Origin of the sequence: Geomonas oryzae (assembly GCF_004117875.1) — a bacterium.
In the GTDB taxonomy this organism is placed as follows: Bacteria; Desulfobacterota; Desulfuromonadia; order Geobacterales; family Geobacteraceae; genus Geomonas; species Geomonas oryzae.
In genome coordinates this window covers 284,983-341,847 of the sequence record NZ_RAHW01000005.1, presented here as the reverse complement: position 1 = coordinate 341,847, position 56,865 = coordinate 284,983, and the positions used below count along the sequence as shown (strand labels likewise).

43 protein-coding genes, 4 tRNA genes and 1 riboswitch (2 of these 48 cut by a window edge) are annotated in these 56,865 nt (G+C 62.0%); of the genes, 11 read left to right on the top strand and 36 right to left on the bottom strand.

All coding sequences use genetic code 11. The annotated features are described in order from the left end of the window. Both D6Z24_RS14585 and D6Z24_RS14580 read right to left on the bottom strand, forming a co-directional pair. A protein-coding gene (locus tag D6Z24_RS14585) for an HVO_A0114 family putative DNA-binding protein (protein WP_129127326.1) crosses the window boundary here: on the bottom strand, positions 1-8 show its beginning. The gene continues 364 nt to the left of window position 1, outside the view; only the first 8 of its 372 coding nucleotides appear in the window; the start codon lies at positions 6-8; its stop codon lies off the left edge, out of view. Between the two features lie 70 nt (positions 9-78). Then, a complete protein-coding gene (locus D6Z24_RS14580) occupies positions 79-1,218 on the bottom strand; it encodes a PQQ-dependent sugar dehydrogenase (RefSeq protein ID WP_129127325.1) in 1,140 nt (379 codons plus the stop codon). 239 nt (positions 1,219-1,457) lie between these two features. Between D6Z24_RS14580 and D6Z24_RS21660 the strand changes: the two genes are divergently transcribed. Then, the gene (locus D6Z24_RS21660; RefSeq protein ID WP_198419368.1) at positions 1,458-1,625 is read left to right on the top strand and encodes a hypothetical protein; all 168 of its coding nucleotides are present in this window, start codon (positions 1,458-1,460) and stop codon (positions 1,623-1,625) included. An 84-nt stretch (positions 1,626-1,709) separates the two neighbouring features. Here D6Z24_RS21660 and D6Z24_RS14575 read toward each other — a convergent pair whose 3' ends face one another. Next, the gene (locus D6Z24_RS14575) at positions 1,710-5,300 is read right to left on the bottom strand and encodes a DUF748 domain-containing protein (protein WP_246014677.1); all 3,591 of its coding nucleotides are present in this window, start codon (positions 5,298-5,300) and stop codon (positions 1,710-1,712) included. Between the two features lie 211 nt (positions 5,301-5,511). Between D6Z24_RS14575 and D6Z24_RS14570 the strand changes: the two genes are divergently transcribed. Further along, entirely contained in the window at positions 5,512-6,249 is a 738-nt protein-coding gene (locus D6Z24_RS14570; protein ID WP_162605147.1) for a sulfite exporter TauE/SafE family protein, read from the top strand. Positions 6,250-6,290: 41 nt separating this feature from the next. Continuing rightward, on the top strand, positions 6,291-6,791 hold the full coding sequence (locus D6Z24_RS14565; protein ID WP_162605146.1) for a GNAT family N-acetyltransferase: 501 nt from the start codon (positions 6,291-6,293) through the stop codon (positions 6,789-6,791). A 7-nt stretch (positions 6,792-6,798) separates the two neighbouring features. Here the strand turns inward: D6Z24_RS14565 and D6Z24_RS14560 are convergent, their stop codons facing one another. From D6Z24_RS14560 to D6Z24_RS14550, 3 genes are all read right to left on the bottom strand, one after another. After that, positions 6,799-8,769, bottom strand: coding sequence for an ATP-binding protein (locus D6Z24_RS14560; RefSeq protein ID WP_129127321.1), 1,971 nt, complete (start codon positions 8,767-8,769; stop codon positions 6,799-6,801). Continuing rightward, positions 8,769-9,956, bottom strand: coding sequence for an FIST signal transduction protein (locus D6Z24_RS14555; protein WP_129127320.1), 1,188 nt, complete (start codon positions 9,954-9,956; stop codon positions 8,769-8,771). The genes D6Z24_RS14560 and D6Z24_RS14555 overlap by 1 nt, the downstream gene beginning before the upstream one ends. Before the next feature lie 86 nt (positions 9,957-10,042). Further along, the gene (locus D6Z24_RS14550) at positions 10,043-12,103 is read right to left on the bottom strand and encodes a tetratricopeptide repeat protein (RefSeq protein ID WP_162605145.1); all 2,061 of its coding nucleotides are present in this window, start codon (positions 12,101-12,103) and stop codon (positions 10,043-10,045) included. Between the two features lie 467 nt (positions 12,104-12,570). Between D6Z24_RS14550 and D6Z24_RS14545 the strand changes: the two genes are divergently transcribed. The 3 genes from D6Z24_RS14545 (at position 12,571) to D6Z24_RS14535 (ending at position 16,407) form a co-directional block, all read left to right on the top strand. Further along, complete coding sequence (locus D6Z24_RS14545) at positions 12,571-14,322, top strand: flavocytochrome c (RefSeq protein ID WP_129127318.1); 1,752 nt, start codon at positions 12,571-12,573, stop codon at positions 14,320-14,322. A 92-nt stretch (positions 14,323-14,414) separates the two neighbouring features. Continuing rightward, the gene (locus tag D6Z24_RS14540) at positions 14,415-15,683 is read left to right on the top strand and encodes an MFS transporter (RefSeq protein ID WP_129127317.1); all 1,269 of its coding nucleotides are present in this window, start codon (positions 14,415-14,417) and stop codon (positions 15,681-15,683) included. 103 nt (positions 15,684-15,786) lie between these two features. After that, complete coding sequence (locus D6Z24_RS14535; RefSeq protein WP_129127316.1) at positions 15,787-16,407, top strand: DUF922 domain-containing protein; 621 nt, start codon at positions 15,787-15,789, stop codon at positions 16,405-16,407. Between the two features lie 67 nt (positions 16,408-16,474). Here D6Z24_RS14535 and D6Z24_RS14530 read toward each other — a convergent pair whose 3' ends face one another. The 9 genes from D6Z24_RS14530 to D6Z24_RS14490 all read right to left on the bottom strand — a co-directional run bounded on the left by D6Z24_RS14530 (position 16,475) and on the right by D6Z24_RS14490 (position 27,781). Next, entirely contained in the window at positions 16,475-17,293 is an 819-nt protein-coding gene (locus D6Z24_RS14530; protein WP_129127315.1) for a hypothetical protein, read from the bottom strand. A 291-nt stretch (positions 17,294-17,584) separates the two neighbouring features. Beyond that, a complete protein-coding gene (locus D6Z24_RS14525) occupies positions 17,585-18,538 on the bottom strand; it encodes an HD-GYP domain-containing protein (protein ID WP_129127314.1) in 954 nt (317 codons plus the stop codon). A 290-nt stretch (positions 18,539-18,828) separates the two neighbouring features. Further along, positions 18,829-20,427, bottom strand: a complete 1,599-nt coding sequence (locus tag D6Z24_RS14520; RefSeq protein ID WP_129127313.1) for a hybrid sensor histidine kinase/response regulator — start codon at positions 20,425-20,427, stop codon at positions 18,829-18,831. Next, positions 20,421-20,624 (bottom strand): hypothetical protein, encoded by a 204-nt coding sequence (locus D6Z24_RS14515; RefSeq protein WP_129127312.1) that lies wholly within the window; start codon positions 20,622-20,624, stop codon positions 20,421-20,423. The genes D6Z24_RS14520 and D6Z24_RS14515 overlap by 7 nt, the downstream gene beginning before the upstream one ends. An 80-nt stretch (positions 20,625-20,704) precedes the next feature. Next, positions 20,705-20,781, bottom strand: a riboswitch (cyclic di-GMP riboswitch). Between the two features lie 118 nt (positions 20,782-20,899). Beyond that, positions 20,900-22,801: an Lnb N-terminal periplasmic domain-containing protein gene (locus D6Z24_RS14510; protein WP_129127311.1), complete on the bottom strand. Its 1,902-nt coding sequence runs from the start codon at positions 22,799-22,801 to the stop codon at positions 20,900-20,902. A gap of 96 nt (positions 22,802-22,897) precedes the next feature. Then, positions 22,898-23,368 (bottom strand): DUF3015 family protein, encoded by a 471-nt coding sequence (locus D6Z24_RS14505; protein ID WP_129127310.1) that lies wholly within the window; start codon positions 23,366-23,368, stop codon positions 22,898-22,900. Positions 23,369-23,684: 316 nt separating this feature from the next. Then, entirely contained in the window at positions 23,685-25,673 is a 1,989-nt protein-coding gene (locus tag D6Z24_RS14500; RefSeq protein WP_129127309.1) for a methyl-accepting chemotaxis protein, read from the bottom strand. A gap of 243 nt (positions 25,674-25,916) precedes the next feature. Continuing rightward, positions 25,917-27,227 carry an NCS2 family permease gene (locus D6Z24_RS14495; protein ID WP_162605144.1) on the bottom strand — a complete coding sequence of 437 codons (1,311 nt, stop codon included), beginning with the start codon at positions 27,225-27,227 and terminating at the stop codon, positions 25,917-25,919. Further along, positions 27,227-27,781 (bottom strand): hypoxanthine-guanine phosphoribosyltransferase, encoded by a 555-nt coding sequence (locus D6Z24_RS14490; RefSeq protein ID WP_129127308.1) that lies wholly within the window; start codon positions 27,779-27,781, stop codon positions 27,227-27,229. The genes D6Z24_RS14495 and D6Z24_RS14490 overlap by 1 nt, the downstream gene beginning before the upstream one ends. Positions 27,782-27,984: 203 nt before the next feature. On the opposite strand from D6Z24_RS14490, the gene D6Z24_RS14485 reads away from it, so the two are divergent. Beyond that, positions 27,985-29,664, top strand: a complete 1,680-nt coding sequence (locus D6Z24_RS14485; RefSeq protein WP_129127307.1) for a radical SAM protein — start codon at positions 27,985-27,987, stop codon at positions 29,662-29,664. 71 nt (positions 29,665-29,735) lie between these two features. On the opposite strand, the gene D6Z24_RS14480 is transcribed toward D6Z24_RS14485, so the two are convergent. After that, positions 29,736-30,323 (bottom strand): outer membrane beta-barrel protein, encoded by a 588-nt coding sequence (locus D6Z24_RS14480; RefSeq protein WP_129127306.1) that lies wholly within the window; start codon positions 30,321-30,323, stop codon positions 29,736-29,738. Positions 30,324-30,446: 123 nt separating this feature from the next. Beyond that, the gene (gene elbB, locus D6Z24_RS14475; RefSeq protein WP_129127305.1) at positions 30,447-31,103 is read right to left on the bottom strand and encodes an isoprenoid biosynthesis glyoxalase ElbB; all 657 of its coding nucleotides are present in this window, start codon (positions 31,101-31,103) and stop codon (positions 30,447-30,449) included. 134 nt (positions 31,104-31,237) lie between these two features. Between elbB and D6Z24_RS14470 the strand changes: the two genes are divergently transcribed. Then, positions 31,238-31,435 carry an ATP-binding protein gene (locus D6Z24_RS14470; protein ID WP_129127304.1) on the top strand — a complete coding sequence of 66 codons (198 nt, stop codon included), beginning with the start codon at positions 31,238-31,240 and terminating at the stop codon, positions 31,433-31,435. On the opposite strand, the gene D6Z24_RS14465 is transcribed toward D6Z24_RS14470, so the two are convergent. Then, positions 31,436-32,671 carry an MFS transporter gene (locus D6Z24_RS14465; protein ID WP_129127303.1) on the bottom strand — a complete coding sequence of 412 codons (1,236 nt, stop codon included), beginning with the start codon at positions 32,669-32,671 and terminating at the stop codon, positions 31,436-31,438. It lies immediately after the preceding gene. Positions 32,672-32,843: 172 nt separating this feature from the next. On the opposite strand from D6Z24_RS14465, the gene D6Z24_RS21655 reads away from it, so the two are divergent. Next, positions 32,844-33,002: a hypothetical protein gene (locus tag D6Z24_RS21655; RefSeq protein ID WP_198419560.1), complete on the top strand. Its 159-nt coding sequence runs from the start codon at positions 32,844-32,846 to the stop codon at positions 33,000-33,002. A gap of 64 nt (positions 33,003-33,066) precedes the next feature. On the opposite strand, the gene D6Z24_RS14460 is transcribed toward D6Z24_RS21655, so the two are convergent. The 12 genes from D6Z24_RS14460 to D6Z24_RS14405 all read right to left on the bottom strand — a co-directional run bounded on the left by D6Z24_RS14460 (position 33,067) and on the right by D6Z24_RS14405 (position 42,832). After that, positions 33,067-33,141 (bottom strand) — tRNA-Glu (locus D6Z24_RS14460). A gap of 49 nt (positions 33,142-33,190) precedes the next feature. Continuing rightward, positions 33,191-33,266: transfer RNA gene (locus tag D6Z24_RS14455), tRNA-Lys, on the bottom strand. Between the two features lie 38 nt (positions 33,267-33,304). Then, positions 33,305-33,382, bottom strand: a tRNA-Glu gene (locus D6Z24_RS14450). Between the two features lie 3 nt (positions 33,383-33,385). Next, positions 33,386-33,461, bottom strand: a tRNA-Lys gene (locus D6Z24_RS14445). Between the two features lie 72 nt (positions 33,462-33,533). Continuing rightward, positions 33,534-34,832 carry an adenylosuccinate synthase gene (locus D6Z24_RS14440; RefSeq protein WP_129127302.1) on the bottom strand — a complete coding sequence of 433 codons (1,299 nt, stop codon included), beginning with the start codon at positions 34,830-34,832 and terminating at the stop codon, positions 33,534-33,536. Next, entirely contained in the window at positions 34,825-36,144 is a 1,320-nt protein-coding gene (locus D6Z24_RS14435) for an ATP phosphoribosyltransferase regulatory subunit (protein WP_129127301.1), read from the bottom strand. Before D6Z24_RS14435 ends, D6Z24_RS14440 begins: the two co-directional genes overlap by 8 nt. A gap of 112 nt (positions 36,145-36,256) precedes the next feature. Further along, positions 36,257-37,723 carry a hypothetical protein gene (locus tag D6Z24_RS14430; RefSeq protein WP_129127300.1) on the bottom strand — a complete coding sequence of 489 codons (1,467 nt, stop codon included), beginning with the start codon at positions 37,721-37,723 and terminating at the stop codon, positions 36,257-36,259. 180 nt (positions 37,724-37,903) lie between these two features. Further along, entirely contained in the window at positions 37,904-38,191 is a 288-nt protein-coding gene (locus tag D6Z24_RS14425) for a hypothetical protein (RefSeq protein WP_129127299.1), read from the bottom strand. Positions 38,192-38,248: 57 nt separating this feature from the next. After that, positions 38,249-38,524 (bottom strand): hypothetical protein, encoded by a 276-nt coding sequence (locus D6Z24_RS14420; protein ID WP_129127298.1) that lies wholly within the window; start codon positions 38,522-38,524, stop codon positions 38,249-38,251. Positions 38,525-38,811: 287 nt separating this feature from the next. Further along, the gene (locus tag D6Z24_RS14415) at positions 38,812-40,173 is read right to left on the bottom strand and encodes a porin (protein WP_129127297.1); all 1,362 of its coding nucleotides are present in this window, start codon (positions 40,171-40,173) and stop codon (positions 38,812-38,814) included. A gap of 334 nt (positions 40,174-40,507) precedes the next feature. Beyond that, positions 40,508-40,921, bottom strand: coding sequence for a methylmalonyl-CoA epimerase (gene mce, locus D6Z24_RS14410; RefSeq protein ID WP_129127296.1), 414 nt, complete (start codon positions 40,919-40,921; stop codon positions 40,508-40,510). Positions 40,922-41,179: 258 nt separating this feature from the next. Beyond that, positions 41,180-42,832 (bottom strand): acyl-CoA mutase large subunit family protein, encoded by a 1,653-nt coding sequence (locus D6Z24_RS14405; protein ID WP_129127295.1) that lies wholly within the window; start codon positions 42,830-42,832, stop codon positions 41,180-41,182. 415 nt (positions 42,833-43,247) lie between these two features. On the opposite strand from D6Z24_RS14405, the gene D6Z24_RS14400 reads away from it, so the two are divergent. After that, a complete protein-coding gene (locus D6Z24_RS14400) occupies positions 43,248-43,451 on the top strand; it encodes a hypothetical protein (protein ID WP_129127294.1) in 204 nt (67 codons plus the stop codon). A gap of 110 nt (positions 43,452-43,561) precedes the next feature. Here D6Z24_RS14400 and D6Z24_RS14395 read toward each other — a convergent pair whose 3' ends face one another. From D6Z24_RS14395 to D6Z24_RS14375, 5 genes are all read right to left on the bottom strand, one after another. Next, a complete protein-coding gene (locus D6Z24_RS14395; RefSeq protein ID WP_129127293.1) occupies positions 43,562-46,462 on the bottom strand; it encodes an ATP-binding protein in 2,901 nt (966 codons plus the stop codon). Between the two features lie 146 nt (positions 46,463-46,608). Continuing rightward, positions 46,609-48,333 (bottom strand): acyl-CoA carboxylase subunit beta, encoded by a 1,725-nt coding sequence (locus D6Z24_RS14390; RefSeq protein ID WP_129127292.1) that lies wholly within the window; start codon positions 48,331-48,333, stop codon positions 46,609-46,611. Positions 48,334-48,947: 614 nt separating this feature from the next. Then, a complete protein-coding gene (locus D6Z24_RS14385) occupies positions 48,948-50,228 on the bottom strand; it encodes a (Fe-S)-binding protein (RefSeq protein ID WP_129127291.1) in 1,281 nt (426 codons plus the stop codon). A gap of 114 nt (positions 50,229-50,342) precedes the next feature. Continuing rightward, positions 50,343-51,719, bottom strand: a complete 1,377-nt coding sequence (locus tag D6Z24_RS14380) for an FAD-binding oxidoreductase (protein WP_129127290.1) — start codon at positions 51,717-51,719, stop codon at positions 50,343-50,345. A 68-nt stretch (positions 51,720-51,787) separates the two neighbouring features. Next, positions 51,788-53,068: a lactate racemase domain-containing protein gene (locus D6Z24_RS14375; protein WP_129127289.1), complete on the bottom strand. Its 1,281-nt coding sequence runs from the start codon at positions 53,066-53,068 to the stop codon at positions 51,788-51,790. Between the two features lie 422 nt (positions 53,069-53,490). On the opposite strand from D6Z24_RS14375, the gene D6Z24_RS14370 reads away from it, so the two are divergent. Next, the gene (locus D6Z24_RS14370) at positions 53,491-55,533 is read left to right on the top strand and encodes a sodium-translocating pyrophosphatase (protein WP_129127288.1); all 2,043 of its coding nucleotides are present in this window, start codon (positions 53,491-53,493) and stop codon (positions 55,531-55,533) included. A 502-nt stretch (positions 55,534-56,035) separates the two neighbouring features. Here D6Z24_RS14370 and glgA read toward each other — a convergent pair. Continuing rightward, positions 56,036-56,865, bottom strand: partial view of a glycogen synthase GlgA gene (glgA, locus tag D6Z24_RS14365; protein ID WP_129127287.1) — the 3' portion only. Its footprint extends 733 nt past the window's final position; only the last 830 of its 1,563 coding nucleotides appear in the window; its start codon lies beyond the right edge, outside the window; it ends in the stop codon at positions 56,036-56,038.

Genomic DNA, 56,865 nt, shown 5'->3' with positions numbered 1-56,865 from the left:
TTGCTCATAGTAGATCTCCTGGCAGCCCTGGCGTCAGTATTCTAACTGATATGTTGTGTGCACGCAATATGTCATGCTTCACCGAGTGTCGACACGGTATATGGTCCCGCTGCCGTAATCGGCGAGGTAGAGTTCCCCCTCCTCGTCCTCGCCGAAGGTCGAAATGGCGTAAGGCGTGTCGGCCAGAAGTTTCGTCTCCCATTTCGTTCCGACCCTGCGCAGCCCCCAGATGCGGCCGCTGCAGAAATCCCCGTAGAAGTAGATCCCTTGCAGCTCCTTTATCCTGCCGCGGTAGACGTAGCCGCCGGTAACGGAGCAATCTCCCTTGCCGTGACGGTAGACCGCGACCGGCATGGTGAGGCCGCTCTTCTTGCACTTCGGTTTGCGGAAGCAGCGGTCACCTTCCATGATGTTCCAGCCGTAGTTCGCGCCGGCACCGGAGCCCGCAGGCTGAAAGTCGATCTCCTCCACTTCATCTTGCCCCACGTCGGCTATGTAGAGATCACCGGTGCCACGGTCGAAGGAGAAGCGCCAGGGGTTGCGCAGACCGTAGGCCCATATCTCGTTGCCGAAGGGATTTTTAGGAAGCCGGTAGGCTGCCGCTCCGGGAGCCACGTCGATGCGCAGGATTTTCCCGAGCAGGGTGTCGAGCCGCTGGCCGTTGCCGTGCGGGTCGCCGCCGCTGCCGCCGTCACCGGTGCCGATGTAGAGGAGCCGGTCCGGACCGAAGGCGAGCTGGCCGCCGTTGTGGTTCACGTACGGCTGCTTGATGGTCAGGATCTCCCTGCGGCTCCCCGGATCCGCCGCGTCCGCGTCTTTGCCCGTCTTGAAGCTCGCCACCACCGTATTCCCGATGCCGGTCCGGTTGGTGTAGTCGACGAAGAAGGTCTTTGTCGTGGCGAAGTCCGGGGGGAAGGCCAGGCCGAGAAGCCCCTGCTCGCCGCCGGATTTTACCAGTGTGTCGATGTCGAGAAACGGCCTCGCGAGCAGCTTGCCGTTTTTGACGATCCTGACCTTCCCTTTCTGCTCGAGGATGAAGAGCCTCTTGCTGCCGTCCTTGGCGCTGACGATCGCCGTCGGCTGCCGGAGCCCCTTTACCACCGGCGTCAGGGTTATCCTGGCGGGGAACCCGGCATCGGCGGCGCAAGCTGGAGAGGGGAGGGGGACAAGGGTGCAGCAGACGAGGAAGCGGACGGCGGGGTTCTTCCAACTGAACATGGGGCACCTCCGGCGTAATCTGCGGAAAAGGCATGGAAAACCTGGCAAATTATATCGGCGCGACCTTGGTTGTCCATGGCAGGGGGGCGCGGCTCATGAGCTACATTTGAATTGATAAAGGTTGGGGGCGCATGTTATGCTGCGTTGCCTAAAACTCATTGGAGCTGGGAGCTGTATCGTCCCGCGACCGGTGCGGGAACCTTGAATACGTCTTGGAAGAGTTTGAATTGGAGGGAGCTATGTCCACACCGCTCATCGCAGTAGCGGCTATTCTGGCTGTCTTTGCTCTGGTATTGATTCCGTTGATGATGATGAAGGGTGGCGAGGAGGAGAGCCACGCCCAGCAACAAGACCATCCCGCCCATCAGGGAAGAAGATTCACGAAGAAAAAGAAGAAGAGGAAGTAGGATTGGGGCGGAGTGACGCCCCTCTCCCATAGGGAGAGGGGATTGTGAGTTCTGGGGGGAAGATCTGGCGCCGTTCCGGCGGGATCAGCGTGCGATGGCGCTGAACTCGACGCGGCTGCGAACGGCGGCTTCCTTCTCGGGCGCTTTATAGATATCACCGCTCCCCTGGAAGAGCTTCTCCGCCGGAAGCCCTCCCTTGGACACCAGGTAATCGACCACCGCTGCCGCACGCTCGCGGGCGAGCGACTGCAACTCGTTCTCGCCGACCACCGTGTTGGCGATGATCAGCTTCTTCATCTCGTTGTCCGGCAGGTCCTTCACCATGCCGAGGGCGTTACGCGGTTTCGGGAACTTCTCCTTCTTGTAGACCGCCTTCAGGAACTTGCCGTACTCCTCCGGCGTCACCTGCACCGTCTCGCTGTTCTCCCCTTCTTTGACCTGCTGTTCCTTCACCAGGTAGAGGAACTTCTCGTTGCGCACCTTGCGCGCCAGGAGTTCCTGCCGGTATCCCTCCGGGTCCCTCCCCCTGTCGACGAATCCTTTTATCTCCAGCTTGAGCCCGGGGCGGTCGGCGACCACCTTGGCCAGATGCGTCAGCTTCTTCGCTTCATCCGCTGTGAGCGCGCTGGAGCCCGGCTCGAAGCCGACCATGCTGAAATCCTGCCCGCCGCCGCCGAGCGAAGAGAGCAGGGCAAACGGCGAGGTCGCCGCTTTTACCAGCAGGTTCTTCAGCACTTGGCCGATCAGACGCCAGACGCTGAACTGGGGATCGTCGGTGTGCCCGGTGACCGGGAGATCGAGGTGTATCTCGCCGTTTCTGTCCTTTAAAAGCGCGATGGCGAGCCTTACCGGCAGGCTGGTCGCCTGGTCGCTCTCCACCTTCTTCCCGAAGGTGAACTGGTCGATGAAGACCTTGTTCTCGGAGGTGAGCTGCTTTTTCTCGATGAGGTACTTGAGGTCGAGAAAGAGCTTCCCCTTGTCGATGGCGTAGCCCAGGTAGGTGCCGGAGTAGGGGGTGGCCGGGGCCAGTTCGATGTCGCGGAAGGATATCTTCAGGTCGACGAAGAGGTCGTCCCGCAGCGGGTTGAGCCTCCCGGAGATCTGCATGGGCGAATGGTTTTCCAAGTTGCCGCGCAGGTCGACGTCGGCGAACTTGGAGGCCTCCGAGGTGAGCCCGCTCACCCTACCCCCCAGGTTGTAGAAGGTGCTGTTGAAGGTCTGCGGGAGGTGGTTGTCCGTGAAGGCGAGCGTGCCGTTTTGAATCGTTACGCTCCCGACCGAGATCTGGCGCTGGCTCGCGGGGGGCGCTGCGACGGCGCCGGGTGCGGCAACCGGTACTGTGGCGGGAGCCGCCTGCGCTGCGGGAGCCGCTGGGGCGGCCGGGGCTGCCGTCTGCGCTTCCGGCTCCTTCCTGACCAGGTCCTGCAGGTTGAGAGTGCCGTCCTTCCTGATGATGATGCGGGAATAGACGTCGTTCAGCGCAACCTCTCGGATGCTCAGGGTAAATGGGGCGAAGGTTCCCTGGAAGGCGTCGAACTGCAGGCTCTCCCATTTCAGCAGGTCCTGATCGCCGGTGAGGTCGATGCTGTGGAAGTCGCGCACCCCGGCGTTGCCGCGGAAGCTCCCCACCGCCTTGCCGTCCTTGAGGGCGAGATCGAGGTCGACCGACGTATCGAGGTTTCCGCCGATGACCGAGAAGTTGAAGGTCTCGGGGAAGTAAGGCTCGAAGTCGCTGATCGGCAGTCTGCTGATGCCGATGTTCCCACGGTAGCGGAAGGGAGCCGGCATGAGGGTGCCGTTGGTCCTAAGCGTGGCGCCCTTGCCGTAGGTGGTGGAAAAGCGCAGGGGAGACGGCTGGAACTTCGGTCCCTGAAGGTTCGCGAGGGTCAGGTTCGCGTTGCGCAGCGTGAAGCGGGGCGGCTCCTCGAAGGTCTTGTCGGTGAAGGTGACGTTGAATTTCTCGAGCCTTGTCTGCTTCACCACATAGGAAAAAGCCCTTCCCTTCGGCTCTGCCTTGGCCTTTTTCGCCTTGGACGCGGGTGCCGGGGCTTGGGCGGTTGGCGCCGGGAAGAGCGACATTATGGAGAGCTTCCCGTCCGCTTCCTTTGCAAGGGAGATATTTCCCTGCGCCAGACGGAGTTCGCCTATCTCGAGGCGGTTCTCCTTCTGGCGGAAGCTTGTTCCGGATACCTGCAAGAGGGCCAGGTCGAACCCTTCCTTTCCGTAGCGCGCGGCAAGGCCTGCGACGGAGAGCTCCCCCTTGTTGAGGGATAACCCCTCTTCGGCACGGTAGCCGAGTTCCGTGCTCAGGCCGAGCGTCCCCTTAAGCGGCGCGGTGAGGTAGGGGCTCAGGTAGGGCCAGATGCGCTGGATTTTGAGTCCGGTGAGGGCGATGGATGACGTGACCGCGACGGGGGAGGCCGAGAAGGTCCCCCCGGTCTTCAGCGCGGCTTCGCCGTCCGCTTTGAGGGCGAGCTGGTACTCGGCTTTCGCCCCCGGAGCGGTGCTGAAGTTTTTGGCGGCGAGGTTTATCTCGGAGATGTCGGTGCTGAAGCCCCCCTTGGGGAGTTCGTCCCGGAAGTGAACCGTCGCATTGCCAACTAAAAGGGAAGGAAGCACTACCTCGGTCTTTTCGGCAGGTTCGGCCGCTTTCGGTTTGTCTCCTTCCGGCGCGGACGGCCCGAGCCGGGAGAACATCCATGCCCCCTGGCGGTCCCGCTCGACGAATAGTTCGAGCCCCTCGGCCGTTATCGAGTCGAAGTGGAACTTCCTGGCCAGTACCTCGAGGGAGGCGGCTTTCACCTCCAGCGCAGGGACGCGTGCGAGCGGCTTCTTGCCGGGAAGCTCGATGCTGACGGCGTCGAGCCTGCTCGTTCCCTTTAGCAGCAGTTCAGGTTTCTTGTCGGCCGAGATGCGGTAGGCGATGTCCAGATCGACGGTGAGCTTGCCTGAGGTCAGCTCGGCCGGGGGCTTCACCGGTGCGTAGGCCAGGTACTGCGGCAGGTCGAGCCGTTTGAGTCCCACGTGAACCGAGGTTTCCAGCGACTTGCTGAGCGGCTTAAGTTTTCCCGTGAAGGTGAAGGGGGCGCCGTTCACCTGCGCCGATATGCGCGGGTCGATGTATTTATCGGCGAGGTAGGGGCTGTTGCTGATGAAGGGGATGTCGACGTTCAGCGCCCGGACCGTGTGTTTTCTCCCGCCGCCGACGATGCGGTCGTCGAAGTCGACCGAACCGTTTCTGATGCTGATGTTGTTGAGCGAGAAGCGCGGCGTGCTTCCCTTTTCCTCCTTCTTCTTCGGCTGCCTTTCCAGGATGTCGGTGAAGTTGAAGCGGTTCGGGGCGTTGCGCACCAGGTTCACCGTGGGGGTGTCGAGGGTGACCTCGGAGAGGATGAGGGCCCTTCTGAAAATGGATGCCGGCGACAGGGACGCCTGAAGGCGCCGGAAAGCGACGAAGGGATGTCCCTCTTTCTCCGCGATGGCAAAGCCCTCGACCGTGGCAGTCAAAGTGAAGGGGTTGAAGCTCACCGATTCGATGCGCGCCTTGCGTCCGGTGCTCTCTTCCAGAGCCTCCACTGCTTTGATCCTGACAATTGTGGGCAGGATGGCTACGATGAACAACAGCAGGAAGGCAAGGACGGCGGATGTTATGAGAATGTATTTTTTGCGTGACACAAGAACCTCGCTGCAACGCGTGAAGATGGGAACCGTCTACAACAAAAGTTAGCACGTTTTGAGTCAAAGCGCACGACTGAGTGGAAAGGAAAAAGAACAAATAAGAACTGAGCCGCCGTGAGAGACGGATGCCTGAGATACTTCCAGCGCCCTTTGGCATTGAATGTTGCCGGCGGATGGGGTAGAAAGGAGCTGCCTCAGGGAGGGGCTTATGCGGTTTCTTACCATCCTGTCGGTTGCCTTTCTCGCTTCGCTCTTAAGCTCGATGAGCGGGGCGGGTTCGGCCATGCTGACCACGCCGGTCTGGCTTGCGCTCGGGTTTCCCCTGCCGGTCGCCATCGCCTCGAACCAGTTGAACGGGGCGGCCTGGACTCCGCTGGCGGCGCGAAACTACCTGAAGGGGCGCCCGGTGGACTGGGCGCTGCTCCGGATCATGGTCGTCTGCGGCCTTGCCGGCGCGTGGGTGGGGACCCTCATCGTGCGGGGGATCGACGCCGCCCTTTTGCAGCGGGTCATCGGGAGCATCATCCTGCTCCTCGTCGCGGTGGTGGCGTGCAACCCGGCACTTGGGCGCAGCGAGGGGGAGCCGCTTCTGTCGCGCGGGGTGACCGGCCTGCTCGCCTTCCCGCTCGGCGTTTACGAGTCCTTCTTCGGTTCGGGGAACGGGCTCTTCACCTCGATGCTGCTCGCCAAGGGGCGCGGCCAGACCCTGGTCGCCTCGCTTGGCTGTTATTACGCCATCGCATTTTTCTGGAACTGCTTCGCAGTCGCCCTCTACAGCGCCGCCGGCTTCGCCGATGCGAGGCTCATGCTCCCCTCGACGGTCGGCTCGGTGTTCGGTGCCTACCTTGGGTCAAGGCTTGGGCGGCACAAGGGGCATGACTGGGTGCGGGGGCTTTTCGTGTTGCTGGGCGGGGTGCTGGGGCTCAAGCTCGCGCTCGGATGGTAGGGGCGCTGCCGCGCCGGGGAGGAAGATTGGGAACGGGAAACTTGACGATACGCAAGGAGCGGCCGGAGGATGCGGCGGCCATCACACGGGTGGTCGAAGCGGCCTTCCACAGCCACCCATACAGCAACCAGACCGAGCACATCCTCGTGGAGCGGCTGCGCTCGGCGGAGGCGCTCAGCATCTCTTTGGTCGCCGTCCTGGACGGTGCGGTGGTCGGGCACATCGCCTTTTCCCCCGTCACCATCGACGGCAAGCCGTGCCGCTGGTTCGGGCTCGCACCGGTCTCGGTAGAGCCGGATCACCAGGGGGAGGGCATCGGCTCCATGCTGATCCGGGCGGGGCTCGCACAGCTTGAGCGCCTTGGCTGCGACGGCTGTGTCCTCTTGGGCGAGCCGGCGTACTACGGGCGCTTCGGCTTCAAGGTGCGTGACGGACTCACCCTGCCCGGCGTCCCTCCCGAGTACTTCCTCGCGCTCCCCTTCCGCGCCGAGGAGGCGGCCGGCGAGGTCGCCTACCACGACGCCTTCGAGGTCTGCGGCTGACCTGCCGCTATTGTGATACCACGGGAATGCGCAAGATGAAGGTGGTCCCGACGCCGGGCTCGCTCTCCACCTCGATTACGCCGTCGTGCTTCTTCACGATGTCGTAGACGATGCTGAGCCCTAGGCCGGTGCCGGTGCCGACCGCCTTCGTGGTATAGAAGGGATCGAAGATGCGCTTGATGCGGTCGGCGGGGATGCCGCAGCCGGTATCGGAGATCTCGACCCTTATCATCCCTTCCTGCAGGCCGGTGCGCACCGTGATCACGCCGAACTTCTCGATCGCGTGGGCGGCGTTCACCAGCAGGTTCATGAACACCTGGTTCAACTGACCCGGGTTGCACAGGGTCCCCGGGATCTCCCCCAGCTCCTTCCTCAGTTCCGCCTTGAATTTCAGCTCGTTCCAGACGATGTTGATGGTGCTCTCGAGCCCCTCGTTCAGGTTCGCCACCTTCAGTTCGGATTCGTCCAGCCGGGCGAAACCCTTGAGCTCCTGCACGATCCTCTTCACCCGCCCGGCCCCCTCCTGGCACTCCCCGATCAGGTGTTCCACGTCCTCCATGACATGGTCCACCTTCAGGCCCCTGCGCTGCTGCGCGACCTCCTCAAGCAATGCACTGCCGTCCCCGTCGCTGAGCATCCTGCCGAGCGCGTCGTCCTGCACCTTTATGAAGCCGGTGAGCCTGTCGGCGTACTTGCCGAGCGTGTTCAGGTTGCTGATGATGAAGCCCATCGGGTTGTTGATCTCGTGGGCGACACCGGCGGCCAACTGCCCTATCGAGGCCATCTTCTCCTGTTGCAGCATGTGCGCGTGGGTCTGCTGCAATTCGGCGCTGGCCCGCTCCAGCTCGCTGGTCCGGTCCGCCACCCGCTGCTCCAGTTCGGCGTTCAGCGTCCGGATCGCCTCCTCCACCCGCTTTCGTTCCGAGACGTCTTCCACGACGCCGTCGATGTGTCTTATCCCGCCGCCGGGAGAAAAGCTCGCGCGCACGCTGAGCCTCACCCAGCATTTCGAGCCGTCCTTGCGGTAGAACTCCACCTCGTACCCCTTGACGGTGCGCCCCTGTGCCAGCTCGGAAAGTATCCGTGTGCGCTGCAGCGGATCGACGTAAAGCTGGCGGGCTATGTCGGTGACCGAATCGATCACCTCTTGGGGTGCGCGGTAGCCGAGGATCTCGGCCAGGGCGGGGTTGCAGTTCAGGAACCTCCCTGCCACGGTGGCCTGGAAGATCCCCTCCGTTGCGTTCTCGAAGATGCCGCGGTACTTCGCCTCTGCCATGCGCTCCTGTTCCAGCGCCCGGGCCGTGTTGGCCAAAAGGATGTGGTTTTCGATGCTTGAGGATAGGAGCCCCGCCAGGTTGCCGATGCCGAGCAGCGCCAGTTCGCTGCCGCTGATCCTGCGGCAGAAAGGGAACTGCTCTGCGGAGTTGCCCACGGCAAGGAGGGCTACGGGGAGTTCGTGAGATCCCAGGGGGTAGACGAGGTATTCCGTTACCTGCATCAGCGCCGCGAAGCGCCGCAGCAGCGGATCCTCGCTCTCTTCGAGGCAGATCAGGAAGGGGGCGCCCCCGTACAGTGGGGCGAGCAGCGGATCGTTCCCGGGGATGGCGAGCCGGCTTGCGGCGTCGCTCTCTTCGGCGTGGTAGTAGCCGTCCCACGCGTCGGCGCGATAGCACCCCTCGTCGGCGTCGAGTCTGCAGAAGACGACCCTCTCGTACCCTAGGTTGTTGATGATGAAGTCCGCCGCCGAAGCGAATATTTCCGAAAGATCCCGCAGCCCGTTCAGGTTGCGGTTGAACTGGTACAGCTCCTGGTACTCGCGCAGCTGCGCGTCGAGCTGCTCCTGGTAGCGGTAGAGTTTCCCCTCCGCCTTCACCAGTTCCTTCACCTGCTGGGCGAGCGTTTCGTTCTCCCGGCGCAGGAGGGTCGTCTCGTCATCCGGTGGCGCGGCACCGGCCGGCATCTGCTGATCCCTTTCCATCAGTAGACGGCCGCCACCACGGCGGTGAAGTTGTGGAAGCAGTTGTGGCGGGCGATGGGACCGATCTCGCCGTAGGTGTAAAAACCGATCCAGGGGACCTCGTCCGGAAACTCACCCTGCAGCGACGACAGCAGCTCGCTTTTCTCGCTTTCGCGGAACACCACCTTGCCGCGTCCCACGCACTCGAAGTGGAGCACGAACTTCGGCACGCTTTCCGGCCGGGGTCTCAGTTCCCTGGAGATCGCGCCGAGACCGGCGGTGATGAGTTCCTTGTCGCGGCGCATGATCCAGAGCTCGGTTCCGGGGGTGACCTCCGACTGGATGATCACCTCCCCCGCACCGTCGTTCTTCCCGGGCATGTAGCGGATCACGTACTCCTCGTACCCCTGCCTCATGTGCTCGGGCGTCTTGAAGCCGAGGCAGAGGTTCAGGGACGACTTGTTCCACTGCGTCATCCAATCCGGGTCCAGGTACTCCTGGAGCGCCTCCAGGGCGGGCCTGCCGTCGATCTCCTGGATCACGTTACCGGCGCAGCGCGTGATGGTGCGCTTGCTCCCGACCGGAACGCAGCCGTGGTTCACCCCCCAGACGATGTCGGCGGATCCGGACATGAGGACGGCGACCATCCCCCCGGTGAAGACCGCGTCGTTGTGGTACTGGTAGGTTGCGTGGAGGGCCCAGTTGTCGGCGGCGAGCCCGCCGAAGACCGGGAGCGGTTCCTGCCGCCCCATGGTTCTTTCGAAGGAAGAGAGAAAGGGGTCGAAGTTGAAGACGAGGCCGTCGGCAAAGAGCAGGCAGGCCCGGGTGTCGGATGCGGCGAGGGGCTTGAGCGTTGCGGCAAGCTCCTCACCCGCCGCCTCGGCCCGCCCCTCGATCTCCTTCATGTGTGCGCCATGGAAGCGGATCTCATCGGAGGCGATGGTCATGACGCAGACGCCGAAGTTGGACTCGATGCAGGTCCCGCGCGTGATGATCCCCTCGCCGGAGCAACCGCACAAGAGGGCGTCGCCGGTCGTCTCCCTGATCGATGCGATAAGCTGGTGCTGGTCGTAGCCCACGGTGGCGAACACCAGGACGAAGTCGGGCGTCGTCACCTTCGCCTGTTCCAGGGCTTTCCGGGCGGCCTCTTTGCCGGCCGCCGACGGATTCCTGTTGCTGCTGAATCCCACTCCCGCGCAGGTCCCCATACGCTTTCCCCTCACTCTGCGGCATGCAGTTGCCGATGCCATCTCATCGGCTCATTAAGGCAAAAGCTTTAGGGCAACTCTGCGCCTCACCCACCTTGCGCTTTGGCGTGGTACAGGTTGTTGAGGTACTTCTGCTCCTGCGGACTCAGCTGCACCGCTTTTTCGAACGCGGAGACCGCGTCCCTGAAACGTCCCTGGTTCGCGTATATGATCCCCATGCTGTTGTAAATCTCGGGATTTTCCGGCTGCAGGTCGGCCGCAGTCCGCAACTCCGCCATCCCTTCTTCCTGCTTTCCGTTCATCCCGAGCGCGAAGCCGAGGTTCTTGTGCCCTTCCGCGGAGCGGGGATCGTATTTCACGGCGAGACTGAACTCCGCGATCGCCTCTTTCATCAAACCCTGGTTGGCGTAGAGCACGCCCAGGTTGTTGTGTGCGTCGGGGTATTCCGGGTCGACCTTGAGCGCGAGCTGCAGCTCGGAGAGCGCCTGGTCCGTTTTCCCCTGTTTGCTGTAGGCGACCGCCAGGTTGTAGTGCGCGTACTTGTTCTCCGGGTTCCCCTGCAGGGCGGCCCGGTACTGGGTTATCGCCTGTTCCACACCTCCCGTCTTCTCGTAGGCTGCCCCAAGGTTCCTGAGCGCCTCCACGTTCCCCGGATCGAGCTTCAGGGCGGTCTTCAGTTCGCTGGCCGCCTCGTCGTTGCGCCCCGCCGCGAGGAGCGCTATGGCCAGGTTGTTGTGGGGGCGCGCCTTGCCGGGTGCCTTCTCGGCACAGTCCCGCCACAGGCTGACCGCACTCCCCCAGACCAGGTTGCGTTGCCAGGTGGAGACGGCGAGCACGAGGACGACGATACCGACCGCGGCGGCAGCGCTGCGGTGGGATAGCCGCGCGAGCAGGGGGGCGGCAAAGGCTGCGGCGACGAAGAAGATCCCGACCGAAGGGAGGTAGACCCTGTGTTCGAAGATGACGTCCCGGATCGGGATGACGCTCGACTCGACGCTCAGGGTGATGAAGAACCAGAAGATGCCGAACCCGGCCAGCCGCTGCCACGGCGCGCGCGACGAGCGTCGGTACAGGTAGACCCCGGTCCCGGCCAGGGCCAAGAGCAGCAGGAAGGAGAAGAAGACCCGGGGGGCGAAGAGGGTGTGGAAGACGGGGTAGTCGTAGTCGAGGTTCTGCCCGACCGGGATGAGCAAGAGCCTCAAGTAGGTGGTGATGACGCTGAACTGGGTGAGCAGGTAGTCCCCCCGCGAGATGCTGGTCGTCTCCCGTGCGAGACGGTCCATCTCCCCCAAGAGCTCTCCTATCGGTCTGCCCGACTGCATGAGCCCGAGCGGTACGACGAGCAGGGTCGCCGCGAGCGGAAGCAGCAAGAGCAACCGTTTCCGCGACGGGATCCCGAAGAAGGAGATCTCGTAGAGCACGACGGTCAGGGGGAGGGTGAAGGCGATCTCCTTGGTTTTCATCGCCAGCAGGGCGCAAAGGAGAGCGGCCAGGTAACAGGCGACGGTACGCCCCCGCGCCACCCCTGCACCGGATTCCTGCCGCAGGCGCGCCGCGATGTAGCAGGTGAGCGAGGCGAGGTAGAAGAGGGTGGCGAGCGAGGCGAAGCGCTGCACCACGTAGGTGATCGCCTGCGTCTGGATCGGGTGGGCGACGAAAAGGAGGGCGGCGATGAGCGGCGCGAGTGTTCCGGGGTGGATGCCGCGGCCCGCGTCTTCCGCTCCCGCGGTCTTGAAAAAGGGTGTCTGCTGCGTCAGGCGCACGAGGAGGAAGACGAGTGCGCCGTTCAAAAGGTGTACGGCGGTGTTGACGATGTGGTAGCCGGTGACCTCCAGCCCACCGGCGCTGTAGTTCAGGGCGAAGGTCAGGTACCCGATGAAGCGGCGCGGGTTGTAACGGTAGCCGGTCCCGTCGAAGAGGAACGAGGCGAGGTTCTTGATCACCGGGTTTTCGGTGATGGAGCCTTCGTCGTCGATGACGAATGGTGCATGGAAGGTGTTGCTATAGGCCAGAAGTCCCACGAGGGCGATCAAGGCGAGCTGCAGCCACGTGCTGTTGCCCAGGATCTCAAACGGCGGGCGCCTTACCCCCGCCGCGGGACTTTCCTTTTGCCGCGTCTCCTGCCTTGCTGCTCTCTCTTTCCCCATTGGAACACCTCCGTCTGAAGGGCCAGCATCACATAGCGCCGCCGTGCCGCACGCGGCCCGCATTACATGCAAAAAACTGCGTATGCATATCATGTTTGCGTGTTCGCTGGCAACTGATTTGGCCGGGGCATGGGAGAAATGGGACCACGAAAAGGTATTGCCGAATGGCATGACCATAACCCTGGGTTATACCTGTTGGTAAACATTTGAAAGTACTGGTTACTTTGCTAATGAACGGTGGTCGACCCATAACCTCCGGTTATCGTTGGCCCTTCTTGTGCTCTTCCGGAGGGTGGCTAAAGTTATCATTAAATCAGCATCTTTACGGTCGGCGGTGGTGTTGGCATCGCTCGTGCTCTGTCAGAAGGCGCAGGGGCGCCCCGTTCGGTAGGGCGCTTTCCCGGTAACGGTCTTACCAACCCCGAGACGGGCGGTAATACGCATTCAGACGCGAAAGGAGAAAGATGATGAATTCAAGGTTGGGCATTTTCTTGGCGGCACTGTTGGTGCTGGTATCGGCCTCGGTGCTTTGGGCCGGTGGCGCGGAGCCCCTGGCAAAACTGCACCAGGGGAAGGCTTCGTGCGCGGATTGCCACGGCAAGGGTAAGAAGATCGTCGTTGACGACAGCGAGAAGGGGGTGAACGGCCATTGCGTCGGTTGCCACGGCACCCTGGCCGAGCTCGGTGGCAAGTCCCGCGAGGAGGTGAACCCGCACCGCTCGCACCTGGGCGACATCAACTGCACCACCTGTCACCATGGCCACACCGCTTCCTGGGCCTACTGTCTCAGCTGTCATGCCTTCGATATGAAGATCCCGGGGGGAGGGGCGGTTGCGACCACGGCTTCCGCGACGTCGAGGCAGGCGAAGCGTTCCGACAAGGCGGACATCGTCGTGATCGGCGCCGGCGCCGCCGGTTTCACCGCGGCGATCACCGCCCACGACGCCGGTGCCAAGGTGATCATCATCGAGAAGCAGCCGATCACCGGAGGCAACAGCATGCTCGCGGCAGGGGGGATGAACGCGGCCGAAACGCCCTACCAGAAGGAGAAAGGAATTTCCGACTCCGTGGAGCTCATGTACAAGGACACCATGACCGGCGGCGGCAACCTGAACGACCCGGCGCTCGCGATGGTGCTGGCAAAAAATTCCGCTTCTTCGGTCGACTGGCTGACCCGCATGGGCGCTGACCTGAGCGATGTCGGCCGCATGGGGGGCGCGAGCGTCAACCGCACGCATCGCCCGAAAGGCGGCGCCGCGGTCGGGGCTCACATCACCGAGGTGCTGCGCAAAAACGCGGCCCAGCGCAACATCGACATCCGTATCAACAGCAAGGTCGTCAAGATCCTCGAGGACAAGAAAGGGGGCGTGATCGGCGTCCGGGTGGCCGGCAAACACAGCGGCGAGTACACCATAAAGGCCAAGGCGGTCATCATCGCTGCGGGCGGCTTCTCGGCAAACCCGGAGCGCGTCGCCTTCTACCGCCCCGAGTACAAAGGGATGACCACCTCGAACCAGCCCGGCGCGACCGGTGACGGCATCGAGCTCGGGAGCCAGGCGGGCGGCGAGCTGAAAGACATGAAGGAGATACAGATCCATCCCACCGTGGCCGCCGGGAGCCGCACCCTGATCACCGAGGCGGTGCGCGGAAACGGCGCCATCCTCGTGAACCACGAAGGGAAGCGCTTCGTGAACGAGCTCACCACCCGCGACAAGTGTTCCGCCGCCATCCTCGCCCAGAAGGGGCAGTCCGCCTTCCTTGTGTTCGACGAGGGGGTACGCAAAAGCCTGAAGCAGATCGACGGCTACTTCCACCTGAACCTGGTGAGCCAGGGGGGCTCGGTGCGCGATCTCGCCGCCGCGATCAAGGTGCCTGCCGACGCGCTGGAAGCCTCCATCGCCTCCTACAACAAGGGGGTCGACGAGAAAAACGACGCGGAGTTCAAGCGCCCCGACCTGCCGCGCGCCCTGCGCACCGCCGGGTATTACGCCATCGAGGTGAAACCGGGGGTGCACTACACCATGGGCGGCCTTAAGATCACCACCGGCAGCGAGGTGCTCGGCAAAGACGGCAAGGTGATCCCGGGCCTCTATGCTGCTGGAGAGGGGACCGGCGGGGTGCACGGCAAGAACCGCCTCGGCGGCAACTCCATCTCGCAGACCATCACCTTCGGCAGGATCGCGGGGGAGAACGCAGCGAAGATGGCGATGGGTAAGTAACTAAGGAATCATAAGGAGGGAGGCGCTCGCACGGCGCCTCCCGAATCCTGCCGGCCTTCTCTCTTGGCCGGCATGTTTTTCATGAGGCAGGTATGGAGATCGCCAAACGCATGCCCCTGATCAGCGACGGCAACTACCGCCTCTTCTGGGCCGGACAGGGGCTCTCCTGGCTCGGGAGCGTCATGCAGTCGGTGGCCCAGGGGTGGCTGGTCTGGTCCCTGACCGGGTCGCCGGCGCATCTGGCGCTCACGGCGGTCATGCTTTCCCTGCCGGTGCTACTCTTCGGCGTGTTGGGTGGGGTGAGCGCGGACCGCTTCGACAGGCGTACCCTCCTCATAGCCACTCAGGCCGGCTCCATCGTCCCGAGCCTTCTGCTCGGGCTTCTCGTCCTCTGCGGTGCGGCGACCACCCCGGCGATCATGGCACTCGCCTTCTTTCAGGGGGCGCTGAACGCCTTCGATGTCCCTGCTCGTCAGGCACTCCTCGCTGAGCTCGTTCTACGCGAGCAGCTAGGTCACGCCGTCGCCTGCAACGCGGTAGCCTTCAACGCGACCCGCCTCCTTGGCCCCGCCGCGGCGGGGTGCCTCATCGCCTCCTGCGGGGCCGCTTCCTGCTTTTTCATAAACGCCGCGAGCTTTCTGGCCGGCGCGGTGACGTTACGGTTCGTGCGCGTACCATATCGCAGCGTCGATCGTCCCGTGAGGCGCCGGCCCCTGTCCGCGGCGGAACTGCGCGAGGGGATGCGCTTTTTGACGATGCACGGGGAAATCGCCCAGATCCTCACCTCGGTACTGCTTGTGGGCCTTCTCGCCATCCCGTTCGTTTCCCTGCTTCCGGTGTTCGCCGATTCGTTTGCCGCGGGCCCCAGGGGGCTCGGCACCATGTCCGCCGTCCTCGGCGGAGGCTCCCTGCTTGCCGCCCTCTGGCTCGCCGCCACGGCACGGCTGCCGCAACGGCGCGACGACCACCTGCCGGCGGGGATCTTGTTGCCGCTTGCGCTGCTTCTCTTCGCGCTTTCCAGGAACTATCTCCTATCCCTGGTCGCGCTCTTCACCGCTGGGGCCGCCGTCGTCATCTTCCTGGCCCGGGTGAACCGCTCTCTGCAACAAAACTCCCCGGACCGGCTGCGCGGCCGCGTCATGGGGGCATACACCCTGGCTCTTTTGGGGGCGGCACCCATAGGCAGCCTCCTCGTCGGCGTCATCGCCGCGTGCACCGGGGCCCCGTTTGCCCTCACTCTCACCTCGTCCGCCTGTGCGGCGTGTCTTGCCCTTTTACGACGGGGAAGGCGCCGGGAAGGAACCGCTTCGGCGCCCTGGAGCCGCACCTTCGTCGGCAGCGACTGCGCGCGCGAATGGTAAAGGGCTGAATCTCGCTCCATTGTGACATGTGTCACCCGCACCTTCTCCTCATTGGGATATCGTGGCTTCACCTTTTCATCCCAATATCGGAGTCTCCTACCCCATGGTGCACCGTTTAACCGCCCGCGCGGCGATCGCCCTGCTTGTTTTAGCCTGCTCGTCCAATCTATTTGCTTCGGAAGCGCCGTCGTGCGAGCTGAAGGTCCGGGAGGGATACCGCTTTTATGAGATAAGCGGCAGCACCCTCGATCAACTGAGGGACCAGATCAACCACAAAGGGACCAAGTGGAACGACGGCAAGGTCTACTCTGCCCTGACCAATTGGGATATCCATTACAAGTACCGCGTCACCAGCAACAACGGCCGCTACTCGGTGCGGTCCGCGGATACGACCGTGGACATCTGCTACTACCTGCCCCGGCTGGATGCCGACTCCTGTACGCCGGAACTCGCCAGCCGGTGGAAGGATTATCTGGCACACCTGCAGCGTCACGAGTACGGTCACAAGGACCTGGCGGTACAGGCCGCTTCCCAGGTGAACGAGATGTTCGCCACCCTCCCGAGTTTCGGCAGCGAAGAGGAACTTGCCGCCGAGATATCGAAGCGGACCGAGGAGAAATTCCGGCACCTAAAGGAGATCCAGATCGACTACGACCGGGACACAAGGCATGGCGAAACCCAGGGCGCCGTCCTCCTTTCCGCCGGCGGCGCCGGCGGCGCATAAAAAAAGGGTTACGGGAAAATCCCCGTAACCCTTCCTTCCTCTTCTGTCATCTCATATTCCATCCCGTTTATCTGCCGACACCACCGCCGGTACCCATCGAGCCCGTGCCACCGGTTCCGGTGCCGGTGCTACCGCCCGTTCCCATGGTGCCTGTGTCGGTCCCCATGGTGCCGCCGGTGCCGGTGCCGATGCCGGTGCCCTGGTTGTAGTACGTCCCGCCGGCACCCTGGTTGTCATAGGTGCCCGGGGTGGTCCGGTTCAGCGTACCGCCGGTGCCGGTCCCGGTTCCCTGGTCATAGCTGCCCGGAGTCTGGTTCAGCGTGCCGCCGGTGCCGCTGCCGGTCCCGGTCCCCTGGTTGTAGTAGCTGCCCGGGGTCTGGGTGCCCGGGGTCTGGTTCAGAGTGCCGCCGGTACCGCTGCCGGTGCCGGTGCCGTAGTAGGTGCCGCTACCTCTCTGATCGTAACGCCCGGTGCCCTGGTCGTAGGTGCCGCCGGTGCCCCTCTGGTCGTATGTGCCCGTGGTTCCACCCACCGTTCCCCCTGCGCCGGTGCCCATGGCACCGCCGGTGTCCGGACCCATCCGCTCAACGGTGAAGTCCTGCCGTACCGTACTCCTCGCCCCGACGCCGCTCGGCAGCGATGTCCCGGACTCGATGCTTTGGACGCTACCGCCTGCGCCCGTGCCGGAAGCGGCGCCCGTCCTGTGTGTTGTGCCCTTGTGCATCGTTTTATGGGCGCCTGTTTTGTGCGTCGTTTTATGTGTCGACGCCTTGTGGGTCTTGCCCGAGTGCATGCCGGCGTCCGCGGCATAACCTGAGCCGGTGGTCATTCCCATCAGGCCGAGCATCGCCACCGTTGTGAATAGCAACCTTCTTACTGTTCTCATCTTCTGACCTCCATGCCCCGTTTCGTGGGGAGGCCCCGCCTGCGTCCGAAGCGGCATCGCCGGCTTGAGAGCGTCGCGGCGCCAGGTTGCAGATGTATACAATCCGATGCTGCTGACTTCAGATTAGCATATATTATTAGGAAAGGTCAATTTTGTGACGGGCGGGCAAAGAGGGTAAGTGGCGATAAATGCGGGGCTAAAAGGCGCAACGGCGGGTCGCGTTGCCGTCTCGGCTATGGGGCTCATGCCTAAAAAAGAGGCTTGTGCCGCGGTTCATGAGGAGCGGGGGCGTTATTCCTTACGGTCGCTGACGAGCTCGATGAAATTTTCGAGGAGCTGCTGGTTGAATGCCTTCCCCGATTCCTCGCGCATCATGCGGACCGCTTCCTGGTGGGGGACCGCCTTACGGTACACGCGGTCGAGGGTGAGGGCGCTGTACATGTCGCAAAGGGCCGAGAGCTGGGCACTGCGGGGGATGTTGTCGCCCTTGAGGCCCGTGGGATAGCCGTTGCCGTCGTAGCGCTCATGGTGGTGACGCACGATGGTGAGGGATACGTCGCTGAAGTGGTGGCTGTCCATCAGGAACTCGTAACCCCTCTGGGTGTGCTGCTTGATCTTGTAGTACTCGACGTCCGAGAGGGCGTCCGGCTTATTCAGTATCTCGTTGGTGACGAAGATCATGCCGTAGTCGTGCAGCATGGACCCCACCCCCACATCCACCAGTTCATCCGGGTCCACCTTGAAGAGCTTTTCGTGTGCCAGGAGGTTCAGCGCGGTGACCTGTACGCTGTGAGCGTAGATGTAGAGGTTATGGGCCACGACGCCCTGAAACGAGTGCAGGGCGTGCTCGTCGCCTGCCACGTAATGCATCAGGTGGCGTACCAGTTGCCGGCATCGATCCAGGTTCGCCGCCTGTTCGGGGGCCTCGAAGGCGTCGACCAGGTAGTTGATCGAGGTCTGGTACAGGATTTTCCCTTTCCTTGCGCTGTCCAGTTCATCGTTGTTCAGCAGCTCATCCAGCCCCTTCTCCAGGTACGCCGATAGCTCCTCCATGTCGCCCGATCTCACGTACATGAACTCGATGCCGTTTCTTTCCATCCTGCTTCGGTCGGAACTGGAGAACTTTCTCTGAGCGTCCTTGTACAGCACGTAGTTCCCGGCACTCTTCATGAACAACGGGATGGAGGGGAAGAATTCGGGGTCTATGCTGTCGATGCTTATGGCACGCCAGTAGTGGTCTTTCATTGGGTAACCTTCCGGTTCACTCTGGTGGGATTGTGACTGTGAGAGTACGTCTGCAGTAACGCTGCATTCGTACTCTTCTCGGCATTTAAAAGAAAAACTGAAGGAGAGATTGGCGGGTGACTTGACGTCATTTCAGGTGGTGCTCATACAACGGCATCACTGACAATGACAGAAACTGCACTCAGGCGGGAGGGGGCGAGCAGTAGCGCCTGAGCGGCGAAAGCTTCCCTTATGTACCTGCGAGCAGGTGGAGATTTCGGCGCCGCGAGTGGACGGTGCAGGGATCGTTGTTAAAGAGGTGGGATGCGGTCCCCCTGCCACAGTTTGGCGAGCATCTCGTGCAGCAGGTCCATCCGGTACGGCTTCGCCATGAAGGCGGCACGAGGATCGCGGTCGATGAACGGGGAGACCTCCTTCTTGCCATAGCCGCTGCAAAAAAGGACGGGGAGCGACGGGTTCTTTTTGCGCAGCTCGTGGTACGCCTCGAGCCCGTCCATCTCCGGCATGGTGAGGTCCATGACCACCAGATCGATGTCCCCCTCGCGGTCCCGGCAGACCTCGAGCGCCTCGCGGCCGTTGCATGCGGTGACGACCCTGCAGCCCAGGGCGGTCAAAAGGACCGTGCCGACGCTGCGCAGCTCAGGTTCGTCGTCGACCAGAAGCACAGTGCCGTTCAGCGGTTCGCGCGGGCCGGGTGCCCGGGAGGGATCGTCGCTGCGTGCAGGCTTTTCGCCTGAAACGGTGGTTACGGGGAAGTAGACCTTGAAGGTGGTGCCGCTGCCCGGTGTGCTGAAAAGCTGCAACGCGCCCTTGTGCGATTTGATGATCCCCATGATGGCGGACATGCCGAGGCCGCGGCCGGTGAACTTGGTGCTGAAGAAAGGTTCGAAGATCCGTCTCTGGGTCTCCTCGGTCATGCCGCAGCCGGTATCGCTTATCTGGAGGCGGACGTAGGGGCCGTGGGGGATCTCGCTGCCGAAGAAGTCGGCGTCTCCTTCCCCCACCGTGCAGCTCTCCAGAGCGACGCGTACCGTTCCCTTGCTGTCGCCGATCGCCTCCACCGCGTTCACGATGATGTTCATGATGATCTGCTGGACCTGGCTCCGGTCTCCGGTCACCGGCGGCACCCCCGGGGGGAGCTCGCAGCGTAAGGAGACGTTCTTCTTGAAGGCGGGCTGGAGCATGCTGACCATCTCACTCACCTGGGCACTGAGGTCGATCTCGGACTGCACCAGCGGGCTTTTCCCTGCATAGGTCAGCATCTGGCGGCAGAGCTCGGCGGCGCGGTTCCCCGCCGTCTCGATCTGCTCGAGGTGCCTTTGCGTCGCTTCCGGGAGGGCGATGTTGCGGGCCAGCGCGCAGTGACCGAGGATGATGGTCAGGATGTTGTTGAAATCGTGCGCGATGCCGCCGGTCAACACACCGAGGCTTTCGAGCTTCTGGGCCTGCTGCAGCTGTTGTTCAAGGACGAGCCGGTATTCCTCGGCCTTCTTCCGTTCCGTGATGTCGCGGGCCACGTGCACGCAGGCGGCAAGCTCGCCGACCTCGTTGTAAAGGGGAGAGACGGATATCTCGAAGAAGCCGCCCAGATGCTTTTCCTCGATCTCGACGTTCGGGGCCTCGCCGTCTTCCATGAGCCGCAGGAAAGGGCAGCTGCTTGGGGAGGCCTCGAGCCCGTGGAAGATCTCGTAGCATTTGCGGCCGGGAAGCTCCGAGGGATGCATCCCGACACGTTCCGCCATGGCGCGGTTGACCCGGGTGATGGTGTGCCGGGTGTCGGTTATGAAGATGAGGTCGGGGACCGCGTCGAAGGTGAGTTCCCATTCCCGCTTCCCGCGGCTTAGAGCCTCGTAGAGGAACTGGGTGGACAGGTGGGTTTCCGCTAGCATGCCTTTCCCTCCATGTGCGCCGGAGGGTGTTGCAGGAAAAAGGCGCAGCCGGAGCGATGGCGCAGGTGCACCCCCTGCTGCAGGGCGAGGCTTAGGTTTATGCAGCAGCCGCAGTTTTTCAGCGGTACGCCGCTTATCTGGCGCGCGACGGTTAGCGAGCGGAAAACTGCGACCGGACTGAAGAGGGTGCAACGCATGACGATAATCTCCTGAGCCTGCACTCCAGTGAGCTCTGCCGCGGAACGCAAAAAAGCCGGGGCAGAATATCCAGTGATATTTCGGCAACCCGGCTGTCTCAGGGAGACCCAATAGGCTTTCCGCCCCATCCTCGCGGATGGTTGAGTATTATCGTCTATCTTGCAGTTATGTATGTGTTTTGAAAATTATGCACATTGCCCTCTCCGATGTCAATAAAACGGCTATGTACTTGGGCTCTATCCCTGTGAGTTGAATCACTAAAAGAGAAGTTACCTCAGAAGTAGCAGTTAAGGAGAGCCCTTGCTTCTGGGACGGCGTGTCCGGAGACATCGCCGTAACTCAGGACCAGTGCCAGGCTTTGGTGCTGTGCCAGTCTGAAGTTCTGCGCGAGACTCGCTTTGAGCGATATGCGATCGTCACCTACAACGTAGAAGAAGGCCTCACCCAGAAGCTGAACCTTCCACCAGTCGCGCACCTGCTCGAGCGCGCCAAGCGACACGCCGGGGGCCGCGGCAACCGACCCGCGCACCCTTTTCCCTGCGTTTACGTCCGCCTCGGCGAAGGCGTACAGGATGCCGCCGAAGGGGGACCTGCGCGCAAGCCCGCCGCCGCTGTTCAGCCGGAAGATCAGCGAATCATGCCCGTCCTTCATCACCTCGGTGTCCCATCCCGCTGCGACCTTCCAGGAGAAAGGTCTGAAGAAACGGTCCCTGGGGGCGGCGGAGAGGATGTCGAGCAGGTGCATGGTGCGCAGCCTCAGGCGTTCCTGCTCCGGGACGTAGTCGACGAGCGTGTCGAAGAACTTGATCTGCGCCCCGGCAAGGTACCCCTGGTCCGGGTCGAGGAGACCGTGGAAGGCCGGTTGCAGGTGAATTGCCGCATAACCGTCGCCGCGGCGCACCCCGCCGCCGATGCCGACCGCGCTGGTGCGGTGCCCGGCGTCGGGAGGGGGAGGGGGGGCGATGTCGTAGGCGGCCTCTCCCTTGCCGAGCGCGCTCCGCTCCGCGAGGATCTTCAGGTAGAGCCGGTTGTAGTCCTGCTGCTGAAGCTCCTTTCGGGAAAGGCGCAACTGGATGAGCTCCGCCCCCAGGTCCAGTATTTCCCGCCTTTGCTCCTCGCTCGCACCGAAAGCGCGCAGGCTTTTCGCCTCCCGTTTCCCCCGGGCGAGCTCGAGGGCCGCCTGCTGCCCTTGTTCGTCAAGCAGCGAGGCGATCTGCGCGATGCGCCTTCCCTGCGACGGGCGGTAGAGCGCGTCCTCGAGGATGCCGCTTTGCCTTGCGATGTCGATGGTGTTGGTCGGCAGCACGAAGACGCCGGTCTGGTCCGACAGGTGCAGCGTCGGGCGCGCCGCCTCGAGCAGGAACAGGAGGTTGTACGAGCAGTTCTCGTCGAGGAAGTAGTAGTCCGAGGAGATCTTCTGCAACTCCAGGGCGTGCAGGAGCAGGCGCTCCACCTCCTCCCTTGAGAGCTTGAGCCGGTACTCCCACATGTCGCGGTGCTCGAGGTCGGCGTACTCCTTCACCTTCTCGTAGTAGGGGAGCAGGGAATAGTACCCCTTGTAGAAGCCGGAGAGCCCCTTGAAGGCGTAGAGAAAACCGTTCGTGTCGTTGGCGTCGGCCGCGTAATTCACCGCGTAGGAGATGAGGCTGCTCTTGCTGCTGCCGTCGATGCGGATCAGGGTGTGCCCGAACATCGAGGCGGGACTGTTGATGTGTCCGACCGGGAAGACGAGGACCGCGGAGCGCGCATCTATGGTGCGCAACTGCTCCTTTTGTTCCGAGCAAGCGGCAAGCGGAAGCCGCGCCGGGTCGATGTGCAGCTGGTCGCTTAGCCAGGCAAGGCGCGCCGGGAAGCGGCAGATGGGGTGCTCCCCGTCGGGAGCGAATGGCGTGAAAAACGCACCGATGGTCGCTTCGAGCTCCGCCTCGGGGTCGGTTCTGCCTGAGCGGGAGAGGAAAAAGGCGGGGTCGGAGATGCGGCTTGTCGTGCCGCCGGTGAGCGTTTTCTTGTAGTGCAGCAGGATGTGCCATCCCCGCTGCTCGGCGAGGCGGGTTTCCCTCGCTTTCCGTATCAGTTGTTCCGGGTACGCGCCGGCATCCTCCGCAACGGATGCGGCGGCGGTGCAGAGTACGAGCGCGAAGATGAGGAAGGCGTGGTGCAGCAGGGATCGGATCATTACAGTGCTCATAGCATGGTTTGAGACGGTGCGACAGACAAAAAAACGGGTGCACAGCTTGCGCCGTGCACCCGACTGAGAAAAGGCTGCCCTGTCCTAGTTGTTGTTTACCGCCACCGCGTTGTCGATGACTTCCGCCATCACGATCTTGTCCGAGGTGAAGATGCTGTTGAAGTTAGCCTGGAGCTTCGCCTTGAAGGCGTCCCCGTCCGTCCCTTGCACCCCGAGCATCTCGACGAAGGTGTCGAGGGTTTCGCCTTTGCCCATGGCGATGTCTTTGGCGAGGTTGTCCATGTTCGCGCGCACGAACTGGTTCAGCTTCTCGTTCTGGGCGATCTTGCTCGGCTGCTGGCACTCGGAGGTACCGGAGGTGATGCCGAAGGTCTGGGAACCCGAGGTGCCGTTGGTGGTGGCCTGGAAGGCCTGGAGGATGATCGAGTTGTCGGCCTTGTTCTGGAAGATCATGGTGCCGAGGCCGCATCCTACGTTGGTATGGGCTTGGCCGGCGGCAAAAGCGGAAGCACTGCTCAAGAGGGTGAGTAAGAAAGCGATCAGTACCTTTTTCATGTTTTGGTCTCCTTTTTTAGGAAATTTTCACCAAGTATAAGGGGACCTTTCTTGCTGTCAACCTTCCTGTGCAAAAAGATCGATGCCCGACGCGGGAGTCATCACTTTGCATGCGGGGCGGGCTGGATCAATGCCGACGGCACCCGGCATGGATGTGGGAGCGCGCTGAGCGGGTGCAATGAATAGCCCCCCCTGTGAGAAGGGGGGGCTATTGGATGAACCATGCTGCGCAGAGCAACGAGGCCCGGCGAGTCTTTGTCGTCTTCTGCGTAGATGCCGCGAAAATGCAGCGGTCGTGAGCTTGTGCCTAGCGGTTTTATGCGAGCTTGAACCGCCCGACGATCTGTTGCAGTTCCGAGGCGAGGGTGGACATCTGCGTCGCCTCCCTTGCCGTCTCGTGCGCCCCGTTTGCCGTCTCGGAGACCACCCCGGTGATGGTGCCGATGTTGGCGGTTATCTCGCCGGTCACTGCGGTCTGCTCTTCGGCCGCCGTGGCGATCTGGTGGATCTGCGTGGTGAGCTCGCCGATGGCGTTCAGGATCTGGTCGAGGGCCTCGCCGGAGCGGCGCGAACTCTCCATGCCGCTCTCCACCTCCTGTACGCCGAGCTTCATGCTCGTCACCGCCCCGTTCGTGTCACCCTGGATCGCCCTGATCATGGTGCCGATCTCCTTGGTGGCCCTGGTGGTTCTCTCCGCGAGCGCCCGCACCTCGTCGGCCACCACGGCGAAGCCGCGTCCCTGCTCGCCGGCCCGGGCCGCCTCGATGGCCGCGTTCAGCGCAAGCAGGTTCGTCTGGTCCGCGATGTCCTCGATGGTACCTACGATGGCTCCGATCTCGTCGGAGCGGGTGCCGAGGTTTTGTACCGTCCGCGCCGACTCCTGGACCCTTTCGGCGATCTTTTGCATGCCGATCAGGGTCTGCTGCACCACCATGGCGCCGCCGCGCGCCGTGTCGCTGGCGCGGTTCGACGACTCCGCTGCCTGGGAGCAGTTGGCGGAGATGTCGTTCGAGGTGGCGCTCATCTCCTCGCTAGCCGTGGCGACCGCGCCGGACTGCGAGGCAACCTCCTCGGCTGCGGTTGCGATCTGCACCGCGGTTGCGCTCAGTTGCTGGCAGGACGCGGAGAGCTGCAGGGTGTTGCTGGACAGCTGCGCGACGATGCCGTGCACGTTGTCGATGAAGCGGTTGAACCAGGTGCTCACCTCGCCGAGTTCGTCCTTGCGTCCCACCTCGAGTCTTTTCGTAAGATCGCCTTCCCCCTCGGCGATGTCCTTCAGCATGCCGAGCATCCGGGAGAGCGGCCTGGTGATGCCGGCCGTGATGATGAAGCCGAGCAGGCAGGTGCCGAGGCTCGCCAGGGCCGCGAACACGAGGCTCAGGATGAGGGTGACCTTGGCGCTGTGTGCGAGCCCGCCGGCGGTGGCGAGGATCTCCTTGGTGAGCACATCCTCGACCTCCTTCATGGTGTCGATTTTCTCGGTGATGACCGGGAACCAGGTCTCGGCCGGGATGCCGAAGTGCCCGGAGATCCCCCTGGATAGCACCGCCCCCCTTATCTCCTCGACTTTGGAGAATACCGGGGTTTTCGCCTTCTCATCAAAGGCGCTGACCGCCTCAGGTGAGGCGAACTTGCGGAACAGGTCGAGGTAGTCCTGCTGTGCCGCGAGTATGGTCATGGTGCGCTGCAGTCTGTCCTGGTCGAGCGTATCCGCGGCGAGGACGGCATTCAGGGTCGCGCGTTCCTTGCCGGTCTCCTCCTTGGCCTTGACGAAGCTGTAATAGGCGGTTGCCTGGCGCATCACCTCGCGCTTGCCGCTCGTGGTGGCGACGGCGGCCACTACGTCCATGTAGGAGTTGATGAGGCCGGTGTAGAAGGTGTAGGCCTGGGCGCCGGTGACCTGCAGGGTGTCGATCCCGGCGCGGGTCGCCTTCAGCTTCTCAATGGCGGCTGCGGCCGTATCGAGGCTCGGTTTCACCAGCGTCACCGAGTCCTCGTTGTTTTTCTGGAAAGCGGTCACATCCTCGATTGCCTTGTCCACCTTGGCACGCTGCCCGGCAAGCTCCTCCTTGAATTTCGTCCCTTTTGCGTTGAGAAAGCCGGATGTGTAGCCGCGCTCTTTCTGGATCTGGTGGGAGAGCTCTCCCACCTGCACCGCGAGAGCCGTCAGTTTCTGGGTCTGGACCAACCCCTCAAGCAGCGCGTAGTCCTTCTTTGCATTCCAGAGTGAGAAGAGCACCATGCCCAGGACGGGAACGGCGATCATCAACGACAGCTTCGTGCGTATCTTCAAGTTCTTCAACATGACGGGTATTCCTTTCTTGCGGGGATGTTCCGGCCTCCCCTGCCTTCGGCCGCGACGCAACGTGCTTCTTCTCGTTACAGTGAAGAGGTTTTGAATTTCGTTTTCATATCGGCGCTGCGCTGCGGGAACTTTAGCGAAAAATGAGACGGAAAGCGTGGGACGGGAAGAAAGGGGGGCGCAAAAAAAAGGCCGCCGCACCTTTCGATGCGGCGGCCCCGTGTTGCCGGTTGTGGCGGCGTCGGTTTACTTGGCGCCGAAGAGGAAGTAGGAGAGCGACAGGAGCGCGAGCACCCACATGCCACCTTTCATCTCCTTGATGCGGCCGGTCGCCCCCTTCATGAGGGGATAGGCGATGAAGCCTGCGGTCATGCCGACCCCGATGTTGTAGGTGAAGATCATCAGTACCACGGTCAGGAAGGCCGGGATTAGCTCGGTGAAGTCGTCGAAATCGATCTTCGCGAGCGGGCTGATCATGTAGGAGCCGATCACGATGAGGGCGATGCCGTAGGCGTGCGCCGGGACGATGGTGAAAAGCGGCGCGAAGAAGAGCGCGAGGAGGAAGAACACGGCGGTGACGAGCGCGGTGAAACCGGTGCGCCCCCCTTCCTCGATGCCGGCGGCCGACTCGATGTAGGCGCCGGTGGTGGTGGTGCCGAGGAGCGGCGCGGCGACGGTGGCCAGGGCGTCGGCCAGCATCGGCTTCTCGATCTCCGGCAGGTTGCCGTTGTCGTCGAGGAGGTCGGCGCGCATGGAGAGGCCGAGCAGGGTCCCGACGGTATCCAGGAAGGCCATGATGAAGATGGTTAGGATGATCGGGAAGAAGCCCGGGGTGAGCGCACCAGCGAAGTCGAGCTTGAAAAGGATCGGGGTGATGTCCGGCGGCATGCTCACGAAGGATTGCGGCAGCGGGGTCACCTTGAGGATGATCGAGGCGATGGTGGTGACCACGATGCCGATCATCATGGAGCCGAGCACCTTGCGGGAGATGAGCACCACGGTGAAGAGAAGACCGCAGACGGCGAGGAGCACCGAGGGGTGCGAGAGATCGCCAAGTTTCACCGGGGCGCCGGGGACGCCGAGCACCACGATGCCGGTTTCGTTCAGGCCGATGAAGGTGAGGAAGAGGCCGATGCCGGTGGCGAAGGCGCACTTGAGCGAAAGCGGGATGGACTCGGCGAGCCAGCTCCGCACCTTGAACAGGGTGAGCAGCGTGAAGATGACGCCGGCGAAGAAGACGGCGGCCAGCGCAGTCTGCCAGGAATACCCCATTACCTTGACGACGACGAAGGCGATGAAGGCGTTCTCGCTCATGTAGGGCGCGATGGCGAAGGGACGGTTGGCGAAGAAGGCCATGAGTACGGTGCCGAAGACGGCGGCGATGATGGTTGCGGTGGTGGAGGGGCCGCGCGGGATGCCGGCGTTCTCGAGGATGGCCGGGTTGACGATGATGATGTACGCCATGGTGAGGAAGGTGGTGAGACCGGCGATGATCTCACGCTTCATGGTGGTGCCGAAACGAGCGAACTGGAAGTAAGAGGCTATACGTGAGGTCATTACTGGTTTTGCTCCTTCATAGCGTAGAGTGCGGGCAGATTGCGCCAGTATCCTGCGATGTCCATGCCGCAGCCGAACAGGAAGCGGTCTTCAACCTCGAGACCGACGAAGTCGGCCTTGGCGCCGGGCGCCTTGCGGTCGTGCAGCTTGTCCACGAGGACTGCCGTGTACACCTCGGCCGCCCCTTCCTCCCGGCAGAACTTGGTGATCTCGGCGAGCGTCACCCCTTCGTCCAGGATGTCGTCGATCAGGAGCACCGTGCGTCCCTTCAGGGAGCGTTCAGGTTTAACCTTCCAGAGCAGGTTGCCGCCGAAAAGCTCCGCGCCGTAACGGGTGGCGTGGAGGTAATCCAGCTCGAGGGCAAAGGGGAGCTTGTCCACCAGTTTGCCGGTCACGAACAACCCGCCGTTCATGATGCAGAACGCGACCGGGTCCTTTCCGGCCAGGCGCTCCGCAATCTCCTGCGCCATGCGTGACAGCGCCTCCTCGACTTCCTGCTCCGACTTGAGACAATCCGCCTTGTTACGGATGTCCTCCATGTCCTTGAGTACCATTACCGCTCCTTCGGAACATTTGTTTGAAATTGCCGAACCATAGCAGATTAGTCGTGTAAAAACAAGTAATTGAACTTTCATTAGTTGAGGTTTCCCGTATACGGGGTGCGCAGGGGGGGATGCGGGTCGTTTCGGCGGCCCGGCAAACGGCGCTTCCTTCTTTTTTCTTTCACCCGCTCGCCCAAAGATGGTAATTTGTCGCAATGTCTTGGAAGATCATCGAAAGAAAACGCGCCCTTCTGGCAGGCGAAAGCGGCCCGGTCACCGGCAAAGGTGGCGGAGGCCTCTCCTGCTGTCTGGTTTACCCCAACCGCTACCACTCCGCCATGAGCAACCTGGGCTTCCAGGCGGTTTACGCCATGCTGAACGCCCTACCAGGTGTCACCTGCGACCGTGCCTTTCTGCCGGAGCGGGAAGAACTGGAGGAGATGGAGCGGACGCGGGAGACCCTCCTTTCGCTGGAGACGGAGCGTCCGCTTTCCTCGTTCGACCTCATCGCCTTTTCCATCTCCTTCGAGAGTGATTACCTGAACCTTCCCGTGATCTTCCGTCTTAGCGGGATTGACCCTTTCTCGGCGAAACGCTCGCCGCTGCAGCCGCTTGTCATGGCGGGAGGGGCGGCACTTTTCCTGAACCCGGAGCCGATCGCCCCCTTCCTCGACCTCGTCTGCGTCGGGGAGGCCGAACCCATCCTCCCCGGGCTCTTCGAAGTTTTGCAGCGCGGGGCCGAGTCGCGCCGGGTTCTCTTGGCGGAGGCCTCCGCCCTCCCCGGGGTGTACGTCCCGTCGCTCTACGAGCCAGAGTACGACGGGCCGCGACAGGTGGCGCTCAAGGTCGCGCCGGGTGCGCCTGAAAAGGTGTGCCGCCTCTGGGACCCCGACCCTGAAAGCCGCCCCACCGCCACCGTGCTTCACACCGAGGCGACCGAATTCTCCGGCATGCACCTTGTCGAGCTCTCGCGCGGCTGCCCGCGTGCCTGCCGTTTCTGCGCCGCCGGCTTCATCTACCTCCCGTACCGGACCCGTTCTCCGGAGCTCGTGCGCCGTGAGGTGATGCAAGGGGTGGGGGAGGGGAGGAAGGTGGGGCTTGTGGCCGCCGCGGTCTCGGATTACGCCGGTATCGGGGATCTCTGCTGCGACATCGTCGCCGCCGGGGGAAAGTTCTCGGTCTCCTCGTTCCGGATCGACCACCTGGACGGCCGGATGATCGAGGCGTTAAAGGCGAGCGGGCAGAAATCGGTGGCGCTCGCCCCCGAGGGGGGCTCGCAGCGCCTGAGGGATCTCGTTAAGAAGGGGATCGACGAGGAGCAGATCCTCGCCGCCTGCGACATGCTGATAAGCCACGACATATTGAACCTGAAGCTTTACTTCATCATCGGGCTCCCCTCCGAAACCCAGGAGGACCTGGAGGAGCTGGTGGCGCTCACGGTGAAGATCAGGGAGCGGGTGCTGGCCGCGGCGAAGGCGAACCGGCGCTTGGGCGAGATCCAGCTTTCCGTGAACCCGTTCATCCCGAAGCCGTTCACCCCGTTCCAGTGGTGCGCCATGGAACCGGTGAAGTCGCTGGAGAAGAAATGGAAGTTCCTGCAGAAGGCGCTCGGACGGCTTTCCAACGTGAAGCTGCAGATGGAAAGCCCGCGCGAGGCGTACCAGCAGGCGCTTTTGTCGCGTGGGGACCGCAGGCTCGCCGAACTGCTAATCGAGGCGGACCGGCTGCGTAACTGGAAGGAGGCGCTGCGGGAGACGGAACTCGATTGCGACGGCTACGTGCACCGGGAGGTGCCGCTCGACGAGATGCTCCCATGGGATTTCATAGAGGGGGGCGATACCGGCCGGTTGAAGCGTGAATACCTGAAGGCGTTTGGCGGGGAAGCAGCGGGTTGAGAGGTTTTGGCTCCCTCGCCCTTTGTTAGAGGGGCGAGGGAGCCGGTAGTTCTTCCGGCGGTGCCGCGTTCTTAGTTGAAGAAGAACCTCGCCCCCACGGTGAAGGAGAGCGCGGAGGGGTCGAATTTGCCGCTGCCGTTGGGACCGTCCACGTCCGCCTTGAACGACTCTATCCCCTTGAGCTCGAGGTTGAGGGCCACCTGCCGGTTTACGAAGCAGTCCAGACCGCCGCTTACGTGGGCGCCGACGGTGGTGTTGGTGTACTTACGATCGAGGTCGTTGATGAGGACGTCGAGTCCTGCACCCACGTACGGAACCACGTGCTGCTGCCCCTGGAAGCGGTACTGGGCGCCGATGGAGACGTCGGTCACGTCGGCGTCGCCGAAGTCCGAGGTATCATAGCTCGAGCGGCTCACTTCCATCTCCACCGCGACGTTGTCATCCACCCCGAACATGAGCCCGACGCCACCGGTCAGTCCTGCGTCGCTGGAAACCACCATCTTGCCGTATGGGCTGTTCATCTCGGAATCGGCTGGGTTCGTGATGCCGATCTTGCCGCTCACCGCGATCCTCCCCCTCAACTCCTCCGCCGATGCCTCTCCCGCAAGGGGAGCTGCAAGGAGCAGCGCGCCCGCGAAGAGCAATAACATTTTGCGCATCTGTAGTCTTCCTCCATAAAAGCGTTCATTGAAGCTGCCGCATCTTAGGGCAAAACGCGGCAGCCTTCAAGCCTAATGAACTTTTTTGCGGAGAGAGACGTGGACGTGCAGCACGGCTCGATCCTACTTGATGAGCTCGAGGGTAGCCTTGATCGCCTTTTCGATCCCCTTGCCCGCCTCGGCAACGCCGCCGGCAAGCATATAGGCGGGTGTCGATACGATCAGGTTGTCTCGGTCCACGACGTAGTCGACCGCCGGGCAGTCTACGTGTGTCGCGCCGGTCGCGCCGATCGCCTGGGCGGTTCCGGGATCGTTACCGATGGTGAGTTTCGGAGCCAGATCCTTGCCGAGCGCCAGGGCGATTACAGCGGGGGCTATGCAGATGGCGCAGATCGGCTTTTTGGCCGCCGCCATCTCGCGGATGAGCCTCAGCACGTCAGGCTGCACGCTCCCCTGAGGCCCCGCGGCCGCAAAGTTGCAGAGGTTCTTGGCGGCGCCGAAGCCCCCCGGGAAGACGATGGCGTCGAGCTCGGCGGCCTTCGCGTTCTTCACGTCGGAGATCTCGCCGCGCGCGATGCGGGCCGCCTCCACCAGCACGCGGCGCTTCGCGCCGGTCTCCTGCATGGTCAGGTGGTTCACCTCGTCGAGTTCCACGTCCGGGGCGAAGCAGACCGCCTTGGCGCCGTTGCTGTCAATGGCGAGCAGGGTGAGTACCGCCTCGTGAATCTCGCTACCGTCGCGCACGCCGCAGCCTGAGAGAATTACGCCTATTTTTTTCATGCAAGAACCTCCTGTCTTGTAGAGTTTAGGTCGACTGCGATATTCTAAGCGCTGCACCTTCGCTGTGCAAGGGGTTTTAGCTCTGCCTAATGGAAAGAACCGGCCTCAAACAGTACCGACAAGGACCAGATTCAATGCGGCAACCTAATGACATTCCCGAAATAGATCCCAAACGCTGCACCGGCTGCGGGCGCTGCGTCGCCGCCTGCCGCGAACACTGCATCACCCTCGAGGTTTCCGGGTACCGAAAGTACGCCCTGCTTGTCCTCCCGCAGCATTGCACCGGTTGCGGCGCCTGCGTCGACGCCTGCCCCGTGCGCGCCCTCTCCTGATCAATCACCTCCCAGTCGATCCACCGCCAGAAGTCTCGGGAAGAGACGCATCCACAAGAGCACGACGAGCATGGTTCCGACGCCGCCGATCAAGACGGCGGGCACCGTGCCGAAAAGGGCGGCCGTCACCCCGGACTCGAACTCGCCCAACTGGTTCGAGGTCCCTATGAACATGGAGTTGACCGCGCTCACCCTGCCGCGCATCTCGTCCGGGGTCTCGATCTGCACGAGCGACGAGCGGATGACGACACTCACGATGTCGGCCGCGCCGAGAACGGCAAGGGCAGCCATGGAGAGGGTGAAGGAGCTGGAGAGGCCGAAGACGATGGTGGCCGCGCCGAAAACGAACACGCTTGCGAACATGGTGCGCCCGACCCGGCCGCCGAGCGGGTTCCGGGCGAGAAAGAGCGACACGGCGAGGGCCCCCAGGGCCGGGGCCGCACGCAAGAGACCCAGACCCAAAGGACCTGTGTGCAGGATGTCCCGGGCGAACACGGGCAGAAGCGCCGTCGCGCCCCCCAGGAGTACCGCGAAGAGGTCGAGCGAGATGGCCCCGAGGATCTCCTGGCGGCTTTTTATGAAAGCGATCCCGGCGAAGAGGGAGGTAAGGGTGGCCGGCTCGCGCTTTGCGGGGGCACGCTCCACCTTGATGCGTGAAAGAAGGAAGCTCGCGCAGAAGAAGAGGGCGGCGGCGGTGCCGTAGACCGTGGTGGGGCCGAGCGCGTAGAGAAGGCCGCCCAAGGCCGGTCCGGCGATGCTGGCGGTCTGGTTCGCCGAGGCGGACCATGCCTGTGCACGCGGGATCAGGTGCTGCGGCACGAGCCAAGGGACCAGGGTCAGCATGGTCGGCCCCTCGAAGGCGCGCAGCGCGCCCGCCACGAAGACGACAGCGAGAATTCCCTCTTTTTGCAGCCATCCCATCCACGTCCCGAGAGCCAGTACGAACAGGGCCGCTCCCTCCAGCACCTGGCACGCCCCCGCGATGCGCCGCCTGTCGTAGCGGTCGGCTACGTGTCCCACTGCGAGGGTGAGCATGAACATGGGGAGGAACTGGGCGAGCCCAACGAGTCCCAAGTAGAAGACGGAGCCGGTCAGGGCGTAGATCTGCCAACCGACCGCTACCGCCTGCATCTGCAGCGCGACCGAGGAGCAGACGCGGGCAAGCCAGAAGAGCCGGAACGGCTCGTGGCCGAGCACGGACTGAGGGGGCTGCATGTCGGTGTCGAGAGAAGTCATAGGGGATGGGCCGTACCGGAATTTACTGACATTGGTGCTGGACGCGTGACACTGTCTGCAGCAGGAAGAGTTTTAGACCAGTTTCCCATTGTTGACAACATCCTTCTTTACCCTACTCTTCAATTGTAGGTGATGCCGCAGGCGAATCCTTTTCGAGCAAAGGAGGCAGGTCATGCTGTACTTCATCAAGCAGAACACCATCCACACCTATCCGCCGGCCAGGGGGTGTGCCGAAAGCCGCGACCAGGAGCAGTTGCGCGATACGGTGCCGTACGAGGTGAAGGAATGTCCGTACTGCATGCGGGTGTGGCCGGAGAGGAAGGAAGCATAAGGGCGAAGTTGACGGGAGAAAAGAGAAAGGCCGCCTTCCCAAGGGGAGGCGGCCTTTCTTTTGGTGGTGATCCCAAGGGGACTTGAACCCCTGTTACCGACGTGAAAGGCCGGTGTCCTAACCACTAGACGATGGGACCGAAAAAAACAGGTTAAGTTTGGGTGCAAACTTAACCTGTCCTTGAGGGGTGGTGAGCCGCGTTGGGATCGAACCAACGACCACCTGATTAAAAGTCAGGTGCTCTACCAACTGAGCTAGCGGCTCCCTCGATGGGGAAGATCCCCTTTGTGCTGTTGTTTGAGTGGCGTCCCCAGCCGGATTTGAACCGGCGTCGCCGCCGTGAAAGGGCGGTGTCCTGGGCCGGGCTAGACGATGGGGACGGATGGTGAGCCGCGTTGGGATCGAACCAACGACCACCTGATTAAAAGTCAGGTGCTCTACCAACTGAGCTAGCGGCTCAAACAGTGCAGCGAAGCAAGAACAACCTTATAGCAAATCGATTTCTGACAGTCAACACTTTTTATTAAAAAATCAGCCGCGCTCAAAAGGGTTCCTGAGCACGATAGTCTCGTCGCGGCGAGGGCCGACGGAGACGAGCACCACGGGGGCTCCGGAGAGTGCCTCAACGCGCGCGACGTAGGCCTGGGCGTTCTTCGGGAGCTCGGCGAGGCTCTTCGCGCCGGTGATGTCCTCGCTCCAGCCGGGGAGCTCTTCGTAGATCGGGGTGCACTCTTCCATCACCTCGAGGCTCGCCGGGATTTCGTCGAGGATCTGGTCCTTATATTTATATGCGGTGCAGACCTTGATGGTCTCAAGACCGGTGAGCACGTCGAGCTTGGTGATGGCGATGCCGGAGAGGCCGTTCACCCGTACGGCATAGCGCGCGACCAGCGCGTCGAACCAGCCGCAGCGGCGCGGACGCCCGGTGGTGGAGCCGAATTCGCGCCCTGCCTGGCGCAGCGCCTCGCCGGTGTCGTCGAGCAGCTCGGTCGGGAAGGGGCCGCTACCCACGCGGGTCGCGTAGGCCTTGGAGATGCCGATCACCTCGTGGATCTCCCTCGGGGAGACGCCGCTGCCGGTGCAGGCGCCGCCGGAGCAGGTGGAAGAGGAGGTGACGTACGGGTAGGTGCCGTGGTCGACGTCGAGGAGCGTGCCCTGTGCCCCTTCGAAGAGGAGGCTCTTGCCCGCCTTGATCTCGCGGTGCAAAAGAAGGGAGGTGTCCGCGGCGTACTTGCGCAGCACCTTGGCGTACTCCATGTATTCGTTGTAGATCTCCTCGAAGGTGAAGGGCTCGTCGCCCAACAGCTGGGTGAGGATCAGGTTCTTCTCGTCGAGCACCTCCTTCACCTTGCGGGTGAAGGCCTTCTCGTCCAGGAGGTCCATGAGGCGGATGCCGCGGCGCCCGATCTTGTCCTCGTATGCGGGGCCGATGCCGCGCCCGGTGGTGCCGATCTTCTTGGCGCCGGAGTTACGCTCGCGGGCGATGTCGATCCGCTTGTGGTAGGGCATGATGATGTGCAGCGCCTCGGAGAGAAGCAGCATGCTGTCATCCTTGAGGTACCCGTTGTTCTTCAGACGGGTGATCTCCATGATGAAGACTTCCGGGTCGAGCACGACGCCGTTGCCGATGACGCAGCGCTTGCCGTCGTGCAGAATCCCGGACGGGATCAGGTGCAGGATGACCTTCTCGTCACCCACCACCAGCGTGTGCCCGGCGTTGTTGCCCCCCTGGTAACGCACCACGTTGTCGGCATACTCGGTGTAGATGTCGACTACCTTGCCTTTACCCTCATCGCCCCACTGGGCACCAATTACAACGACGTTAGCCATGATTCTCCCCTTCCTGATCGAATTTCAAATCGAGACCCTTGTCGAACAGCTCCTCTTTGCTTACGGCGACGGCGCGCCGGTCCGCGACACGAACCAGGTAGAGCTGGTCCGCCGCGCACTCCTCGGCGCCGATCACCAAAAGCATCCGGATGTCCGTCTTTTTGGCGTAATCCAACGAGCTTTCAAAGTCACGCTTGATGATGTCCCTGGCGCATGTATAGCCTAGGCTCCTCAGTTTCTGCGCCACCTCGAGTGCCTCGCGGCGCTCGTCCTTTTTGTTGAAGATGAGGAAGTCGCGGCTGCTCGACGCCTCCACCTCAGGCCGCTTCGCCATGCTGGCAAGCAGGGCGAGGATGTTGAAGGTGAAACCGGTCGCCGGAGCCGGGTAGCCGTACTTCGCGGTGAGATCGTCGTAACGGCCGCCGCTGCAGACCGCCTCGCCGATACCGGGGACGAACCCTTCGAAGGTGATCCCGGTGTGGTAGTCGAGTCCGCGGATTTCCCCGAGGTCGATGGTTAAGTGCTCGGCAACGCCGTAGATGTCGAGGATCTCGATCACCTGGGCCAGGTTGTCGAGCGCCTTTTTCGAGCGCTCGTTACCGGCGATGCGGGCCGCTTCCTTCAGCACCTCGCGCCCGCCGTAGAGCCTTGGCAAAAGCGAGATCTCTTCCTTCACCCGCTCGGGGGCGCCGGCGGCCTCCAGGATGGAACGCACCGCGGTGACCTCTTTCTTGCTGATCGCCTCCTGCAGCTGCGCCTTTACCTCGGCGGAAAGGCCGGAGCTGTCCATGATGCCGCGGTAGAACTCGACCTGGCCCAAGTCGACCTTGAAGCCGGTGAAGCCTAAGTCTTTGAGTACCTGGACCGCCATGGCGACCATCTCGGCGTCCGCCTCGGGCGAGTTCAGGCCGATAAGCTCGACGCCGGACTGGAAGATCTCGCGGCTTCTGCCGGACTGCATCTGCGCCTGCCTCAGCACGCGGCCGGAATAGTAGATGCGGTGCGGCAGGGGAAGGGCGTGCATCCGCGTGGCGACGACGCGCGCCACCTGCGGGGTGATGTCGGGCGGAATGGCCAAGAGGCGGCCGGTCTGGCGGTCGTCGAAGCGGAAGGTCTTGCTGCGCAGCTCGTCCCCCATGCGCGCGAGGACGTCCTCGAACTCGAGCAGCGGGGTGATCATGCGCCTGAAGCCCCAGAGCTCGAAGACTCGGTGGATGCTGTCCGCGATGAAGGTGATCTTGTCTGCGGTTTCCGGGAGAAAATCGCTTACCCCTTTGGGGAGGGGCGCTTCAATACATGAGGGGTTGGTCACGGGTCGTCCTAACGTCCGGGAGTACCGGCAGTCCGGCTAAATGTGGCAAGAAAGCGAGGAATCGTAACAGTATGGCGGGGGGAAGTCAAGACCATTCCCCCCGCCGTTTGAGCTACTCGACGCCGAGAACGCGCACCACGCTGCCCCCCTTGCCGCCGAAGGTCCCCTTCTGGGCGACCTCGAGGAGGGTGAGTTCCTTGGCTGCCGCGTTGTAGGCCCAGTCGGCCAGGTAGTTCTGGCTTTGCTTGGTGCGCCAGCTCTCTTCGAGGGAGGAGCCGTTCCAGGCCAAGGAAACGATCGAGTACTTGGAGTAGGAACGGAGGTTGCCGAGCACGAAGAAGCCGCTGTTTTGCGGCACGATCACGTCTCCCTTGTCGGTCACCACGATGCGCTGGTCGATGAAGCGGGTGCGGAAGGGGGTGCCGGTGTTTCTTTCGTCGGCATCCTTCTTCTGGAAGTAGGTCTCCGAGCCCCCCAGCTTGTCGCTGCTTCTCCAGATCTCTTCTCCGGTGTCGGAGTAGACCAGCAGATAGCCGCTTTCGCTGAAGGCGGTCAGGTAGGATTTGCCGCTTTTGTCTCGGAACATGTTGAAATTGAAGATGTTCGCGTAGCGCGGCATCTTGATGGGGTTTGCGAGCTTCACACCACCATCGACGATGCTCGCTTCGTACACGTCGCCGTAGAAGTCCTCGGAACGTCCCATCTGCTGGGCGTAGACCTTCTTGGCGCCCCCATAGGGCGACAGGGCGCGGAACATGTACGGGATCTCCTCCGCCACGAGTTTCAGGGTGTCGTTTTGCAGGGCGTAGATCCTGGAGGCGACGGTCTCGCGATCTATGATGGTCACGAAGATGAGGACGCGTCCGCTCGCCTCGGGCCCCATTGCGTCGACGCCCAGGATCTTCATCCGGTCCGGGATGGCCGCTTCGGTCACCAGGTCCAGTTTGGCGCCGGGACGGTAGACGCGGATGCCGTTGTTGTCGGCTACGACGACGTCCTTGGTCCCCCAGGTGGCGATGCCGCTCATAACGCCGGTGATGCGCTGGCTGTACCAGCCGGGCATAGCCTCGTTGCGCACGATCTCGGCGGACGGGGCCTTGACGATTTCGGCGGAGGCCGGCTTCCTGATGATCTCGGCGCTCGGTGCCACCTGTGCTGCCGCCGGGGCGGGGGGTGCCGCCGGGGCCTTTACCTGGCTCAGGATGTCGCCCTTGATTTTGGCGGAGAGCTTGCCGATGGCCGGGATAAGCGCGTCCACGCTCTCCCCCTGCTCGAAGGCAGCGGCCACCTGCTTGCCGGAAGCGTTCTTGGCGATCACGTCGAGGCTGAACATCTTGCCCAGGGTGACGTAGCTCCCGGAGACGATCACGTCCGCTTCGGCGGCACTGTCGACGGTGACGAGCCCGTCGCCGGCGATACGGGTGGCCAGCAGGCGCTGCAGGGTCGGTTTCAGGTTGGCCGTGTCGGCCGGGGATACGGCGAAGTCGGCAATATAGGCGCGGATGGTGCCGGCGGAGGCTGCGGTGGCGGCGAGCAGTGCGCTCAGGAGAACCAGTGTTGCGACGAGGGATCTTTTCATGATTGCTCCGCTTTCGGGTGAATTTAAGACGCCGAATTATCGCAGAGCGATATGCGATAGTCAAACTGTTTCGCACCTTGCTGGGCGCAGTTTTGCAGGGAGAAATGGCGGGGTGGAGATACGAAAAAAGCGGGCCCAAGGCCCGCCCTTTTCAACTAGTCAGATTGTCCAAAGACAGCATCAATGGCCCGGTTTTTCCAGGTCTTTCAAGGTCTGCTGTGTCTCGGCGAGTTTCTCCTGCAGGCGCTTCAGCTCCTGAGGGGTATAAACCTTGGTCCCTTTTTTGATTTCCTTGTCCAGGCGCTGCATCCGTTTGTAGATGTCGTCTACCTGATCCTTGCAGTTCTTGGAGGCAAGCAGGCACTCGTTCTTCTCAGCCTGAGTCTGCTGGGCGAATGCGGTTGTGACTGTGCCTGTGCTCGTTGCGAGAAACAAGGACCCTATCAATACCAGCATAACCCTTCTCATAGTCCGCTCCTTTCCTTTTGACAGTTGTTGTTGGTTTCCAGCCAGTACATTTTACCGCTAACTGTCGGGTTTTTCCAGAGTGCGCAGCACGTCGCTCGTTTCCTTGAGTTTGTCCTGGAGCTTCTTAAGTTCCTGTGGTGAGTAGACCCTGGTCCCTTTTTTGATTTCCCGATTCAGCTTGTAGATCCTCTGCTTGATGTCGTCGACCTGGTTCATGCAGTTCTTCGAGGCGAGCAGGCACTCGTCCTTCTGGTCGGCTGAGGTTTGTGCGAAAGCCGGTACCGAAGACAGCATAGACAGCCCGACGGCCAACATAATCGCCATCTTTCTCATACGGTTTCTCCTTCTTTTTTGGGATTAAAAACAAGTAACGATTGAACCACAGCGCCCATCATTGTCAACTCGGGCTCTTAAAAATATGCTGAAAGGTTCGCGGTGGCTCAGGGATGGGGACTTTGCTCAGAGAGAGGGCCTTTAGAAAGGGCGCGCGAGGGGAAATGCCAGCGGGACTGGGTGTGGGCAAGCGGACAAGCGGGACCGGACTGGCAAAGCGGGCGCATAAAAAAAGCCGGAGAGTTGCCCCTCCGGCCCTTTGCTTTGGATCTTTGTCTCGCTGGCTCTTAGAATGCGTAGCTCAGCTGAACGTTGAACAGGTACGGGTTGTCGGCGTCCGGCGCGGTTGCGTCGAAGTAGTTGCCGAGGAACACATAAGCGCCTGCGACGCTTGCAGACAGGTTGTCGTAGAGTTTGTAGCCGACCTGAGCGTTGATCTCGGTGCCGATGGACTTGTCGCCGGCGGCGTTTTTCTTGTTGGTCATCATGTAGCCAGCGTTGGCGTTGTAGAAGACCTTGTCCATGGTCCCCTCGTAGCCGGCGAAGACGCCGGTGGTGCCGAGGCCTTTAGCGGTGTTGTCGTTGCCGACCAGCGAGGTGGAGGTGTTGATCGCCTGGTTCGGACGCTGGAGGAGCCACATGTTGGCCGCGTTGAAGTAGGTGGTGCCTGCGGTGACGGTCTGGAAGCTCTTCACGTCGCCGGTGTTGTTGTTGTCGCCGGAGAGGTAGTAAGCGGCGAAGTTGACGGAGCCAGGGCCTGCCTTGACTTTGCCGGTCGCACCGAACGCGTAGGCGGAGATATCGGTGGTGCTGTTCTTCTCGCCGAACTGGTACGCGGCGAAGGGCTTCACTACGGCGTCGCCGAATTTCATGTCGGCGTTCAGACCGATCATGTGGAGCAGTTCGTAGTTCGGAATGGACACGGTCGGAGCAGTGGTGGTGGCGGAGGTAAGTGCGGTGTCGTTCTGGATGTTGTAGTAGGATGCCCCGAGGGTGATGTCCTTGTTGAGGGCGTACTTGCCGTCAACGACGATCAGGTCCGCGGTGTACTTGCCGGCGCCGACGTTGGTCGTGTCGCCAGCCGCAATGGCCGGGGTGTTGTCGTCGAAACGGAACCAGCCGAGCGAGCCGGTGAAGGCATCGTACTTCTTGGTGGCGTAGACGCCGGTCATGTCGGCGGAAAGGAAGAGGCTCTGGTATGCGTCGGTCCAGGGCTGGCTACCGACCTTGAAGTTCGCGCCGGTGATCGGGCAGTTGAAGTCGAGGTAGACGTTCTTGGTCTCGAGGGTGAGTGCGTCGGCATCGAGGTTGCCGGAGTCGTTGCCGTTGTAGGTCCCCTTGTACCCCTTGCCGTCGGTGACCTTGATGCCGCCGAAGCGGGTATCGAGTTCGAAGTGGGTAACGAGTTTCAGGTTGTCATTCGCCTTGGCGATGTACATGATGCGGGCGCGCTGCTCGGCGAAGAAGCCGGAACGCGCGTCGTCCGATGCGAGGACTTTAGCGTCGCCGCCCTGGAGTGCGTTGGTCTGGTACCCCATGAACTTGAACATCCCGTGGAACTCGTTCTCCAGCGCCATTGCCGGAACGGCGGTTGCTGCGCTCAGCGCGCTTACGGCTGCAAATGCAAGCAGTTTCTTTTGAAAGCTCATTGTCTACCTCCTGGTTGGTTGTTAAACACAATGTATTTGCTGCTATGCCGATTTTCGCCTAAACGGCGAAACTCATTACGCAAAAAGAGCCCTCGTGTCAGCCTCTGTTAATGAACAGGGCGATGTGAGAGCTCTTGTGTTAGTGTCCCGCGGCTGTTTTGAGTCAGCAACGATTATCTCCTCGACATAAAAGCAGAACGTCACGCAGAGCAGCCTGTACAGCCTATCCCAATGAGCAAACCACTGTTATATAAATCTGGCGCCACTATATAATTATTCAAACAAATGTCAACAAAAAAAAGTTCGACTCATGAGATATCGAATCCTGCATGTGTCAATGACAGTCGTCGTGCGCCTCACACAGTTCCGTCAGCACTCCGTTACTGCTCTTGGGGTGCAGAAAGGCGATGCGTGCGCCATGGGCGCCGTTTCTCGGGGTCGTGTCGATCATGCGCGTGCCGCCGGCCACCAGTCTGGCGATGGTCGCTTCGATATCCTTCACGCCGTAGGCCACGTGGTGTACGCCGGGGCCGTTCTTCTCGAGGAATTTGGCTACCGGGCTCTCCGGAGAAGTCGGCTCCAGCAGTTCGATCTTCGATTCACCGATGGATAGAAAAGCGACCTTCACTAGCTGGCTGGGGACCTCTTCGATTCCTGCGAAGTTCATTCCGAGGGTGTCGCGGTAAAAAGGAAGTGCTTCTTCGATTGATGTCACTGCTACGCCGAGGTGATTTATCTTGTTAAGCATGCGTCTCCCCTGTTGCGTGCCAGAAGAAATCTGACCGCGGAAAATAGTACAGCAAAATGAAATGAGTGCAAGTTACAGTTTTGAAAAAAGTGCTCAATGCGAGCGGCCTGGGAAGTATTTGGGTGCAGGCATTGACTGTTTAGTCGGGAATGGCTGCGGCAAGAATCGTGGTCGTGTGGTTATAACTGTTTGGAAGTGTAAGGATCCTGCCGGAACAACGTGATGCTGTTCCGGCAGGAACTGTATGTCTGCTTGTGGTTAAAGGACCACGGTTTCTCTGTGTATACCGAAGACGCCGCGCATGACGTTGGCGATCTCGCCGAGAGTCGCGTAGCTCTTGACCGCGTCGAGGATGAAGGGCATCAGGTTCTCGCTCCCCTTGGCCGCCTGCTCCAGCGCCTTGAGCGTCGTCTCGACTTTGGCGGCGTCGCGGGCCCCTTTCATCCTGGCGAGCGCCTCCTTCTGTTTCACCTCCACCTCGTCGGTGACTTTCAGAAGGCCCTGCGGTGCGCCTTCCTCGACGGTGAACTTGTTCACGCCGACGATGATGGTCTCGTCCTTCTCGATGGAGCGCTGGTACGCATATGCGGAGTCCTGGATTTCCTTTTGCTGGAATCCCTTCGAGATCGCCTCGACCGCGCCGCCAAGCGAGTCGATCTTCTCGATGTACGCCATCGCCTGCTGCTCGATCTGGTCCGTCATGGACTCGACGAGGAAGGAACCGGCCAGCGGGTCGATGGAGTCGGCGACGCCGGACTCGTACGCGATAACCTGCTGGGTCCTGAGTGCGATGCGAACCGACTCCTCGGTGGGAAGCGCAAGCGCCTCGTCGCGGGAGTTCGTGTGCAGCGACTGGGTGCCGCCGAGGACTGCGGCAAGCGCCTGCAGGGTAACGCGCATGATGTTGTTGTCGGGCTGCTGCGCGGTGAGGGTGCACCCGGCGGTCTGGGTGTGGAAACGGAGCATCTGGGAACGCGGGTCCTTCGCCTTGAAGCGCTCGCGCATGATGCGGCTCCACATGCGACGGGCGGCGCGGAACTTCGCGACCTCTTCGAGTAGGTTGTTATGGGAGTTGAAGAAGAACGCGAGGCGCGGCGCGAACTCGTCCACGTCCAGACCGGCCTTGACGGCGGCCTCGACGTATGCGATGCCGTCGGCCAGGGTGAAGGCTACTTCCTGCACTGCCGAGGAGCCCGCCTCGCGGATGTGGTAGCCGGAGATGGAGATCGTGTTCCACTTGGGCACGTTGTCTTTGCAGTAGGCGAAGATGTCGGTGATGATGCGCATGGACTCCTTCGGCGGATAGATGTAGGTGCCGCGGGCCATGTACTCCTTGAGGATGTCGTTTTGGATGGTGCCGGAGATCTTGTCCGCGGAGACACCCTGCTTCTCGGCGACGGCGATGTACATGGCGAGCAGGATCGCCGCCGTGGAGTTGATGGTCATGGAGGTGGAGACCTTGTCCAGCGGGATGCCGTCGAAGAGAACCTCCATGTCCGCCAGGGAGTCGATGGCGACGCCGACCTTGCCCACCTCGCCGCGGCTCATCGACGCGTCGGAGTCGTATCCCATCTGGGTCGGGAGGTCGAAGGCGATGGAGAGGCCGGTCTGGCCGGCGGAGAGCAGGTACTTGTAGCGCTCGTTGGACTCGGCGGCGTTGCCGAAACCGGCGTACTGGCGCATGGTCCAGAACCTGCCGCGGTACATGGTCGGCTGCACCCCGCGTGTGAAGGGGTACTGGCCGGGGAAGCCCAAGTTCTCCCCGTAGCCCGGGTAGTCGAACTGCGGCGCGTAGCAGCGCTCGAGTTCCATGTCGGAGCTGTTCTTGAACGAGCTCCTGCGCTCGGGCGCCTTGGCCATGCTTTTCTCAACTGCTGCCTGCCATGCCTGCTTCTTTTCCGAAATGCTCATGTTGCTCTCCTGGCGGTACCAAAGTGTTTGTGATGAGAGGTAAGGTCCAAAGACGTTTTTTGTTTACGCTAAATTTACGAGAAAGGGAATTATTTTTTGTTAACCGTGCCGGCCCGTTCAGGCCGGGACGGTCCCTCAACCTGTTTTATTTTTAGAATGATGATCTAGTTTTCAATAATCGTTGTAAAACAACTGGTTGGCTTGTCGTGTGTTGCCGGGCTCCTTTTGGCTTGTTTTATTTTTGATCGATTCCGTAAAATAACGATCTGTCATACAAAACGCGAAGTCCGTGATAACATTCCGTTTTACAACGACTTTCCGGATTATTTCTCTTGTAAAACAAGCTCGGGCTTTCTATAGTTCCCTTCGACAAAAAAACAAAGAGCGCCCCGTCGGGGGCTGGAGGAGAACCAAGATGCAATGTCCCGTATGCAAGAACGATGAACACAACGGCATGGACCTTCGTGCCGGAGCCTTCAACGAAGACCTCGTAGAATGCCCCACCTGCGGCACCACCTGGTCCGTCAACCACGGCATGATGGCCATCGTGAAGGACCCGCTTGCAGACACCTTCCTCGAGGCACTCTCCGGCGACAACATCTGCTTCGCCGCCGCTTGATACGCTGACAAAAAAAACAACTGACCCGGCCGTTTTGCGGGGTCAGTCGATGAGGAAAAGGGCTCCGGATGGTTTCATCCGGAGCCCTTTTGCGTCGTGCGGACGACCCCCTAGAGCACCGCTTTCAGGTACTCGGAGGTGATGGAGCGCTTCTCTTTCTCGAGGGCGTTGACGTCGACCTCGACGAACTTCTCGTCCGGGGTGACCTTGAAGAGCGGCTGCCCCTTGGAGACGATGGTGCCGTCGCCGGAGGTGACGAGGATCTTGTCGATCGTTCCGGAGAAGGGAGCGTACACCTTGTTGAACATCTTCATGACCTCGATGATGTAGAGCGGCTGCCCCTTCTCGAAGTGCATACCCTCGGTGACGAACGCCGGCATGCCCGGTGCCTCCTGGGCGTAGTACATGCCGCCGCAGGCCGCGACGATCTCGTCGGCCTTGGTGGCCGGCGGCGGAACCAGCACCTTCTTCATGCGGGCCTGCAGGTCCGCATCGTTCAGGTACTCGGGGATGGTGATCTCGAGGTCCTCCTCGACGCGCAGATCCCAGAACTTGGTGTTCTGGCCGACGAGGAACAGCATGCCGAGAAGCTCAAGGCCCGCTTCGTACCCGAAGTGGGCGGAACGGATCTGCTGCCAGGTTTCCGCGTCGAAGCCCCCCTGCGGCTCCTCGTTGTTGACGATCCCGTTCAGGGTGAAGTATTCGTCGCGGGCGAGGCCGAACTTCTCGCGCAGCGTGCGGGAGAAGCGCAGCGCCTGCTGCAGGAGCTCGTTGTCGTGGCTCCAGATGATCTCCGCCGCCGGCTTGTGCGGGCGGTGGTTCATGTGCAGGTACTCGTAGGTCTCGTTCAGGACGCCGACCGGGTTCCTGAGCCAGACCACCTTGCCGTTGTCGATCCTGAAGTTCTTGGTGTTGATCGACAGCCAGCCGGAAAGAAGATGCGGGTCGCCGAGCAGACGCTCGATGGGGCGGATGATCAGGGTCCCCTTGCGGTCCAGAAGCGCCGACATGTTCTTCGATTCCTTCGCGGCAACCTCGGGCTGGTCGGCGTAGGCGTCGGCCACCATCTTCGCGTAATGCTTCTTCATCTGCAGGAAGGCGTAGACCGGATCGAGCTTGTTTGCCTCCTCTTTCAGGGTGCCGACCAGGGTGAGGTACGGGACCACGAAGCGGGTGGTCGGCTTCGCCATCACGTTCCTGCCGAGGAACCAGTTCACCAGGCCGTAGTGGAACTCGAGGTTGGTGGCGAGGTCGGAGCCGCGCAGCGTGGTCGCGCGCAGCACCTCGGACATCTTGTCGTAGCTCGCCTTTCTGTCCTCGCCGGTGGTGAGCAAAAGGGCGATGTTGGAGTCGTAGGCGCCGGCCACCTTGTACTTCATGAAGATGCCGGTATCCGGGTTCAGCATGCTGATACCCTGGTCGTCGCGGATTTCACCCTCGATCGGCTTGGACCAGTAACGGATCATGCCCCCCGCGTGCGGGGAGAGGGAGGCGTCGGTGGCGTTCAGACGCGCCTCGACGGCGGCGTTCATGCGGACCAGGCGCTGCGGTTTGGGGACCCGCTTCTTGTGGCGTGCGAGGAGCGCCATCGCCTCGACGAGGCTCTCGACCACGAAGAAGTCGTTGGCGTCGTCGGGGTTCACGAACTTGAGCGCGTAGCAGAGCTCGGTGACGCGGTGCTCAACCTGGATCCTCGTGTTGACCTCCATGAAGTAGTGGCGGTCGCGGTCGACGATGCACTCGAAGGTGGAGGCGGAGTCAAGCCCTACCGCCTTGCCGAAACGCTCGGATTCCTCTTCCATCCGCTTCAGTACCTTGAGATCGCTCTCGAGCGCCTTCACCTCGGCCTTGCGGCCGGCGGCCTTGGCTTCCTCGATGGCGGCCATGAGCCCTTCCTGGGTAACGGAAACCTCGAGGAGCTTCTGCTCGTGCATCTGCAGGGAGCAGTCGCGGCCGCCGAGGGCGATGCACCAGTCGCCGTTGCCTAGCAGCTGGATCTCGTTGTGCCTCGTCTGCTCGATGTTGAGCTCGATGAGGACGTTCTTGTTGTCGCCCACGCCGTTGGCCTTGACCTCGTTCAGGATCTCGCGCACGAGGCCCGGGGCGTCGGACGCCGCCTTGGCGACGTCGGCGTCGGAGGCGTTTTTCTTGGTGAGAAGCGCCGCGCCGAGGAGACGCTGCCCTTTGCCGCCGCCGCCGCCGATCGCCTTCAGGCGGACGCGGGATTGCGGGTGTTTCTTCAGCATGGCCACGCACTCAGCCTCGACCTGGGCGCAGAGCTCCTCGATGGAGAAGAGGTCGACGCCCCTGGCGTAGGAGGCGTACAGGATGTGGTCGGCAAGATCCTCAAGGGAGAGCTTCTCGTCGGCCAAGACCTTCGCATCGCACTGGAGTCCGTCGGAGTTTGCGAGTGCCAGGAGTTTCTCGCGGGTGCCGTGCTTCTTCACCAGGGTGCGGGCGGTGACGTTGTCGATACCCGGGGTGACCGAGACGTTGACCGAGAGTGCGGTCCTTTTCGCCTCGTCCTTCTTGCCGGCGCCGGTCTGGGTCGCGGCGCAGGGACCGATGAAGTTGAGCCCCGCCTTCTCGATGGCGCCTACGAACTCGTCGTCCTCTGCCATGAAGCCGTAGCCCGCGAAGATGGAGTCGTAGCCGTTGTCGATGGCGATGCTGATGATCTGGTGGATGCGCTCGACGCGCTCCTCCTTGCTGGCGCCGGTGTAGTCGGGCACGCGGTGCACGCGCTTGGAGTCGGTCAGGGTGCGCAGCTCGGGGGCCAGGGCGTTCGGGTAGACGATCGAGTCCTTCTCGGAGAGGAGGATGCCGTAGTGGGTGATGCCCATCTCCTGGTAGACGTCCATCGCCTCTTTCCTGATCGGGCCGCGGCAGACGATGAGGGGCTTCAGGTCCTCGCAGGAGAAGGAGCGGACCCACGCGGACTGCGAGAGGCCGAGTCGGCGGTCCCGGTGGATCATCGGGTTCTTGGTGTATTTTTCAGACGTGTGTGCCATCGATTTCATCTCCGTTACGTTATATGTCGCCGTCGAGGGGCGCACTCCCTGCAGGGCGGCCGTTCCCTGAGCGGCGAAACCTGCGGGCATCCCGGGAGCCGCGCTCCCACCCTGCGCAATTCCAATTCCCAAGTCAGTAGTGGCCATTAGTGGAACTCCCTCTGTACGCCCTGCATCGGGCCGGCTTTGTAGTGGCGCAGGAAGAAGTTGATGTTCTCACCGAGCACCTTCCTCAGGTCGGTCGGCATGACCAGCGAGGAGATGGAGCCCAGGGAAAGGGCCTCTTTCGGGTTCATCAGTTCCTTCTCGTAACGGGAGTTGAGGAGGGCCTCCTCGGCCTTGAGCCATTCAGCGGCTTCCTTCTCGGCGTCGGCCTTGGCGGCTTCCGGTTTCACGCCGGCGTCGATCCTCTCCTGGGTGCCGCGCTTCACGCGCTCGATCACGGCATTTCTGACCTTCCTGAGCTCGTCCTTGTAGACGAACTCTTTGCCGGCCGGGCCCATGACGGCGAGGCGGGTGGTGGGGAGGGCCAAGACCAGGTCGGCGCCTGTCGGGTAGTTGTTGTAGGAGGCGTAGGCGCCGCCGTAGGCGTTCCTGAGGATCAAAAGGATGCGCGGAGTGCGGATGTCGACGATGGAGTCGAGCATGGCGCGCCCGGCCTGCACGATGCCGCGGGCTTCCTGCTCGCGGCCGGGGAGGAAGCCGGTGGTGTCCTCCATGAAGATCATCGGGATGTTGTAGATGTTGCAGAAACGGTTGAAGCGGGCGATCTTGTAAGCCGCGTCGCAGTCGATCTGGCCGGAGTCGACCGCCGAGTTGTTGGCGACGAAGCCGACCACGTTGCCGCCCAGGCGGCCGAAGGCGGTGACGACGTTACGGGCGCGGTCGCGCTGCATCTCGAAGTAGTCGCCGTGGTCGCAGATCTGCTGGATGATGATGGAGACGTCGAACGGCGTGTTGAAGCCGGTCGGGGAGTTGAACGCCTTCTTGAGAAGGGTGTTGATCTCCCAGGTCTTTCTGTCCAGCGGATCGCTGGTCTCCTGGTAGGGTGCCATCACCGAGTTGTTGTCCGGGAGGTAGTTGAGGAGCATGATCGCGGTCCTCAAAGCTCCCACCTCGTCCTCCACGGTCAAGTCGGCGACGCCGGACTGGCCGTGCACCTTAGGTCCGCCGAGGTCCTCCGGGGTTACGTCCTCGCCGAGGACGCTCTTGACGACGCCCGGGCCGGTGAGGCCGAAGAAGGTGTCCTTCGGCTGGATCACGAAGCTCCCCTGGCGCGGCAGGTAGGAACCGCCGCCCGCGTTGAAGCCGAACATGCACATGATGGAGGGGACCACGCCGGAGATCTTCCTGAGCGCGGTGAACGCCTCGGCGTAGCCGTCGAGGCCGCCGACGCCTGCGGGAACGAAGGCGCCCGCGGAGTCGTTCATGCCGATGACCGGGATCCCCTTCTCGCCCGCCATGTAGAAGAGACGGGCCAGCTTGTTGCCGTTGGTCGCGTCCATGGAGCCGGCGCGGACCGTGAAGTCGTGGCCGTACACGGCGACGTCGCGGCCGTGGATGTTGAGGATGCCGGTGACGAGCGAAGCGCCGTCGAGGTTCTTGCCCCAGTTCTGGAACAGGATGTTCGGCTCCTCTTCGGTGAGGACGCGGATCCTCTCCCACACCGTCATACGTTTTTTAAAGTGCTGTTTCTCGATCTGGTCGATGCTCACCGACTTCACGGGGCGCTGGATCAGGTCGTAACCTTCCTTCATCGCCTCCTCATAGCCGCCCGTGGCACGGGAAATCTCGCCAGGGATGTTGAATTCAACCTTCTCCGCTACGTCAAACGGGTTTTTCAGTGAGGGCTTGATCATTTTATTCGACATTGGTGGCATCCTTCCTGGCGTTGTGATTTTCCATCTGTTTCGGGGGTGCAGCGCAGCTCATCTACTTCCTCCTGGTTTGATATTAAAAAAGTGTTGCACTTTGGTTCGTCAGTTATCGAAAACGTCAACCTCCGGGCGGTAAGGGAGGCTATTTCCGCGGCTGCCCGTTTTAGGCTGCCTGAAACCGCCGGTTGGAACACGGCGGTCGCCGTCCTTCGTGCGGAGGCGGGGCTGCGGCACGATCCGGAGGCTAATGCTGCGATATTGGTGGCTTTTGGTAAATCAGAAGGGGTGGTGCGGCGAAGAAAGGTACTGTTGGCCGGGCAGTTGGAGCGTCCTTTTCACATATCGTGCAGCCCTCGAAATTTCATTTTAACTAAAAGAGCATTCGGGCTGATGGAACCTGGCCTGGTTGCGCCGGAACAGCTAATGAGGCATTGTAAAACGAACTATTGTTTTACTTTTTAGGCGCGTACCCTTCATAAGGTTTTGCTGTAAAAAAGTCAATAAGAAAAAGCGTGTATACGGCCAAAGTGCTGGAAATACGGTGGTTATAGGGAGAGTAAAAAATTAGGAGGGTGAGGAGGGGAGGAAAAGCTGACAGGGGGTGCCTGTCAGCTCCTGATTTTGCGCGCCAAAAGCTCGACGGTATGTAATACCCTCGTTTTATCTCCGGCCTGTTTCAGGCCGTCGGAGAGTTGCATGATGCATCCGGGGCAGCCGGTGACCACGGCGTCGGCGCCGGTCTCGATGATGGCCGCGCTCTTGCCGGCGTTGATGTCGAGCGAACTCTCGTAATGGTAGACGTTGAAGGTCCCGCCCAGGCCGCAGCAGCGGTCCGCGCCCTCCATCTCGACCAGCTCCAATCCCGGTGTGTCCTTCAAAAGGGCACGCGGCTGCTTGGCGATCCCTGCGGTCCTGTGGTGGCAGGGATCGTGATAGGTGATGCGCATCCCCTCCGCGGCGCCGGTCTCCTCGGGATGCAAGCCGAGTTTCTGCAGCAACACGGCGGCGTCGACGGTCCGGTCCGCGAGCGCCTGCAGGCGGGCTTTCAGCTCCGGGTTCCTTTTTCCGATCACCAGCGGATAGAGCTTGTGCAGTGCGCCGCCGCAGGTGGCGCAGGCGGTCATCACGTAGTCAGCCGGGTACTTCTCCAGTGCCGCCAGGTTCTGCTCGGCCAGTTCGCGCACCGTGTTGAGGTCGCCGCCGGACATGCCGGGGAGGCCGCAGCACTGCTGTCCCTGCGGGATGATGACCGTGCACCCCAGATGCCGGAAGAGGGCGAGCGTCGCCTCGCCGATCTCGGTGTAGACGAAGTTTGTCATGCACCCGACGAAGAAGACGATGGTCGGTTTGCCGGGCTCACCCTTGATCACCTCGGGGTGGCGTTTCATAAACGGCTTTTTGGCGATCTGCGGGACGTGACGGCTCCCACCCAAAAACGGCATGGGGAAGCGTAGCCTGAGGCCCGAGGTGGAGGGTACCTTCCTGAAGAAGATCGGGCCCAGCACCGCTGCGGCGAGCGCACCGAAGTTCATCAGCTTGCGGTTTCTGATCACCTGTCCCACCGCCTTGTGGAAGGTGGTGAGACCGCGGCGCTGCGCGAGCGCCTCTCTTGCCGCGATGACGATCTCGTCGGTGGGGACCTGGTTCGGGCACTTGTCGACGCAACTGCCGCACAGAAGGCACTTGGACATGGCCGCGTAGGTGCCGTCGTCGAGGGTGATGTCACCCTTTGCCAGGTGCTGCGCCAGAGCGACCTTGCCGCGCGCCGTCGCCGGTTCGCGCTGGAAGGTGCTGAAGGCGGGGCAGTTGGCGCGGCAGGCGCCGCACTTCACGCATTTCTTCATGTCTTGAGCTACCCGCTCGAGCGGGTCGGTTTGCTTCTTGGTCATGCTGGGGTTCTCTCTTTTGGAGCAATGGGAGCTATGGACTTGTGGGAGGCCTGGGAATCATGGGACACCCGCATCGTCCATTGTCCATCGTCAATTGTCAATTGTTCACTGTCTCTACGGCAGCATCTTGCCCGGATTAAGGATGTTGTTCGGGTCGAGGGCGCTCTTGATCGCCTTCATGGCGGTTATCTGCTCGGCGTTAAGCTCCATCGGTATGTAGGGCTGCTTCGCAAGCCCCACGCCGTGCTCGCCGGACATGGTGCCGCCCAGGTCGAGCGCCGCCTGGAACACTTCCTTGATCGCCTCGTGCGCCTTCTCTAACTGCCCCGGCACGCTCTTGTCGATCATGATGTTCACGTGGATGTTGCCGTCGCCTGCGTGCCCGAAGTTGACGATGGGGATGTCGTAGAGCTTCTGGATCGCCTCGATGCGCCGGATCACGTCGGGTACCTTGCTTCTGGGCACCACGATGTCCTCGTTGAACTTGTCCGGGTTCACGTCGCGCAGGGACGGGGAGACCAGGCGGCGCACCTTCCAGAGTTCCTCGCTCTCGGCGGCGTCCTTCGCCACCCTGAACTGCACGAGCCCGAGGGGCTCGATCAGCTTGTGGATCTCTCCTGCCTGCTTCTCGATCAGGTCGCGGTCGCCGTCCACCTCGATCAGGAGCACCGCCCGCGCGGTGTCGGGCATGCCGAGGTTGAAGCGGCGCTCGACGCAGGTGAGCGTCGGATGGTCCATGAATTCCAGCGTGGTCGGGATGATCTTGTTCTTGATGATCGTCGACACCGCGCGCGCCGCACCGTCGATGGAGTCGAAGACGGTGAGCATGGTTTTCTTGGCGTCGGGGTAGGGAAGGAGCTTGAAGATGATCTTGGTGATCACGCCGAGCGTTCCTTCCGAGCCGCACAGGAGTTTGGTCAGGTCGTAACCGACGACACCCTTCACCGTCTCGCCCCCGGTGCGGATGATCGCGCCGGTCGGGAGCACCACTTCGAGCCCCATCACGAAGTCCTTGGTGACGCCGTATTTGACGGCACGCGGGCCGCCGGCGCATTCGGCGACGTTCCCCCCCAGGGTAGAGAACTTGAGGGAAGCGGGATCGGGCGGGTAGAAAAGCCCGAGCTTCTCGACCGCCATCTGGAACGCCTCGGTGACGACACCCGGCTCGACTTCCGCCACCAGGTTGTCGGTGTCGATCCTGAGGATGCGGTTCATCCTCGTGGTGACGAGTACGATACCCCCCCCCTTCGGGAGGGCGCCTCCGGTGAAGCCGCTGCCGGCACCGCGCGGGAAGACCGGGAGCTTCAGTTCGTTGGCGAGCTTGAGGATCTTCGAGACCTCTTCGGCGCTGTCAGGATGCACCACGGCGTCGGGAAGGAACTCCATCTGGGTCGCGTCATAGCCGTAGCAGATGAGGTCCTGGGTTCCGGTGGCGATGTTCTCTGCACCGACGATATCTGTCAATTGCTTCAATACGCTTGCGTCTAGCATTCAAGATTTCCTTTCGTTCATAGCTCCTCCCGACTGTGGTGTGGAAGCCGAGAGGGGGATTTCATTTTCTAAATATTCAGCACGGGCAGTACCGTTCCCCCTGCCGGGATCACGTACGCCTTGAATCGTTCCGGGAGCATGGGGCGTGCGACGTCGAGCGCCGCATCAAGCGTCGCGGCCGGAATCATCCCCATGGTGTGCACCTCTTCATCGGGCAGGACGGAGACGAGCACGATGCGGAAGCGCTCCGCTTTCTCCTTCACCGACCAAGCCGTCTGTCCGTTGATCTCGTAGCGTTTCCTGAGGGCGGACTCCAGTTCGGCGCAGGTGTCGTAGCCGAACCAGTTGAAAAAGGTGGCGTTGCCGTAGCCGTCGCGGCACTCGGCCAAAAGGATCATGACCCCGCCCGGCTTGAGCGCCCGGCTCGCGTATGCCATCGACTTGTGGGCCTGGATAAGGTTGATGTCCTTGGGAAAGCCGCCGCAGGAAACCACCACGAGGTCCGCTTGTTCAGCGATGGGGGCCGAGAAGGTCTCGGCGTAGAAACGGCATCCGGCGCCGTGGGCCTCGCGCCAGTCTCCGGCGAAGGCGGCGATGATCTCCTTGTCGCCGCCCAGCACGGTGTTGAGGATGAAACTCGGAGGCCGCATGGCGCACGCCTCAAGCATCGCCTCGTGCACCGGATTCCCCTCCAGGTTTCCGGTCACGGCCTTGGGATGCCGGCCGCTACCCTCGTCCGGGTTCAGGACCGAAAAATGGCTCGCCATGCAGCTTTTGCGGCTGGACACGCCTGGGAGCATGCTCTTGCGGCCGCCGCCAAACCCGGCGAAGTAGTGAAAGGTAACGGCTCCGGTCAGGATGAGCCGGTCCGCTTCGGCGACGCGCCGGTTGATTTCGACGGGAACGCCGCGCGAGGTGTCGCCCAGGTAAACGAGTTCGCCGGGGTCGTCGCAGTCGTGGTCGGTGACCCGGATCCGGCCGTAGAGCTCGCCGACGATCCTCTTGTGCTCCGCCGCGGTCTGCTTGCGGTGTATCCCGAGTGCGACGACGATCTCGATGTCGCGGTCCCTGATTCCGGCGGCGTTCAGTCTGGAGACAAGCAAGGGGAGGTAGATATCGCTTCCGGTGGGGCGGGTGACGTCTGAGGTGACGATCACCACCCTCTCGCCCGGGGCGAAGTCCGCGAGAATCCCGGCGCAGGCATCAAGCGCACGCTCGACCAACTCGGCCGGCGTTCCCTCTGGAGTGCAGGGGCGGGGGCGCAGCACGGAAAGGACGTGTTCCGGAGCAAGATGCAAAGGATAGCTGTGATCGCCGCATTTAAGATCAAGCATCGGGTTATGATACATATTCGACCTCCGTTAAGCAACTGTTTACCGGATCCTGTTATTGGATAAGGAACTGAAGTGACTGGCATAGATACGGCCATGGCGATTGTGTTGGAAGCGAAGGGGGACTGGCACCTGCGGAGCCAGTCCCATTTGCATCGTTCCCACGCTCCAGCGTGGGAACGCAATCGTGAGACGCTCCTGCGTCCGGTTCGGCGGGGCGCTAGCGCATTCAAAGGATTCGTTCCCAAGAAAACGGAATCTACGTAGACCGCAGCGAAGTATACGCAATCGCGATAAGCGAGTCTTAAGAATGCGGCCCGTTGGAGTATGAATTAGATTGACAAAATGGGGCGTTTTCGATAACAATCACCCGTTTTTGTCACCGTATTTAGAAGGCACGCCTTTTCTTGAGGCATATCTAAATAGGAGGAATTTTTTCAATGGAACAGTATGCAGTAGTCTTCGCCCTGGTCTGTGCCGCGGCAGCAGTCGCCTACGGCCTGATTTCGGCCCAGTGGATCCTGGGGCTCCCCCAGGGCAACGAGCGGATGAAGCAGATCGCTTCCGCGATCCAGGAAGGCGCCGGCGCCTACATGAAACGTCAGTACACCATCATCGCGGTGGTGGGCGTCGCCATGTTCGTGGCCCTCTTCGCCTCCCTCGGTTGGAAGACCGCAGTCGGCTTCCTGGTCGGCGCCGTGTTCTCCGGCCTCACCGGCTTCATCGGGATGTTCGTCTCGGTGCGCGCCAACGTTAGGACCACCGAGGCTGCCAAGTCCGGCATCCACAAGGCTCTCAACGTTGCCTTCAAAGGCGGCGCCATCACCGGCATGCTCGTCGTTGGTCTGGGCCTTCTGGGCGTTGCCGGCTACTACATGTTCCTCCAGCAGATCATGCCGGGCGCACCGGTCAAGGAAGTTGTCGGCCAGCTGGTCGGCCTTGGCTTCGGCGGCTCGCTGATCTCCATCTTCGCCCGTCTGGGCGGCGGTATCTTCACCAAGGGCGCTGACGTCGGCGCCGACCTCGTGGGCAAAGTCGAAGCAGGCATCCCCGAGGACGACCCGCGCAACCCGGCCGTCATCGCCGACAACGTGGGCGACAACGTCGGCGACTGCGCCGGCATGGCCGCCGACCTTTTCGAGACCTACGCCGTTACCCTGATCGCCGCCATGCTGCTCGGCGCCATCAGCTTCGGCAACCCGGGTGCCGTCAGCTACCCGCTGATCCTGGGCGGCATCTCCATCGTCGCCTCCATCATCGGCACCTACTTCGTCAAGCTGGGCGCTTCCGGCAAGATCATGGGCGCCCTCTACAAGGGCCTCATCGCCTCCGGCGTGATCGCGTGCATCGCCTTCTACTTCGTCACCGTGCAGATGTTCCCGCAGGGGCTTGCCGAGGCCAACGGTGCGGTCATCTCCGCGACCAACATCTTCATCTCCGCCATCGTCGGCCTCGTCGTCACCGGTGCCATCTTCTGGATCACCGAGTACTACACCTCCACCGAGTACGCTCCGGTCAAGCACATCGCCGAAGCATCCAAGACCGGCCACGCCACCAACATCATCGCCGGTCTCGGCGTCTCCATGAAGGCGACCGCCCTTCCGGTCATCGTGATCTCCGCGGGCATCATCGTGGCGGCTAACTGCGCAGGCGTGTACGGCATCGCCATCGCCGCGGTCTCCATGCTCTCCCTGACCGGTATCGTCGTCGCCATGGACGCTTACGGTCCGATCACCGACAACGCCGGCGGCATCGCCGAGATGGCTGAACTCGATGACTCCGTCCGCGCCGTTACCGACCCGCTCGACGCGGTCGGCAACACCACCAAGGCGGTCACCAAGGGCTACGCGATCGGCTCCGCCGGTCTCGCCGCCATCATCCTGTTCACCTCCTACGTTCAGGAGCTGACCATCGCCGACAAGACCTTCTCCCTCTCCGATCCGAAGATCATCGTCGGTCTCTTCATCGGCGGCATGCTCCCCTACTACTTCGCCGCTATGTGCATGGAAGCCGTCGGCAAAGCAGGCGGCGCGGTCGTCGACGAAGTCCGTCGCCAGTTCCGCACCATCAAGGGGATCATGGAAGGTACCGGCAAGCCGGACTACGCTTCCTGCGTCGATATCGTGACCAAGACCGCTCTCAAAGAGATGGTCGTTCCGGGCCTCATCCCCATCCTCGCCCCGATCATCGTCGGCTTCACCCTCGGGCCGAAGGCTCTGGGCGGCGTCATCGTCGGCTCCATCGTCACCGGTATCTTCGTTGCTATCTCCATGACCACCGGCGGCGGCGCATGGGACAACGCGAAGAAGTACATCGAGGACGGCTACCACGGCGGCAAAGGTAGCGAAGCCCACAAGGCTGCCGTTACCGGCGACACCGTAGGCGACCCGTACAAGGACACCGCCGGCCCGGCGGTCAACCCGATGATCAAGATCATCAACATCGTGTCGCTGCTCATCGTTCCGCTGCTGAACAAGATGTAGCACCGGCTTTTGCTGAAGCGAAAAAGGCGTCCCGGATTTCCGGGGCGCCTTTTTTATTGGTCCTCCTCCGGCGTCGACCGGCGCCATCGGTGCGACTGGCGCTTTGCGCATGGGAAATCGCCCCATCTGGGCGCACTAGCGTTGTGTGGGTACGAATAAGCTTGTTTTCCACGAAATAAGCTTATCGACCGACGGAATAAGCTTATCTGCCGTGGAATAAGCTTATTTGCCATGGAATAAGCTTATCTGCGGTGGAATAAGCTTATTCGCGGCCAAATAAGCTTATTCTGGGGGGCAATAAGCTTATTCGTGCAGCAATAACGTTATTGCGACGAGAATAGTGTTATTTGTGGCGGAATAGTGCTATTTGGCTGGAGATAGGCTTATCCGGCCGAGATGCGTCCGCCTGCCGGTATGGGCCTGTTTGTTGGTGGGGTGGTCGCGTCGCGCGGTGAGGGTGCATGGGAACCTGCGCTACGTGGCTGGACCGAAACCTGTTGTTCTAGGCTTGCGGCTGGTACCCTTCAATCTTCTCGCAGGGGACTTCTCCTTTGCTCCGCCCCCTCTTCAGTAGTTCCTGGTGAAAACCGTCCTCACCAAGCTTTCTCCTCATCCCCTCCAGGTAAAGCCACTCGTATTTCTGCGCGGCATCTTCCCAGGTGAACCTCTTCGCCATGGCGTTTTGCCGCAATACCTTGATCCCCTCCGGATCATGGTACCAGGTGTGCACGGCCCAGCCGACCGTGTCGAACAGCGCTCCCGCGTCGAGGTTCCAGAACTTGAACCCGTCGCCGGTGCGCCGGGCGGCGTCGAAGTTGTCGACCGAGTCATCCAACCCGCCAGTCGCGCGCACTATGGGAAGGGTGCCGTAGCGCATGCTGTACATCTGGTTCAGCCCGCACGGCTCGAAGGCCGATGGCATCAGGAAGAAGTCGCAACCGGCCTCGATCCTGTGGGCAAGAGCGTTGTCGTAGCCGATGCGGCAGGCGAAGCGATCGGCACGTTTTGCCGCCATCCCGCCGAAATAGAAGTGCGCCCACGGCTCTCCGGCCCCCAAAAGAACCAGCTGGATGTCGAGGTCGAGAAGGCGCGGCAGCGCTTCGGCCAGGACATCGATCCCCTTCTGCTTCACCAGGCGCGACACCATGCCGATGAGCGGGACGTCTGCGCGCTCGGGAAGCCCCAGCGAGCGCTGCAGCTCCCGCTTGCACACCTTTTTGCCGGTCATGTCGGAGGCGCCGTAGTTGGCCGGAAGCAGTCTGTCGTCTTCCGGGTTCCACTCGCCGTAATCGACACCGTTCAGGATGCCGGAGAGCACGCCGGCGCGCTCCC

What these genes read in the sequence shown, in the direction of transcription:
- D6Z24_RS14580 (WP_129127325.1), bottom strand. Translation starts at nt 1,218, where the DNA reads ATGTTCAGTTGGAAGAACCCCGCCGTCCGCTTCCTCGTCTGCTGCACC.
- D6Z24_RS21660 (WP_198419368.1), top strand. Translation starts at nt 1,458, where the DNA reads ATGTCCACACCGCTCATCGCAGTAGCGGCTATTCTGGCTGTCTTTGCT.
- D6Z24_RS14570 (WP_162605147.1), top strand. Translation starts at nt 5,512, where the DNA reads ATGCGGTTTCTTACCATCCTGTCGGTTGCCTTTCTCGCTTCGCTCTTA.
- D6Z24_RS14560 (WP_129127321.1), bottom strand. Translation starts at nt 8,769, where the DNA reads ATGGAAAGGGATCAGCAGATGCCGGCCGGTGCCGCGCCACCGGATGAC.
- D6Z24_RS14555 (WP_129127320.1), bottom strand. Translation starts at nt 9,956, where the DNA reads ATGGGGACCTGCGCGGGAGTGGGATTCAGCAGCAACAGGAATCCGTCG.
- D6Z24_RS14550 (WP_162605145.1), bottom strand. Translation starts at nt 12,103, where the DNA reads ATGGGGAAAGAGAGAGCAGCAAGGCAGGAGACGCGGCAAAAGGAAAGT.
- D6Z24_RS14545 (WP_129127318.1), top strand. Translation starts at nt 12,571, where the DNA reads ATGAATTCAAGGTTGGGCATTTTCTTGGCGGCACTGTTGGTGCTGGTA.
- D6Z24_RS14540 (WP_129127317.1), top strand. Translation starts at nt 14,415, where the DNA reads ATGGAGATCGCCAAACGCATGCCCCTGATCAGCGACGGCAACTACCGC.
- D6Z24_RS14535 (WP_129127316.1), top strand. Translation starts at nt 15,787, where the DNA reads ATGGTGCACCGTTTAACCGCCCGCGCGGCGATCGCCCTGCTTGTTTTA.
- D6Z24_RS14530 (WP_129127315.1), bottom strand. Translation starts at nt 17,293, where the DNA reads ATGAGAACAGTAAGAAGGTTGCTATTCACAACGGTGGCGATGCTCGGC.
- D6Z24_RS14525 (WP_129127314.1), bottom strand. Translation starts at nt 18,538, where the DNA reads ATGAAAGACCACTACTGGCGTGCCATAAGCATCGACAGCATAGACCCC.
- D6Z24_RS14520 (WP_129127313.1), bottom strand. Translation starts at nt 20,427, where the DNA reads ATGCTAGCGGAAACCCACCTGTCCACCCAGTTCCTCTACGAGGCTCTA.
- D6Z24_RS14515 (WP_129127312.1), bottom strand. Translation starts at nt 20,624, where the DNA reads ATGCGTTGCACCCTCTTCAGTCCGGTCGCAGTTTTCCGCTCGCTAACC.
- D6Z24_RS14510 (WP_129127311.1), bottom strand. Translation starts at nt 22,801, where the DNA reads ATGATCCGATCCCTGCTGCACCACGCCTTCCTCATCTTCGCGCTCGTA.
- D6Z24_RS14505 (WP_129127310.1), bottom strand. Translation starts at nt 23,368, where the DNA reads ATGAAAAAGGTACTGATCGCTTTCTTACTCACCCTCTTGAGCAGTGCT.
- D6Z24_RS14500 (WP_129127309.1), bottom strand. Translation starts at nt 25,673, where the DNA reads ATGTTGAAGAACTTGAAGATACGCACGAAGCTGTCGTTGATGATCGCC.
- D6Z24_RS14495 (WP_162605144.1), bottom strand. Translation starts at nt 27,227, where the DNA reads ATGACCTCACGTATAGCCTCTTACTTCCAGTTCGCTCGTTTCGGCACC.
- D6Z24_RS14490 (WP_129127308.1), bottom strand. Translation starts at nt 27,781, where the DNA reads ATGGTACTCAAGGACATGGAGGACATCCGTAACAAGGCGGATTGTCTC.
- D6Z24_RS14485 (WP_129127307.1), top strand. Translation starts at nt 27,985, where the DNA reads ATGTCTTGGAAGATCATCGAAAGAAAACGCGCCCTTCTGGCAGGCGAA.
- D6Z24_RS14480 (WP_129127306.1), bottom strand. Translation starts at nt 30,323, where the DNA reads ATGCGCAAAATGTTATTGCTCTTCGCGGGCGCGCTGCTCCTTGCAGCT.
- elbB (WP_129127305.1), bottom strand. Translation starts at nt 31,103, where the DNA reads ATGAAAAAAATAGGCGTAATTCTCTCAGGCTGCGGCGTGCGCGACGGT.
- D6Z24_RS14470 (WP_129127304.1), top strand. Translation starts at nt 31,238, where the DNA reads ATGCGGCAACCTAATGACATTCCCGAAATAGATCCCAAACGCTGCACC.
- D6Z24_RS14465 (WP_129127303.1), bottom strand. Translation starts at nt 32,671, where the DNA reads ATGACTTCTCTCGACACCGACATGCAGCCCCCTCAGTCCGTGCTCGGC.
- D6Z24_RS21655 (WP_198419560.1), top strand. Translation starts at nt 32,844, where the DNA reads ATGCTGTACTTCATCAAGCAGAACACCATCCACACCTATCCGCCGGCC.
- D6Z24_RS14440 (WP_129127302.1), bottom strand. Translation starts at nt 34,832, where the DNA reads ATGGCTAACGTCGTTGTAATTGGTGCCCAGTGGGGCGATGAGGGTAAA.
- D6Z24_RS14430 (WP_129127300.1), bottom strand. Translation starts at nt 37,723, where the DNA reads ATGAAAAGATCCCTCGTCGCAACACTGGTTCTCCTGAGCGCACTGCTC.
- D6Z24_RS14425 (WP_129127299.1), bottom strand. Translation starts at nt 38,191, where the DNA reads ATGAGAAGGGTTATGCTGGTATTGATAGGGTCCTTGTTTCTCGCAACG.
- D6Z24_RS14420 (WP_129127298.1), bottom strand. Translation starts at nt 38,524, where the DNA reads ATGAGAAAGATGGCGATTATGTTGGCCGTCGGGCTGTCTATGCTGTCT.
- D6Z24_RS14415 (WP_129127297.1), bottom strand. Translation starts at nt 40,173, where the DNA reads ATGAGCTTTCAAAAGAAACTGCTTGCATTTGCAGCCGTAAGCGCGCTG.
- mce (WP_129127296.1), bottom strand. Translation starts at nt 40,921, where the DNA reads ATGCTTAACAAGATAAATCACCTCGGCGTAGCAGTGACATCAATCGAA.
- D6Z24_RS14405 (WP_129127295.1), bottom strand. Translation starts at nt 42,832, where the DNA reads ATGAGCATTTCGGAAAAGAAGCAGGCATGGCAGGCAGCAGTTGAGAAA.
- D6Z24_RS14400 (WP_129127294.1), top strand. Translation starts at nt 43,248, where the DNA reads ATGCAATGTCCCGTATGCAAGAACGATGAACACAACGGCATGGACCTT.
- D6Z24_RS14395 (WP_129127293.1), bottom strand. Translation starts at nt 46,462, where the DNA reads ATGGCACACACGTCTGAAAAATACACCAAGAACCCGATGATCCACCGG.
- D6Z24_RS14390 (WP_129127292.1), bottom strand. Translation starts at nt 48,333, where the DNA reads ATGTCGAATAAAATGATCAAGCCCTCACTGAAAAACCCGTTTGACGTA.
- D6Z24_RS14385 (WP_129127291.1), bottom strand. Translation starts at nt 50,228, where the DNA reads ATGACCAAGAAGCAAACCGACCCGCTCGAGCGGGTAGCTCAAGACATG.
- D6Z24_RS14380 (WP_129127290.1), bottom strand. Translation starts at nt 51,719, where the DNA reads ATGCTAGACGCAAGCGTATTGAAGCAATTGACAGATATCGTCGGTGCA.
- D6Z24_RS14375 (WP_129127289.1), bottom strand. Translation starts at nt 53,068, where the DNA reads ATGTATCATAACCCGATGCTTGATCTTAAATGCGGCGATCACAGCTAT.
- D6Z24_RS14370 (WP_129127288.1), top strand. Translation starts at nt 53,491, where the DNA reads ATGGAACAGTATGCAGTAGTCTTCGCCCTGGTCTGTGCCGCGGCAGCA.